Source organism: Sporocytophaga myxococcoides DSM 11118 (assembly GCF_000426725.1).
Taxonomy (GTDB): domain Bacteria; phylum Bacteroidota; class Bacteroidia; order Cytophagales; family Cytophagaceae; genus Sporocytophaga; species Sporocytophaga myxococcoides.
Genome location: NZ_AUFX01000011.1, coordinates 115,343 through 173,013, shown reverse-complemented (window position 1 = coordinate 173,013; position 57,671 = coordinate 115,343). Strand labels below are relative to the sequence as shown.

General features: G+C 35.6%; 55 protein-coding genes (2 of these 55 running past the window's edge). 37 read left to right on the top strand and 18 right to left on the bottom strand.

Annotated features, from left to right (window positions below; genetic code table 11):
• Both K350_RS0114725 and K350_RS0114720 read left to right on the top strand, forming a co-directional pair.
• On the top strand, window positions 1–458 hold the 3' portion of the coding sequence (locus K350_RS0114725; protein ID WP_028980560.1) for a Crp/Fnr family transcriptional regulator. 106 nt of this gene lie to the left of the window's left edge; 458 of the gene's 564 nt are visible here — the last part of the coding sequence; its start codon lies beyond the left edge, outside the window; the stop codon is at window positions 456–458.
• Window positions 459–551: 93 nt separating this feature from the next.
• Entirely contained in the window at window positions 552–1,355 is an 804-nt protein-coding gene (locus K350_RS0114720; RefSeq protein ID WP_211236750.1) for a type 1 glutamine amidotransferase domain-containing protein, read from the top strand.
• 58 nt (window positions 1,356–1,413) lie between these two features.
• Here the strand turns inward: K350_RS0114720 and K350_RS0114715 are convergent, their stop codons facing one another.
• On the bottom strand, window positions 1,414–1,743 hold the full coding sequence (locus tag K350_RS0114715) for a hypothetical protein (protein ID WP_028980558.1): 330 nt from the start codon (window positions 1,741–1,743) through the stop codon (window positions 1,414–1,416).
• 276 nt (window positions 1,744–2,019) lie between these two features.
• Here K350_RS0114715 and K350_RS0114710 point away from each other — a divergent pair, with 276 nt between their 5' ends.
• The 21 genes from K350_RS0114710 (at window position 2,020) to K350_RS0114600 (ending at window position 25,391) form a co-directional block, all read left to right on the top strand.
• Window positions 2,020–2,601 carry a hypothetical protein gene (locus tag K350_RS0114710; protein WP_028980557.1) on the top strand — a complete coding sequence of 194 codons (582 nt, stop codon included), beginning with the start codon at window positions 2,020–2,022 and terminating at the stop codon, window positions 2,599–2,601.
• A gap of 492 nt (window positions 2,602–3,093) precedes the next feature.
• Complete coding sequence (locus K350_RS0114705; protein WP_051313165.1) at window positions 3,094–3,603, top strand: GNAT family N-acetyltransferase; 510 nt, start codon at window positions 3,094–3,096, stop codon at window positions 3,601–3,603.
• A 4-nt stretch (window positions 3,604–3,607) separates the two neighbouring features.
• Complete coding sequence (locus K350_RS0114700) at window positions 3,608–4,174, top strand: Crp/Fnr family transcriptional regulator (RefSeq protein WP_028980555.1); 567 nt, start codon at window positions 3,608–3,610, stop codon at window positions 4,172–4,174.
• Between the two features lie 56 nt (window positions 4,175–4,230).
• Window positions 4,231–4,683: a DoxX family protein gene (locus K350_RS0114695; RefSeq protein ID WP_028980554.1), complete on the top strand. Its 453-nt coding sequence runs from the start codon at window positions 4,231–4,233 to the stop codon at window positions 4,681–4,683.
• Window positions 4,684–4,740: 57 nt separating this feature from the next.
• Complete coding sequence (locus K350_RS28935; RefSeq protein ID WP_051313164.1) at window positions 4,741–5,316, top strand: Crp/Fnr family transcriptional regulator; 576 nt, start codon at window positions 4,741–4,743, stop codon at window positions 5,314–5,316.
• A 54-nt stretch (window positions 5,317–5,370) separates the two neighbouring features.
• Window positions 5,371–6,321 carry an MBL fold metallo-hydrolase gene (locus tag K350_RS0114685; RefSeq protein ID WP_028980553.1) on the top strand — a complete coding sequence of 317 codons (951 nt, stop codon included), beginning with the start codon at window positions 5,371–5,373 and terminating at the stop codon, window positions 6,319–6,321.
• A 97-nt stretch (window positions 6,322–6,418) separates the two neighbouring features.
• Window positions 6,419–6,856, top strand: a complete 438-nt coding sequence (locus K350_RS0114680; RefSeq protein WP_037575758.1) for an SRPBCC family protein — start codon at window positions 6,419–6,421, stop codon at window positions 6,854–6,856.
• Window positions 6,853–7,179, top strand: coding sequence for an ArsR/SmtB family transcription factor (locus tag K350_RS0114675; protein ID WP_028980551.1), 327 nt, complete (start codon window positions 6,853–6,855; stop codon window positions 7,177–7,179). The genes K350_RS0114680 and K350_RS0114675 overlap by 4 nt, the downstream gene beginning before the upstream one ends.
• Before the next feature lie 165 nt (window positions 7,180–7,344).
• Window positions 7,345–7,698: a VOC family protein gene (locus K350_RS0114665; protein WP_028980550.1), complete on the top strand. Its 354-nt coding sequence runs from the start codon at window positions 7,345–7,347 to the stop codon at window positions 7,696–7,698.
• Window positions 7,699–8,128: 430 nt separating this feature from the next.
• Window positions 8,129–10,339: an ATP-binding protein gene (locus K350_RS28930; RefSeq protein WP_051313162.1), complete on the top strand. Its 2,211-nt coding sequence runs from the start codon at window positions 8,129–8,131 to the stop codon at window positions 10,337–10,339.
• Between the two features lie 21 nt (window positions 10,340–10,360).
• Entirely contained in the window at window positions 10,361–10,879 is a 519-nt protein-coding gene (locus K350_RS28925; protein ID WP_051313161.1) for a response regulator, read from the top strand.
• 165 nt (window positions 10,880–11,044) lie between these two features.
• Window positions 11,045–11,983 (top strand): MBL fold metallo-hydrolase, encoded by a 939-nt coding sequence (locus tag K350_RS28920; RefSeq protein WP_051313160.1) that lies wholly within the window; start codon window positions 11,045–11,047, stop codon window positions 11,981–11,983.
• A gap of 159 nt (window positions 11,984–12,142) precedes the next feature.
• A complete protein-coding gene (locus tag K350_RS28915; protein WP_051313159.1) occupies window positions 12,143–12,748 on the top strand; it encodes a DUF4494 domain-containing protein in 606 nt (201 codons plus the stop codon).
• A gap of 456 nt (window positions 12,749–13,204) precedes the next feature.
• A complete protein-coding gene (locus K350_RS31300) occupies window positions 13,205–15,142 on the top strand; it encodes a PAS domain-containing sensor histidine kinase (RefSeq protein ID WP_051313158.1) in 1,938 nt (645 codons plus the stop codon).
• 291 nt (window positions 15,143–15,433) lie between these two features.
• Window positions 15,434–17,353 carry a PAS domain-containing sensor histidine kinase gene (locus K350_RS31295; RefSeq protein WP_051313157.1) on the top strand — a complete coding sequence of 640 codons (1,920 nt, stop codon included), beginning with the start codon at window positions 15,434–15,436 and terminating at the stop codon, window positions 17,351–17,353.
• A gap of 258 nt (window positions 17,354–17,611) precedes the next feature.
• The gene (gene xrtO, locus K350_RS0114625; RefSeq protein ID WP_028980548.1) at window positions 17,612–19,153 is read left to right on the top strand and encodes an exosortase O; all 1,542 of its coding nucleotides are present in this window, start codon (window positions 17,612–17,614) and stop codon (window positions 19,151–19,153) included.
• The gene (locus K350_RS0114620; RefSeq protein WP_028980547.1) at window positions 19,131–21,890 is read left to right on the top strand and encodes a TIGR02921 family PEP-CTERM protein; all 2,760 of its coding nucleotides are present in this window, start codon (window positions 19,131–19,133) and stop codon (window positions 21,888–21,890) included. Before xrtO ends, K350_RS0114620 begins: the two co-directional genes overlap by 23 nt.
• Before the next feature lie 139 nt (window positions 21,891–22,029).
• The gene (locus K350_RS0114615) at window positions 22,030–22,602 is read left to right on the top strand and encodes a dihydrofolate reductase family protein (RefSeq protein WP_028980546.1); all 573 of its coding nucleotides are present in this window, start codon (window positions 22,030–22,032) and stop codon (window positions 22,600–22,602) included.
• 450 nt (window positions 22,603–23,052) lie between these two features.
• Window positions 23,053–23,775 (top strand): hypothetical protein, encoded by a 723-nt coding sequence (locus tag K350_RS32535; protein WP_051313156.1) that lies wholly within the window; start codon window positions 23,053–23,055, stop codon window positions 23,773–23,775.
• Complete coding sequence (locus K350_RS31290) at window positions 23,759–24,976, top strand: AAA family ATPase (RefSeq protein WP_051313155.1); 1,218 nt, start codon at window positions 23,759–23,761, stop codon at window positions 24,974–24,976. The genes K350_RS32535 and K350_RS31290 overlap by 17 nt, the downstream gene beginning before the upstream one ends.
• A 229-nt stretch (window positions 24,977–25,205) precedes the next feature.
• A complete protein-coding gene (locus K350_RS0114600) occupies window positions 25,206–25,391 on the top strand; it encodes a hypothetical protein (protein WP_028980545.1) in 186 nt (61 codons plus the stop codon).
• A gap of 5 nt (window positions 25,392–25,396) precedes the next feature.
• Here K350_RS0114600 and K350_RS32995 read toward each other — a convergent pair whose 3' ends face one another.
• Complete coding sequence (locus K350_RS32995) at window positions 25,397–25,531, bottom strand: hypothetical protein (RefSeq protein ID WP_281169240.1); 135 nt, start codon at window positions 25,529–25,531, stop codon at window positions 25,397–25,399.
• Window positions 25,532–25,901: 370 nt separating this feature from the next.
• Between K350_RS32995 and K350_RS0114595 the strand changes: the two genes are divergently transcribed.
• Window positions 25,902–26,897, top strand: coding sequence for a CIA30 family protein (locus K350_RS0114595; RefSeq protein ID WP_028980544.1), 996 nt, complete (start codon window positions 25,902–25,904; stop codon window positions 26,895–26,897).
• Between the two features lie 55 nt (window positions 26,898–26,952).
• On the opposite strand, the gene K350_RS0114590 is transcribed toward K350_RS0114595, so the two are convergent.
• The 4 genes from K350_RS0114590 to K350_RS0114575 all read right to left on the bottom strand — a co-directional run bounded on the left by K350_RS0114590 (window position 26,953) and on the right by K350_RS0114575 (window position 29,747).
• On the bottom strand, window positions 26,953–27,540 hold the full coding sequence (locus tag K350_RS0114590) for a hypothetical protein (RefSeq protein ID WP_028980543.1): 588 nt from the start codon (window positions 27,538–27,540) through the stop codon (window positions 26,953–26,955).
• Between the two features lie 108 nt (window positions 27,541–27,648).
• A complete protein-coding gene (locus K350_RS0114585) occupies window positions 27,649–28,041 on the bottom strand; it encodes a DUF5004 domain-containing protein (protein ID WP_028980542.1) in 393 nt (130 codons plus the stop codon).
• A 650-nt stretch (window positions 28,042–28,691) separates the two neighbouring features.
• The gene (locus K350_RS0114580) at window positions 28,692–29,168 is read right to left on the bottom strand and encodes a hypothetical protein (RefSeq protein WP_037575754.1); all 477 of its coding nucleotides are present in this window, start codon (window positions 29,166–29,168) and stop codon (window positions 28,692–28,694) included.
• A gap of 273 nt (window positions 29,169–29,441) precedes the next feature.
• Entirely contained in the window at window positions 29,442–29,747 is a 306-nt protein-coding gene (locus K350_RS0114575) for a hypothetical protein (RefSeq protein ID WP_028980540.1), read from the bottom strand.
• Between the two features lie 506 nt (window positions 29,748–30,253).
• Here K350_RS0114575 and K350_RS0114570 point away from each other — a divergent pair.
• Window positions 30,254–31,099 carry a HEPN domain-containing protein gene (locus tag K350_RS0114570; protein WP_028980539.1) on the top strand — a complete coding sequence of 282 codons (846 nt, stop codon included), beginning with the start codon at window positions 30,254–30,256 and terminating at the stop codon, window positions 31,097–31,099.
• Between the two features lie 8 nt (window positions 31,100–31,107).
• Here the strand turns inward: K350_RS0114570 and K350_RS0114565 are convergent, their stop codons facing one another.
• Genes K350_RS0114565 through K350_RS0114550 form a run of 4 tightly spaced genes read right to left on the bottom strand, consistent with a single transcriptional unit; the run spans window position 31,108 to window position 33,850 of the window.
• Window positions 31,108–31,632, bottom strand: coding sequence for a nucleoside/nucleotide kinase family protein (locus K350_RS0114565; RefSeq protein WP_028980538.1), 525 nt, complete (start codon window positions 31,630–31,632; stop codon window positions 31,108–31,110).
• Window positions 31,623–32,543 carry a GNAT family N-acetyltransferase gene (locus K350_RS0114560; RefSeq protein ID WP_028980537.1) on the bottom strand — a complete coding sequence of 307 codons (921 nt, stop codon included), beginning with the start codon at window positions 32,541–32,543 and terminating at the stop codon, window positions 31,623–31,625. The genes K350_RS0114565 and K350_RS0114560 overlap by 10 nt, the downstream gene beginning before the upstream one ends.
• A complete protein-coding gene (locus K350_RS31285) occupies window positions 32,527–33,066 on the bottom strand; it encodes an NUDIX hydrolase (protein ID WP_051313154.1) in 540 nt (179 codons plus the stop codon). Before K350_RS31285 ends, K350_RS0114560 begins: the two co-directional genes overlap by 17 nt.
• Window positions 33,056–33,850 carry a hypothetical protein gene (locus K350_RS0114550; RefSeq protein WP_028980536.1) on the bottom strand — a complete coding sequence of 265 codons (795 nt, stop codon included), beginning with the start codon at window positions 33,848–33,850 and terminating at the stop codon, window positions 33,056–33,058. The genes K350_RS31285 and K350_RS0114550 overlap by 11 nt, the downstream gene beginning before the upstream one ends.
• Window positions 33,851–34,417: 567 nt before the next feature.
• Between K350_RS0114550 and K350_RS0114545 the strand changes: the two genes are divergently transcribed.
• A complete protein-coding gene (locus tag K350_RS0114545; RefSeq protein WP_028980535.1) occupies window positions 34,418–36,256 on the top strand; it encodes a CUB domain-containing protein in 1,839 nt (612 codons plus the stop codon).
• 153 nt (window positions 36,257–36,409) lie between these two features.
• Here the strand turns inward: K350_RS0114545 and dinB are convergent, their stop codons facing one another.
• Window positions 36,410–37,558: a DNA polymerase IV gene (dinB, locus tag K350_RS0114540; RefSeq protein ID WP_028980534.1), complete on the bottom strand. Its 1,149-nt coding sequence runs from the start codon at window positions 37,556–37,558 to the stop codon at window positions 36,410–36,412.
• On the bottom strand, window positions 37,545–40,493 hold the full coding sequence (locus tag K350_RS28885; RefSeq protein WP_037575751.1) for a DNA polymerase III subunit alpha: 2,949 nt from the start codon (window positions 40,491–40,493) through the stop codon (window positions 37,545–37,547). Before K350_RS28885 ends, dinB begins: the two co-directional genes overlap by 14 nt.
• 324 nt (window positions 40,494–40,817) lie before the next feature.
• On the opposite strand from K350_RS28885, the gene K350_RS28880 reads away from it, so the two are divergent.
• From K350_RS28880 to ilvC, 5 genes are all read left to right on the top strand, one after another.
• The gene (locus K350_RS28880) at window positions 40,818–41,180 is read left to right on the top strand and encodes a hypothetical protein (protein WP_028980533.1); all 363 of its coding nucleotides are present in this window, start codon (window positions 40,818–40,820) and stop codon (window positions 41,178–41,180) included.
• A 6-nt stretch (window positions 41,181–41,186) separates the two neighbouring features.
• A complete protein-coding gene (locus K350_RS0114525; protein WP_028980532.1) occupies window positions 41,187–42,932 on the top strand; it encodes a VanW family protein in 1,746 nt (581 codons plus the stop codon).
• A 1-nt stretch (window position 42,933) separates the two neighbouring features.
• A complete protein-coding gene (locus K350_RS0114520; RefSeq protein ID WP_028980531.1) occupies window positions 42,934–43,884 on the top strand; it encodes an SRPBCC family protein in 951 nt (316 codons plus the stop codon).
• A gap of 34 nt (window positions 43,885–43,918) precedes the next feature.
• Window positions 43,919–44,509: a hypothetical protein gene (locus K350_RS0114515; protein ID WP_028980530.1), complete on the top strand. Its 591-nt coding sequence runs from the start codon at window positions 43,919–43,921 to the stop codon at window positions 44,507–44,509.
• Between the two features lie 413 nt (window positions 44,510–44,922).
• Window positions 44,923–46,443 (top strand): ketol-acid reductoisomerase, encoded by a 1,521-nt coding sequence (gene ilvC / locus K350_RS28875; RefSeq protein WP_051313153.1) that lies wholly within the window; start codon window positions 44,923–44,925, stop codon window positions 46,441–46,443.
• 93 nt (window positions 46,444–46,536) lie between these two features.
• On the opposite strand, the gene K350_RS28870 is transcribed toward ilvC, so the two are convergent.
• Together K350_RS28870 and K350_RS0114500 are read right to left on the bottom strand one after the other, a co-directional pair.
• Window positions 46,537–47,415 carry an alpha/beta fold hydrolase gene (locus K350_RS28870; RefSeq protein ID WP_037575745.1) on the bottom strand — a complete coding sequence of 293 codons (879 nt, stop codon included), beginning with the start codon at window positions 47,413–47,415 and terminating at the stop codon, window positions 46,537–46,539.
• Window positions 47,416–47,521: 106 nt separating this feature from the next.
• Complete coding sequence (locus tag K350_RS0114500) at window positions 47,522–47,917, bottom strand: rhodanese-like domain-containing protein (RefSeq protein WP_028980529.1); 396 nt, start codon at window positions 47,915–47,917, stop codon at window positions 47,522–47,524.
• Window positions 47,918–48,060: 143 nt separating this feature from the next.
• Here K350_RS0114500 and K350_RS0114495 point away from each other — a divergent pair, with 143 nt between their 5' ends.
• Both K350_RS0114495 and K350_RS0114490 read left to right on the top strand, forming a co-directional pair.
• The gene (locus K350_RS0114495; RefSeq protein WP_028980528.1) at window positions 48,061–48,963 is read left to right on the top strand and encodes a LysR family transcriptional regulator; all 903 of its coding nucleotides are present in this window, start codon (window positions 48,061–48,063) and stop codon (window positions 48,961–48,963) included.
• Entirely contained in the window at window positions 48,948–49,397 is a 450-nt protein-coding gene (locus tag K350_RS0114490) for a GNAT family N-acetyltransferase (RefSeq protein WP_028980527.1), read from the top strand. The genes K350_RS0114495 and K350_RS0114490 overlap by 16 nt, the downstream gene beginning before the upstream one ends.
• Before the next feature lie 40 nt (window positions 49,398–49,437).
• Here K350_RS0114490 and K350_RS0114485 read toward each other — a convergent pair whose 3' ends face one another.
• The 3 genes from K350_RS0114485 to K350_RS0114470 form a co-directional block, all read right to left on the bottom strand.
• Complete coding sequence (locus K350_RS0114485) at window positions 49,438–50,121, bottom strand: methyltransferase domain-containing protein (protein ID WP_037575742.1); 684 nt, start codon at window positions 50,119–50,121, stop codon at window positions 49,438–49,440.
• Window position 50,122: 1 nt separating this feature from the next.
• On the bottom strand, window positions 50,123–51,364 hold the full coding sequence (locus K350_RS0114480) for an Hsp70 family protein (RefSeq protein WP_028980525.1): 1,242 nt from the start codon (window positions 51,362–51,364) through the stop codon (window positions 50,123–50,125).
• 399 nt (window positions 51,365–51,763) lie between these two features.
• Window positions 51,764–52,105, bottom strand: a complete 342-nt coding sequence (locus K350_RS0114470) for a DUF2185 domain-containing protein (protein ID WP_028980524.1) — start codon at window positions 52,103–52,105, stop codon at window positions 51,764–51,766.
• A gap of 157 nt (window positions 52,106–52,262) precedes the next feature.
• Here K350_RS0114470 and K350_RS32025 point away from each other — a divergent pair, with 157 nt between their 5' ends.
• From K350_RS32025 to K350_RS0114445, 4 genes are all read left to right on the top strand, one after another.
• A complete protein-coding gene (locus tag K350_RS32025) occupies window positions 52,263–53,960 on the top strand; it encodes an NlpC/P60 family protein (RefSeq protein ID WP_081671012.1) in 1,698 nt (565 codons plus the stop codon).
• Between the two features lie 190 nt (window positions 53,961–54,150).
• Entirely contained in the window at window positions 54,151–54,429 is a 279-nt protein-coding gene (locus tag K350_RS0114455; RefSeq protein ID WP_028980523.1) for an RNA recognition motif domain-containing protein, read from the top strand.
• Between the two features lie 186 nt (window positions 54,430–54,615).
• Window positions 54,616–54,810: a cold-shock protein gene (locus K350_RS0114450; protein WP_028980522.1), complete on the top strand. Its 195-nt coding sequence runs from the start codon at window positions 54,616–54,618 to the stop codon at window positions 54,808–54,810.
• A gap of 106 nt (window positions 54,811–54,916) precedes the next feature.
• Window positions 54,917–55,912: a C45 family autoproteolytic acyltransferase/hydrolase gene (locus K350_RS0114445; protein ID WP_028980521.1), complete on the top strand. Its 996-nt coding sequence runs from the start codon at window positions 54,917–54,919 to the stop codon at window positions 55,910–55,912.
• A gap of 67 nt (window positions 55,913–55,979) precedes the next feature.
• Here K350_RS0114445 and K350_RS31280 read toward each other — a convergent pair whose 3' ends face one another.
• A protein-coding gene (locus tag K350_RS31280) for a PAS domain-containing protein (RefSeq protein ID WP_051313152.1) crosses the window boundary here: on the bottom strand, window positions 55,980–57,671 show its 3' portion. 576 nt of this gene lie beyond the right edge of the window; the window shows 1,692 of its 2,268 coding nt (coding positions 577–2,268); its start codon lies off the right edge, out of view; it ends in the stop codon at window positions 55,980–55,982.

Here is a 57,671-nt window from a genome sequence, read left to right as displayed (position 1 = left end):
AGTTCCTTGTCCAGGAGGGAGACCTTGTTAACAATGATTATTTTGTGATAAAAGGTCTTTTGAAAGCTTATCATACTGACAATGAAGGCCGGGAGTCTATCATGCAGTTTGCTATGGAAGACTGGTGGATTACAGATTATCAGGCTTATTTCAGTCAGTCCAAGGCTACACTTAATATTGATTGTATTGAAGATATAGAAGTACTTTCTCTTTCTTTACAAAACAGAGATAAAATATGTGCAGAGATGCACAAGGTTGAGCATTTTTTTAGGAAGAAATCCAACATGGGGTATATTGCTTTGCAGAGAAGAATTCTGTCTTTGCTCAATAGTAACGCTAAAGAACGTTACGACCAGTTTGTGGATTTGTATCCTTCCCTTATTAAACGACTTCCTAAAATCCTTATAGCTTCTTACCTGGGTGTCTCCAGGGAAACGTTGAGCCGTCTTTCTTCATGATGTGATCTATGTCACACTTTTTCAGTGATTTTTGTCCTTTCTGATAGTATTTAAATTCCTCAGTTTTGTTTGTATAGATTAAACAGAACGAAAATGAATAACAAAGCACATGGAATTATAGCAGGAGTTTTAATGATCCTCCTTATTTTTTCTAATCATCAAACAAAAGCTCAACTTAACAATTCTGGAAAAATGAAGACAAAAATTCTATTTGTGGTAACAAGCCATGACAAAAAAGGAAATACAGGCAAACCTACAGGGTTCTATCTTAGTGAAGTCGCACACCCTTGGGAAATATTGCATGATGCCGGTTATGAAATTGATTTTGTAAGTCCAAAAGGAGGAAAGCCTCCTGTAGATGGCTTTGATCTTGAAGATCCGATCAATAAAAAATTCTGGGAAAATACAGAGTACAAGTATAAGCTAGAACATACAATGAAGCCCTCAGAAGTGGATCCGGAGAAATACCTCGCTATATTTTATGCCGGAGGCCATGGTACAATGTGGGATTTTGCAGATAATACTGAGCTGGCTAAAATTGCTGCTAATATTTATGAGCAGAATGGTGTGGTAAGTGCTGTTTGCCATGGTCCAGCAGGTTTGGTTAATATTAAACTTAGTAATGGGAAATACCTTGTAGATGGCAAGAAGATAAATGCATTTACCAATGAGGAAGAAAATGCTGTTGGATTAAGTGAAGTAGTTCCGTTTCTTCTTGAACAAAAATTAAAAGAAAGAGGAGCAAAGTTTGAAAAGTCAGGCCTTTGGCAAATACATGTAGTTTCGGATCAGAGGGTAGTGACAGGGCAAAATCCTGCCTCAGCAACAGAAGTAGGGAAAGCAATTTTAGTAGAAATACAAAAGCTAAAAGTTTTGCAGGCAACTGAAAGTAAGTAAAGAATGACAAATCATGTGGCGAAGCTCAATATTCAAGCGTGCCACATGATTTTAATATTTATTTGGTAGAAAGATATTTTTCATATTGTTCAGGAGTAACGATTGTTTTTAACTGTCCTTCCCATTCATCCATAACCATTTTATTTGCGGCCTGAATTCTTACTCTATCCGATCCGTATTTTTTATGATTGGCAGTAATTTTATTCACCCTGTCTACTGTAATAGTCTTTACTTTTGTAGCTTGCTCATCTGTCAGGGTAATTTCAGTTTTCAGTTTTGTTACGGTTTCGTCAGCCTTTTGCTCAGGCGTTAACATCTGACTTTTTGCCTGTTGGCCATAAGAATATCCCGAAATCAGAAGAAATAAAGCCAAAATGATTTTTTTCATCGATGTATCAATTTTAGAGTTGAATTTTTAATTAATCTTCTCTACGAATCCGGACATGTTTTAGTTGAATGGCAGATTCTTCTGTATGAAATTGAATTTTTATTAGAATATTTCAGCTTTTCAGTAAAATTCAAGCTAAGTTTGCATAATTCAGGAGATTTTACGTTTATTTTATAATTTCCGCATCTGGTATCACTATTGTAAGAAAAAATTGTATTACTTCTTTCTTAAATTGTTAAATTCTATTTATTTTCCGACTTAAATTTTGTGAAAGGTATGAAAAAGTATGTGTTATACGCATTGATGATTATTTTAACTCATTCTGTGTCAGGACAAAGTCTTGGTCAAAAGTGGGAAAAAGTAGTACAGGAAGCTGAAAATTATCAGAATTATAAAGTTATTAAAAAAACAGAGCTGAATGATTTGTGGAAGGTTATCTCTGATTCTCTTGCTAAATCAAAGTCGGACCTTGCAAGTGAAAAATCACTGGTTTTGAATCAAAGTAACGAAATATCTCAGCTTCAAAAGGAAACAGCAGAGTTAAAATCCAACCTGGATATTGCAATTGCCGCGAAAGACGGGATTTCATTTTTAGGAATGACAATCAATAAGTATACTTATGCGACGATTCTTTGGTGTCTGTTTGCGATAGCTTGCGGCGGCTGTGCATTTTTATATTTTCAGTTTCATAATTCCAATAAGGTTACTGTTCAGAAAATAGGTGAATATGATGAGTTGTTTAACAACTTTGAAGAATATAAAAAGAATGCTATCGAAAAGGAAAGAAAGCTGAAACGGGATCTTCAGACGTATATGAATACTATAGAAGATATGAAGAAAACCCGCACTTCAAGATAATGTAGAAGAGATACAAATTACAATAAAACAAAGCGGTAATATCTGATAAAGGTATTACCGCTTTGTTTTGAAGCGAATAGTAGCATTTAGAAAAAAAGGTTGGTTGCCTTAAGGAGATTAAAAAAGTAAGAAGGCTCTTTCAATACTTTATCAACTAAATCCTATAATAAACGATCAGGTCAAATACTCCGCTTTAATGATCAATCTCAATGGGATAATTATATCGATAAGAATAACCTTAAACCTATGATTTGGACCAGATGGTACTCAGATAACTGGATTGATTGTGATATTCTCCTCATCTGGCTCTCATATTTTTATTCTATTCAATACCCATAATCTTATTATTTTTTTGGATATTCTATCTGGCCGCGAGAGATGAATACTTCAACGTACGCAAACCTTATACAAGAATAGTATTGACGGTTTTACTTACTTTGGGTTTAATCATAATATTAGATTTTTATCCCCAGAGTTTTTAATATTGAAGCTATGGATGAAAAATACAAAAACAAAGAACGGGCAGTTAAGGGCACAAACATAATATTCAAAAGTCTTGGCAAAAACGATCCAATTCCATACGAACTATTATTGTTAGCCGATCCGTCAAAAGACTTGGTTGACGAATATGTAAAGCTATCCGACATATTTATTGCAATGCAGAATGAAGAAACGCTTGGAATTATAGTATTGTTTCCATTGACTAATGAAGCGGTTGAAATCAAAAACATAGCTGTAAAACCAGAATTTCAAGGACAAGGAATTGGTAGTTATCTTATCAAAAATGTGATCAAAGCAGCTTCTCTTAATAATCAAAAAAGCATTTGTATCGGCACTGCAAATTCAAGCGTCGGACAACTTTATTTGTATCAGAAACTTGGTTTTGAAATAACAGAAATAAGAAAGAATTTTTTTACAGAAAACTATTCCGAACCGATTTATGAAAATGGTATACAAGCGAAGCATATGATAGTCTTGACAAGGGAACTAGAAACTAACTAATCCAATGGACCTTATCAGAAATCTGTTTGAAAAGACCGTAGCGCTTAGTGACAAGGAATGGGAGAAATTTTCCTCCAAACTGTCGCAACAGGAGTTTCCATCAAAAACTGTGCTATTAGAGACTGGGCAGACAGAAAACTATTTGTCGTTTGTTGAAAAAGGAATCATCAGATTTTATATTCCAAAAGAAGATAAAGATTTGACCTTTTCATTTTCCTTTGATAATAGTTTTGTGAGTGCCTACGATTCATTCTTGTCCCGAATTCCATCTTCATATAGGGTAGAAACAATAACCGAAACAATCCTTTGGCGCTTGACTTATCAGGATCTCCAGACCATATATTCAGAGACGGAAGTCGGAAATAAAATCGGAAGGTTAGCGAGTGAAGATTTATTCCAGAAAAAGGCCAAAAGAGAACTTTCTTTTTTTAACGATTCTCCTGAAGAACGATATTTGAAATTGTTTACAGAACAGCCTCATTTAATCAAACTGATTCCATTAAAATACATTGCATCCTATATTGGTATCACCCCTCAGGCACTCAGCAGAATTAGAAAACGCATTTCTTAACCCAGGTTCATTGCCCTGAAAACAAAATCTTTTGACCTTTACAAAAAAAAGATTCTATGAAACCTCTTATTGTATTGTTTGCTGTCTTTGTAATATCCATTGCCGCAATAAAACTGATTAACGGAGTTACAGATATTCCGCTAGCGGGAAGAATAGCTATGGCTGCAATGTTGTCCTTTACAGCCATTGGACACTTTGCCTTTACTAAGGGGATGTCTATGATGCTTCCGGATTTTGTTCCCTTTAAAACGGAAACAATTTACCTTACAGGATTGATTGAGATTGCTGCGGCTATAGGATTACTGATTCCGAGTTTAAAGCATATAACCGGATGGTTGCTGATAGTATTTTTTCTTTTATTGCTTCCTGCGAATATTTATGCTGCTATTAAGCATGTAGATTATCAAAAAGGGACATTGGAAGGCCCTGGCATAACTTATTTATGGTTCAGGCTTCCACTTCAGCTACTGTTCATATTATGGACTTATCTCAGCGCTATTCGTTTCTGATTGAATACAATGTAGGATTTACTATCTTTAACGATATAAGATTGCAGTTAAATAGAAATGGATATTTTAAAAAATACGTTAAGTAGTTTTCTTCAATTAAATGCTGAGGAGTGGAGTGCCTTTGAAAATGCATTGAAAGTTGAAAGTCATAAAGAAAATACAGTATTAGTAAATGAGGGCTCCATAGCTTCAAAGATATATTTCGTGCAGCAAGGAATATTAAGAACTTATTTCTTAAAGAAAGGAAAAGAAATCAGTACATATTTTGCCTGTGACAATCAGTTTGTAACTGCCTATTCAAGTTTTATAAGTCAAAAGCCTTCCTTTGAGTATCTCCAGGTGCTGGAAGACAGTGTACTTTATTCTATGACTGCTCACAAGGTGACTGAGCTTTCACAAGCATATCCTAAAATTGAAAGACTGTTCAGAATTTATGCAGAACAATCCTATTTGTGTGTTTTAGAAAGAACCATTCTGATGCAGTCAAAAACAGCAAAAGAACGCTATCTTGATTTTATTGAGAAGTATGATAAAAAAATAGTTTGTAGAGTAGCTCAAAATCAAATTGCAAGTTATCTGGGTATAGAGCCGGAATCCTTAAGCAGAATAAGGAAGAAACTATCGCTTTCTTAACATTTGTCAATGGACCTAAATGTGAGTTTTAGTTTGTTTGGACAAAAAAAGAAAATGAACGTAGATAAATCAATAAGGATTGTGTTGTTATATATGATGGTTTCATTTTTAATGACAACTTGCAACGGAAGGATTAATACATCAAAGTACCCGGAAATTACAAGAGTCCAACAAAGTATAAAAGAAGAAAACGGCTTGGTTAAATTTTCGGTGATACAAACAGGCCGAGCTAAGACACAGGAGGCGTTTGTTTATGCCGGAGGAAATATCTTCAGAAAGTGTGAAATCTCTCATGTTGCAGTCTGGGTAAAACATCCTAACGGTGATTTTTTATTTGATACAGGTCTTGGAGATAGTATAGATGGGCAATTTGATGAAATGTCATTTTTACATAAGCAACTGTTCAAATATCATAAAGAATACTCAGTAAAGTATCAGCTTATCCGTGAGGGAATAGATCCTGCAGTTATAAAGACAATTGTTTTGTCTCATCTTCATTGGGATCATTGTAGTGGCATTAAAGATTTTCCTGGAGCCGATGTCTATACAACAGAAGAAGAATTGACTTTTGCCAGAACAAAAGATGCTCATGCCCCAGCATTTTTAAAATCTCAATATGATGGAGATGAAGTAAGCTGGAAGTATCTAAGTTTCACTAATTCAAGCTATGAATCTTTTGATCAGTCCTGTGATTATTTCGGAGACGGAAGCGTAGTTTTTGTGAAGTTAGGAGGGCATACCAAAGGTTCGGTTGGTATGTTTATTAATCAGTCTGGAAAGAGGTATTTTTTTTCCGGAGATATTACATGGAATATTGAAGGCTTTAAAAGACCAAGCCGCAAGCATTTTATCCCTTCTTCTTTGGTAGATGCAGATATGAATCACTTAGACCGCGTTATTGTGAACATTCATCAACTAATGAAGGCAGATTCATCTCTTATTGTAATTCCTGCTCATGATTATTCAGCTCAAAAGGAGTTAAAGCATTTTCCTGATTTTCAATAATAACCAAGTTAGAATAAATAATTTTAAAAATTGATCGCATATTGTTTTACGTAACCAATAAGTTACATATATTTGTGTAACTTATTGGTTACGTATTATGCAAAAAGATATCAGGCATCAGTGGTTTTTTAATCATTCACCGGAAACAGTATGGAAATTCCTTACAGACCCGGAGTTAATTGCTCAATGGTTAATGGAGAACGACTTTAAGCCAGTGGTTGGTCATAAGTTTCAGTTTACCACCAAACCAAAAGTAAAGGTCAAATTTGACGGAATTGTATATTGTGAAGTATTAGAGGTGAAACCGTATACAAATCTTTCCTATTCCTGGAAGGGAGGTTCCAAAGGACAAATTACCTTGGACTCTGTCGTTACCTGGACCTTAACACCAAGAGACGGTGGAACCGATTTGGTTCTTGAGCACAAAGGTTTTAAAGGAATGAAAAATTATCTGGCTTATTTCTTTATGAATATCGGCTGGAAAGCAAAAGTGATGAAAAGGTTTTCATTATTAATTGATTCAAATCAGAAATGAAACAGCAAGCCATAGATCCATTTTATGCTTTGTCTGATCCCAGCAGAAGATATATACTTCAACTGCTTTCAAAAGACAGTTTATCTATCAATGCCCTTGCGGAAAATTTTGAGATGAGCAGGCCTGCTGTATCTAAGCATATTAAAATATTGAATTCAGCCGGGTTTATTTCGATTGAAGATATTGGCAGAGAAAGATATTGCGTGCTTAATCAGGAGGGGTTTGCTGAAGTGCAGGAGTGGATTGAGTTCTTTGACATTTTCTGGAAAAAGAAATTAAGAAAACTCGAGGCACTCTTGAATGAAAAAGCAAAAAAGAAATGAAAAAGGATATGTTTCAGCTGATTCATATGATGGAAAAAAGCTAAGTGACAAATGCTTTTACATCTTTATAAAAAAGACATAGTATGCTGGTTCAATCGTCCGCTTGATCAAAATATATATAATGAATAAGGCGATTTATCCATTCCTATATTTTAAAATTCATCAATGCAACCTGAAATATCTTTACTTGTGCTGAAAACCAGACAGCTTCAGCTGTTAATAGATTTTTATTCTACTCTTGGCTTGTTTTTTCAGGAAGAAAAACATGGAAATGGGCCTATTCATTTTTCATGTTCAATCGGAAAATTTGTGCTGGAAATTTATCCTTTGCCTAAGTCTATTGAGATCGCTGATAACACTACCAGGCTTGGATTTTCTGTAAATAATCTTGACGAGGTCATAAAGAAGTTAAGAGATACTAATTTTCAAATTATATCTGAACCTGCCAATAATGAATGGGGATATTCTGCTATTGCAAAGGATCCGGATGGAAGAGTTGTAGAATTAACTGGTAGGTAATTATGAAGATATTTTTTGAGATAATATATGTCGTCAACTCGGACAGGAAATATAAATTCGTCTTAGCAAGATATTTGAGTGGACCAGTTGAGTTTTCGTTGACAGAAAATTCAACTTTGGGAGGTTTTCCAATCAAACCAATTGTGACTCAACCAAGGACGCTTGATAAAAATGATAATCCTACTTTCGATATATTTGCTTTCGATTTTAAAAATAATTCAGATTTGAATTTGTTAAAAGTTGGGCAACGAGTTGAACTTATCCCTTGAGTTTAATAGGTATGGTGTAAATGTTATACTTGCAGGTGTTTGACATTAGTTGATTATCAATCAACTATTTATATAGAAAAGTTTCTTCCTTTCCCTTTTTGCTCACCCGATTAAAATAATTATATTTAAAAGTTTAGCATAAAAATAATTGCCCATTCTGTATGAAATGGAATCTCAATAAGAATATAAGTTTAGGGTTCTGTATTGTCTTCATAGTACTTAACGCAACTGGAATTTTCTCCTATTACAGCCTTCATAGTTTTCGTGATGTAAGAAGAAATGAGGTGAAAGCCCGGAAAAGTCAGGTGTCACTGGAAAATATTCAGTTTTACATCAGAGACATTGAAACCGGTCAGCAAGGTTATGTCATAAGCGGTGACAGCACTTATCTGGAGTCTTATAACCAGGCACGCTTACTTGTTACAGAAGAAATCGCATCATTTTCTGAAAACTATAAGAATCAGAAAAGGCTTGAAGAATTGAATGATCTGATGAACCGGAAGGTTCAACTTGCTGAGCATACCATTCGTTTGAAAAATGAGAAAGGGCAGAAAGAAGCAATAGCCGTCCTTAAATCAGGAGCAAGCAGAGATTTGCTGGCTCAATTGCATAACTTAATTGTAAAGATAAAGACAGAAGAAATAGATAAATATGATCTGCAATCGGATGAAGTCGATTCAAAGTCTGGATATGCATTGATATTTATTATTATCGGAAATGTGATCGCTCTGTCTTTTCTGGCCTGGGTACTGGTCTTGCTTAACAGTGATATAGGAAAAAGGATAAGGACAGAAATTGTATTGAACAGATTTATTGTAAAAGCGGAACAGGCGAAGAAAAGAGAAGAGCAATTTCTTGCCAATATGAGTCATGAAATAAGGACGCCAATGAATGCAATCATTGGGATGACCAATCTGATTCTTAATACTCCTCTCGCACCCAAGCAAGAAAGCTATCTTAAAGCAATCCGTCAGTCGTCTGACAACCTGATGGTCATTATCAATGAAATTCTGGATTTTTCAAAAATCAATGCAGGGAAAATTGAATTCGAAAAAATCAACTTTAACCTTTCTGATATTTTTTACGGCCTTTATAACACTTTTAAAATAAAGACTGATGAGAAAGAAATTAAACTGACACCAATTATAGATGAAAGTCTTCCTGATACGATAATAGGTGATCCTGGCAAGTTGAATCAGGTATTGGTAAATCTGGTAGGTAATTCTGTCAAGTTTACAGAAAAAGGAAGCATAGATATGTACTGCAGGCTGATAGAACAAAAAGGAAATGATTTGTTAATTGAATTCTCCGTTCAGGATACCGGTATCGGCATACCGCAAAATAAGCTGGCTACTATATTTGAAGACTTTGCTCAGGCAGCAAGAGATACGTCAAGAAAGTTTGGTGGCACTGGCCTCGGACTTAGCATATCAAAGAAGATCGTTGAACTTCAAGGGGGCTCTATTACTGTGGAAAGCAAGCTTGGAGAAGGCACTACCTTTTCTTTCAGAATATGGTATAAAGCCGGAACTGAAAAAGTGGAGAGAAACGAAAAGCCAATTCAGACAAGAGTTCAGGAGCTTCATGGTATAAAAATTCTCCTTGTTGAAGACAATGAGTTTAATCAGGTAGTGGCAGTTGATACCTTGAAATCCTTGATAAAGAATCTTACCATAGATGTGGCTTCAAACGGAAAAGTTGCAATTGAAATGCTGAAAGATAAAAGCAAGCACTATGATATAATCCTCATGGATGTTCAAATGCCTGAAATGAATGGTTACGAAACAACGAAGTACATTCGTAAGAACAGTGCTCTTGGGTATTCGGATGTTCCTGTCATAGCGATGACAGCAAGCGCTACCAAACCAGAGATAGACAGTTGTTTTGATTCCGGAATGACAGACTTTATTTCGAAGCCTTTTGATGCAGATATTTTATTGATTAAAATTTCAACATTAATTAATAAAGAGAAGGTAATTGAACTTACCAAAGATAACAAAGAAGTTTCAGGCAGCCTGATGAGTGAGGGCATGGCTGATCTCAGTTTTCTCAGAGGCATGACATCCAACAATAAGGATCAGATGCTGAAATACATCAATATGTTTCTTGATTCCGTTCCTGGAGACTGGCAAAAGCTCAAAGAGAAAGCCGCTGAAAACAACTGGAAAGAAGTTGGTCTGATTGCCCATGCGCTGAAACCAAGAGTAAAATATATGGGTATAAAGGTAGGAAGTGATATTGTTCAACAGATTGAACATCAGTCTGTAGAGCAAATTGATCTGGAAATAATGCAAGAACTAATTGCAAAATTCGATTCTATTTTGTATTTAACGTACCAACAACTGGAAACAGAAAAACAAACTTTATATTAAAAACTATTCAAATTTACTTTTATGAAAGATGTGAATATTTTTATCGTAGATGATGATAAAATGCAGTGTGAACTTCTGAAGGATTATCTATTAAAAAATCATAACTATAGAATTGATATTTTCAATACCGGAGAAGATTGTCTGAATAACCTGGATAAAGATCCGGAAATCATTTTCCTGGATTATACTTTAAGTACAGAAAATAAGAATGCCAAAAATGGTATGGAGATTCTTAGAGCTATCAAAAACAGACTTCCTTCTGCTGAAGTAGTAATGTTTACAGCTCAGGACAAAATTGAAATAGCAATAGACACGTTGACACACGGAGCCTTTGATTATATTATTAAAAATGAAAGTGCCTTTCACAGAGCGGACAACGTAGTAAAAAATATCCTTAAAAAACACAAGCTGGAGAAAGACAATAAGTTTTATAAAAGACTTCTCCTGGTATTCGGAATCATCATTGGAATTGTAACGGTAGTCGCCTTTACTCTTTACCAAACCGGACATATTACAGACAACGTTGGTCCACAATTTTAATCAAGATTCAAAACCGGAAAATCAATCAAGAATTTCCGGTTTTATTTTTTTTAGTTTTCTTCTTTAGCTATTGTTTAAAGTTCCCCTTTCCTTTTAATATCCCTGTATATAGAATAAACTTTACCTCCTGTCTTTACTGTTTTCTATGTATAAATAAGGACGAGAATGGTTTTGGATCTGTTGAGAAGGAGGAACCGATACGAGCTGGCTGAAGACGTGAGAGGTTTCAAAAGTCTTAATGTTAATTTTTATTTGATCGGAGAGCCAGGGGAAGGAAACCCATGGACTATCATTGATGCAGGAATAACTGGTTCCGGAAAGAAAATTATTAAAGAAGCCGCCAAATTGTTTGGGAAAGACAACCCTCCTCAGGCTTTACTTCTTACGCATGGGCATTTCGATCATGTTGGAGGGGTTCCTGATCTACTAAAAAAATGGCCAGATTTAAAAGTTTTTGCTCATCCTTTGGAAATTCCTTATTTAACAGGTGATTTGAACTTTCCGCCTCCTGAAACTGTTGCCGGGAGTGCTGCCATGGCTTATCTGCTTCAATTGTATTCCGGTAAAACTCTGAATTTTAGTAATCACATTATGCCTTTGCCTGAAAGCTGGGTGCCTTCACTGGAGGGCTGGAGATACATTCATACACCAGGAATATCACCTGGTCACGTATCTTTTTTCAGACCTAAAGATAAAATTTTGATTGCGGGAGATATCATTACTTCAAAACAAAAGCTCAGCATACCACCGATTGCGGTATCGGAAGATCCGGAAATACAAGGCCCTCCGGCTCATTACAATATAAATAAATTAATAGTATGCACTTCTTTGAAGAAAATTCAGTCGTTGAACCCTGTGGTGGCTGGAATGGGACAGGGAAGGCCAGTTTCAGAAGGCTCGCTGCGCAGTGGATTAGATACGCTTATCAAAGTTTTTGAAAAAGAAAAAATAAAAGAAGACGACATTTATATTAAAAATGAATTATCTGAAAATCATGCTTCGAATAATGGACATACATTCAGAGCGGCAAAAACAATAGCATCGGTATTCTCTTTGTTGGCTGTAGGAGCAGGATTAGGATATTATTTTGCCAAGAAGAGATAATCAGAAAAACAGAACTGATGTTGTCGAGAACTCCAGGAACGGAGTTCTTTTTGTTTATCTACATGTTAATCTGAGTGGATAAAATTTTATTGATGTCAGATGATTTTTAGTTGGAGAAAGATTAACTTTATTCTCTAAATCTAAAAATCATTAGTTATTATGGCAACCTGGTTTGAGTGTAAATTCAAGTACAATAGAGAAGATCAGAACGGAGGTTTTACTACTGTTACTGAAGTATATTTAATTGATGCAGTAAGCTTCACCGATGCTGAAGCGAGGGTGTATGACGAAATAGGATCTAACTTCAGAGAATTTGTTCTGCTTACTGTAAGCAAATATCGTGTGCATGAACTGGTGATCAATGAGGAAGGACTTACCTGGTATAAGTGTAAAGTGGCTATCACATCTCTTGATGAAAAAGCAGGTAAGGAGAAGAAGTTAAAACAAATGATTCTGGTAAACGGAAATAATGTAAGAGAAGCGTACGACCGTGTAGAAGATCTTTTTTCAGACTCTACTTCAGATTATCAGATACTTGAAATTATCACTACGAATATTGTAGAAATTCTTCCATATCATGAGCCTGAACCTAACTTAAAACCGTTAGGACAAGCGTTGGCCGAAGCAGAAGCAAGGACAGAAACAGAAGCGAATGAAGAAATTGAAGCCAATTCTGAAATCGAAGTAAGCGCTGAAACAGAAGCAAGTGAAGAAATAGAAGCAAGTGCTGAAATAGAAACAGAAGCATCAGCCGCTGCAGAGTAATCATATTACACTATTAATCAGGAATGGAAATAAGCAACTCAGCTTAATCTATTCCTGATTTTTTTATTAGATTTTTTTCATTTCCTCAAATTTGATTTTATATCCTTCTGAATAAACGTATTAAAAGTAGAACGATGATCAAAGGTTGCGGTGTCAGGCTATTCTGAATAGTCTTGTTTAAAAAGACATTTTTATTATTTATTTATTTATTTATTTATTTAATGTTTATCTGTTTTTATTATAAAGCTCCTGATTAATTTTTTAATTTAATAATACAACAAGATATTTTTTAATAGGTTGAATATTAATTAATTGTTCAGAACCCGCCATTATAGCTCTCCTCAGGCCTTCCTACTTGTAAAATTTTGGTTGACTTTTTAACTAATAATTCAGTTTTTAGTTTTTTCATCGACCAATGAGTGTTATTTATCTGTCAACTTTTAAATTTTTATTTTAATGTATTTAGAGCTTCAGCCTAAATTATCACTTGAACATTTATTTGGAGTGTTTCATCAAGACTCTGCTATGATTTCTATCTTGAGGGGAAAAGATCACATATATGAGTATGTTAATGTCGCATATCAGAATTTGGTGATGGAAAGGGAATTACTAGGTTATCCGTTTAGAGAAGTCTTTCCTGAACTTGCAGAGCAGGGGTTTATAGAAATTCTTGACTATGTATATACAACCGGTAATGCATTCAGTACTAATGGAATGCCTGCACAGATTAATAATGAGGAGCGCTTTTTTGATCTCCTTCATTATCCCATAAAGCTTTCAGATAACCAAATCTATGGTATATATGTGCAGGCAAAAGATGTTACTAAAAAGATGCTGAATAAACGCAGGTTAAGAGAAAGTGAGGAGAACTGGCGTAAGCTTGCCAATTACGTTCCATCCTTTACCTGGAAAGCAAATACTGAAGGAGAGATAATTTTTGTATCTGAAAAATGGAGAGCGTATTCAGGGCTTGGTAACGCAGAATTAACGGATGATGAATATTTTCAATGCATTCATCCTATGGATAGATTTCATGCAAAAATCAAATGGGGGGAAGCTATAAAAAATAGAAGTTTTTTAGAAAATGAAATCCGTTGTCAGCGATTTGACGGGACCTACAGGTGGTTTTTGATGCGGGCTGAGCCTATGGTGGACCAGTCAGGAAGAGTAAGCTCTTGGTTTGGTTCACTCATTGATATAGATGAAAGAAAGGCGGCGGAAGTTGAAAAACAAAAGTCCGAAGCTAAAGAAAAACAATTGTTTATATCTTCAGAAATTCAAAGGCAAATGCTTGAGAATTTGTTTAATCTGATTCCCGCAATGATATGTACATTTAAAGGTCCTGATCATAAGCTCGAATTTATTAATCCTGCTGTTGAAAAATTTTTTGGCCACAGACAACTCCTTGGAAAATCGGCAAAAGATGCTTTGCCAGAAGTATTGGAACAAGGATTAATAAGACATTTAGATAAAATATTTAAAACAGGTAAATCCTTTGTAGGTAAAGAAATTCCTTATGCTTTTGCCAAAGACTACAGTCTTGAACCTGAAATTTTTTATTTCAATTGTTCCTTTTATGCAATGTACGATGAAATGAAGAACATCAATGGAATCCTTGTATTTGCCTGTGATGCAACAGAGCATGTGAAAACAAGAGAGATGCTGGCACTTAAAAATGAACATCTTGTCAGAATTAACAATGACCTTGATAACTTTATATATACAGCTTCTCACGACCTAAGAGCACCTGTGTTTAATCTTGAAGGACTGATAAATTCTCTAAAAATTTCTTTAAGTGATGAAGTAAAAAAAAATGATGAGTTTAATTCCATAATGAAATATGTATCAACCTCTATAGATCGATTTAAAAATACTCTGCAGGAGCTCTCTGATATCAGCAAAGTTCAAAATGACATTGAGGAGGTTATTGATTATACATATCTAGAAGAGGTGATGGAGGAAATCAGATTTCTTTACAGAGATGTTATCAAAGCTTCTGAAGCCAGTATAGAAATTCATTGGGATCTTAAAGCTAGTTTCTCTTTTTCGAGGAAAAATTTCAGAAGCATAATAATCAATCTCGTAAGCAATGCTTTAAAATATAGAAAGCCAAATCAAAAAACGGTGATAGTTTTAACTGGCCAAAAAAATAAAAATTATCTTTTACTTTCAGTAAAAGATAATGGTCTGGGTATCCCCAAAGTGCACCTGGGTAAGGTTTTTACTATGTTTAAAAGATTCCATGACCATGTAGAGGGAACAGGGGTAGGTCTTTATATTGTAAAAAGAATGATGGAAAATTCCAATGGTAAAATAGAAGTAGAGAGTATTGAAGGAGAGGGAGCTAATTTTAAGTTATATTTTAAACTGATAAATCAAATAGATTTGTTTTGAGATAGCATTATCATAATAAGCATTAAGAATCTTTTTTCTTAATGAAGCAAAATTTATATAGTGTATTTAATGAAGCAATATCTGCCAGGAAAAATTAGATATAGATAAGTTTTATTGAATGATTAAAGGTTTGGAAGTTAAGAGTTTATTTTTGATGGGTGAGTTTACATTGGTAATAATGAAGATTTAATTTTATGAAAAGTGAAATATTTTTTAACTAATATTTTTATTTTTTGTTTTATTGATCTCAATGATTGGTTTTTGTTTGTAATCTATTTTTAACATAAACAGATGTCCGTAACAAGTTTGTCTAAATTCTCAATAAAACATTTGTTAGGGGTATTTCATAAAGATCCCTCAATGATCTGTATTCTTAAAGGGAAAGATCATCTGTATGACTATGTAAATCCAGCATATCAAGCTTTGGTGGGAGACAAGGAGATCATAGGACGTTCTGTGCGCGAAGTATTTCCAGAGCTAGCAGAAATGGGACTTACCAAGGTGCTTGATTCTGTTTATGAAACAGGAAATTCATTTACAGGCTCTGAAATGCCAGCTAAGAAAGGTGGCAAGGAAGAGCGGATTTTTGATTTCACTTACCAGGCTATCATACTGGATGAGGGTACTGTCTATGGAATTTATGTTCAGATTTTTGATGTAACTGAAAAGGTAGAAGCAAGGAAGAAATTAAAGGAAAGTGAAGAAAATTGGCGTAAGCTGGCGAATTTTGTTCCTTCCTACATATGGACTGCAAATTCAGAAGGTCATATCACTTTTGTTTCCGATAAGTGGTTTGATTATACTGGCAACCTGGATAAAAGGGCTTCAATTGAAGGTGATTGGCAGTTTGTCCATCCTGAAGATGAGATAAAATACAAGGTTATATGGAAGGATGCTGTAACTAAAGAATCATTTTTTGAGATTGAATTACGCTGTCGCCGCTTTGACGGCACCTACAGATGGTTCCTTCTGCAAGCTCAGCCACTATTGGATTCTTCCGGAACAGTAATATCATGGTTCGGTTCATTGAATGACATCAACGAGAGAAAGCTGGAAGAATTTGAACGTCTGAAAATAGTTGAGAAGGAAAGACTGGTTTACAACTCTTCCGAAATTCAAAGACAGCTTTTAAAAAATCTTTTTGATCTGATTCCTGCAATAGTCTGTACATTGAAAGGACCAGGTCATGAGTTTGAGCTCATCAATCCTGCTGTTGAAAGATTGTTTGGAAATCGCAACGTTATTGGGCTTCATGCAATAGATGTGTTTCCGAAAACTTCGGGTCAGGACTTTATAGAAAAGTTAGATATAGTATATAATACAGGTGAACCATATATTGGAATAGAACTTCCTTATCCGATGTTTAATCCTCTGTCTGGCATCATAGAAACATACTACTTTACATTTGCTATTTATGCAATGCATGGAGAGAATGGATGTATCAATGGTATTTTTATTTTTGCTTATGATGTGACAGAACAGGTAAAAAACCGGGAAGCGCTGGCCTTGAAAAATGAACTTCTTATCAAGATAAATAACGACCTCGATAACTTCATCTATACAGCTTCTCATGACCTTAGAGCACCTGTTTCCAATATTGAAGGACTTATCAATGCTCTAAAGTTTTCGTTGGGTGATGATGTGAATAAAAATAAAGAGTTCGGAGATATCATGAAACTTGTGTCATCATCCATAGACCGGTTTAAAAATACCATTCAGGAGCTCACTGAAATCAGTAAGGTACAGAAAGAAGTTGAAGAAGAAATTGAGTTTGTATATTTTGAAGAAGTCCTTGAAGAAATACAACTATTGTATCAGGAGCAGATTAAATCTACCCAGGCAAGAATTATTGTTGATTTGAATGAGGGATTTGGATTTCGTTTTTCAAGAAAGAATTTCAGAAGTATCATTCACAACCTGGTGAGCAATGCTTTAAAATACAGGCATTCTGATATCAGACCCGAAATATTGATTAAGACTGAACGTATAAATAATTACCTGATATTTTCAGTTCAGGACAACGGTCTTGGTATTCCAAAGAATCAGCTTGATAAGGTTTTTACCATGTTCAAAAGATTTCATTCTCACGTTGAAGGTACAGGTGTTGGCTTGTATATTGTGAAAAGAATCATTGACAATGCAGGTGGTAAAATTGAGGTGGATAGTAGTGAGGGAAAAGGAACCACATTCAGAGTGTTTTTTAAGGTGTAGAATTCATTTTAAATCACGTCATTTCTGCATTAAAATTTTTCAGTTAATAGATACTTTCATTATTACATATCTAATTGATTGGAGGTATTTTATTCTTACTCTAGCTCTTATTATTGGGTATTTAAACCTTCAACCGATTTGAAATCATTTATTTAACTGTTTTTAAAAAAAAATAATGATCAGGTTATTTTTTTATTGAAATTTTTCTTGAACTTTGTAATTCAAAGTACTTTTTATTTTAATGAATAATTGAATAGAATGAATATCACAGAGGGACTGTTGAGGTCTAATTTGCTAATTCCAGGTATGTTTCGGAGGATAGGATATGCGCCATTATTCGCTGTTCTGTTATTCTCCATGAGTATAATATTTTTATATCTGCCTTCTTTGATCTGGTTTACCAGAAGTATTTTTGAAAGTTACTCTGTTCTTAATCTGATTCTGCTGCTGCTGGTGGTGTTCTTTCTAATCAGACACTTGAATAACTTACCCAAAGGAGAACTTTTACATATTCAGTTTAGGTGGATGCCTTTTATATTACTATGTTCTGTTTCGGTAGCTTATGCATTGTCAGAGATCTATGCAAGGATTAATATGCTTTCATGTGGTCTGTTTTTTCTGGCACTGTTCAGCATATCAGGATTTTTTATGACTTATGAAAACTGGAAGAAGGGAATACTTCCGACGTTTTTATTAATTCAGACATTACCTCTGGGCCCGCATCTAGATGTATACCTGGGTTTTCCTCTAAGGCTTTTTGCAGCAGGGTCTGTTACTTCATTCCTTTCCTGGTTTAATATTAGCGAAGTCAGTAAAGAAACCATCATTATGATTGAGAACAGATCAGCTGAGGTAAGCTCCGCATGCAGCGGCCTTAACGGTTTATGGACAAGCTGGCTGTTCTTTTTTACAATAAGCTGGATAGAGAACAAGAAGATTAATTTCAGATGGCTGCAGTATTTCATGTTTCTAAATTTGCTGATTTATAGTTTTAATCTTATAAGAATTATTACTATAGTCTTCATTGAGACGGTGCTGGATCGCCCAGTAATTGCAGGGATTGTCCATATACCATTGGGAATTGCGGGCTTTTTATTTTCCTGTATCATCACATGGTTCTTGCTGCATTATCATCTGCCATCCAAAGAAGATTCAATAACAGCAGTAAGAAAATCTTTGCCTAAGAATAGAACCATTGTTAATCTTCCTGCACTCTTTTCGGCCGCAGTTTTATTCACGCTTTTATCTTGGACAATGCTTATCTCAAAGCCAGCTACAAATCTTCCTCAATTGGAATTGCAATGGCCTGCAGATATTATAGCTCAAGAAATCCCTATCACTATGGCTGAGTATAAAGCATTTGAAAGAGATAACAGTTCAGGTAAGAAGTTTCAATTTTCATTAAGAAAGTTAACCGGAACTTGTCTTATTGTATATACAAACAATTGGCGAGGGCATCATCCTCCGGACCTGTGTACTCAGGCTAACGGCTTTTCAATTACAAAATCTGAAACAAGGTTGATCACTCCGAATTTTCCGGTGACTCTGCTTTCCCTTGATAATACCACTCAAAAGGCCTGTTATTGGTTTCAGTCTTCAGGACAAGTAACACATGATCACGCTTCCAGAGTCTGGACGGATATAAAGAATGGCGAGCATGATTGGGTTATGATTTCAATATTACTCGATCAGTCTCCGGAGCCTTATCCGGAAGAGTTCAAAGAATTATCCATGCAAATGAATTTAATGATAAATGAATTTTTAACCGTTAATAACAATGAAAAAGTTAATTCAAAGTAAGTTTTTTTCTTATGGCCTGTTTTGGTCATGGAATATTTTGTACCTCATACTTTTTGCCTCCCTTGAAATCAGTACTGGGTTTGTAATCTTTATTATCAGAGATGCTTTTTTAGGGTTTTCACCTTTTGAGTTTATCATTACAGCAATATTGGCTTATAGTGTTCCTTTGGTGTCAATAACCTTGGCACTAACTGCATTCAGTAATCGTAAGGATAAACTCGTTGCCTTATTTTATGGAGTGGAAGTGCCTCTTACTTTGTTGTTGCTTCTAAGATTATTTCTGGTAAGAGAAATGCATGCAGGTTCCTTGCACTTGTTTATCCTCTTTGTAACTGGGATGACTGTATTTTTCTATGGATTAATCAATGAGAAATCTCCGGCAACAAAGTTATCAGCGAGTTTTTCTTTGATATTGAATTCAGTACTTCTGATAATAGGTTCCTATGTGGGACTTCTGCTCATATTTTATATCCCTCCATCATTAGCAGGATTGATTAAAGCTTTGGCAAAAATTAACCTCACTAATATTTCATATTTATTTAGTGAAGGATTTTTGGTTATCATCTTCTTAGTATTTTTATTTTATTCCATGACCTTATTGTTAGGCTTGCCTGTGGCATTTTTTTATTACTATTTTACTTCGTTTTATAAGAAAATAAAATGGTACTCTGAAACTTATTCCTTAGGAGAAGCACTGGCAATAACTGGTTCCTTTGTCGCTCTGAATCTTTTGGTTTTTTATCTGTTGAATTGGAATCAGCCTCAGAAAGATTATTTGTCAAGACTGAACAAAGATTCATTCTCGGATTCTGATATAAAAGAACTAAGTACAAATGCTGAAGAAATCAAAAGCGGCTTGTTAAATGCGTATTTAAGTAACTATAGGTATCTTGGAGAAGAAGAGAAGAATGATCATATAGAAGCCATATATAAAAGTGCATTTGGTGGAGAAAAATCTAATTTTAAGTTCTTTCAATCTACTCATAACGTTTTCCTGAAACCATTTTTGTATGAAGGAAAGAGTATGTATGAAGACACCAAAGTTGCATCTGAGCTGTATGAAAAATGTTTTGATGTCTCACTTCAAAAGACAGAAAGAGATGCCATTAAAAGCGCGTTGAAGTCAACCTGGGAAAGACAAGGGATTGAAGCAGGCTTGTTAAATATAGACGAAAAGAATGTTCATGTGAGCAAGCAAGAGATAAAGACTAAAGAGCAGGAGGGGATAGTTGACGTTGAAATCCATGAAGTGTATCGGAACAATACATTTGATCAACAAGAGGTTCTGTATTACTTTAGTCTGCCTGAGCATGCAGTAATTACGGGCGTTTGGATCAGCGATACTAATGAGAAAAAGTTTTCATACAGAGTGTCTCCGAGAGGTGCAGCTCAGCAGGTTTATAAAGAACAGGTCAGAGAACGCATTGACCCATCATTGCTTGAACAGGTAGGTCCAAGACAATACCGTCTCAGAGCATTTCCTGTACTTCCTAAAAACAGGATTTATGATAAAAGAAGTGTAACTGTAGAGGAAGGTCCAGAGTTCCATTTATGGTTTAGTTATCAGTTGCTGGCTGATTTGGATAATACCTATTCATTACCTTTTCAGCTTCAAAAAAGGAATGTATATTGTGATGGAGATACTGAATTTCTGGTTAATGGTAAAGAGTCGGAAAAAAATAACGATGAAGACTGGCTTCCTGTATCTCATCCTTGCAGTAATATACAGGAAAGAAAAAGTCATGTCTTTGCTTTCAATGATAGCACCATTATTTCTGCGATTCCTGAAATAACTAAAACAGAAGAAGCAAATGATAAAAAATATTCTTTTGCTTTCATTATTGATCAATCATATAGTACTGGTAAATATAAAGCGCAGCTGGAAGATATTCTTGAGGGTCTTTCAGAGAAAGGCTATGAAGAGGCGGATGTTTATCTGACTGGTCAGTTTGCCAGAAAAGATCAGCTTAAAGCTTTAGATACGGATGAACTCGTATACTGGGGAAATTCAAGCCAGTTGAAAATGCTTCATCAGTTTGACTCTCTGCGAAAAGAAAAGAAGTATGACGGAGTTGTGCTTCTAACAGATCAGGGGGATTATGAAATCAGTGAAGATGGTTTGTCTTCATTAGAATTCACTTTTCCAGTATATCTTGTACACATGGATGGTAAGCTGCCATATGCTTATGATGATGAACTTTTGGAGACAATTGTAAATTCCGGTGGGAAGTCATATTTATCTATCAATGATCTTTTTCAACAAAAGCAATTAGAGCACAAGTATAATCTTTCTAAGGAGTATTTGTTGTCGGAGCAGGGGTATGTGTGGAAAATAAAGCAAGGCAAAGTAGAGTCTCAGCCGCAATTTGAAAAGCTCGCAGCACGTCAATATATAAATATGAGTAAACCTGTTAAAGGTCAAAGCAATATGAGTAATCTTGATTTTATTCATACCATTGCCTTGAAAGCGGGCATTGTAACAAGGTTCTCTTCTATGATAGTGCTTGTGAATGAAGTTCAGCACAAGCGATTGGATGAAATGGAAAGTAAAGATGATCGATTTAACAGAGAAGTTGAAGACGGGAAAGAAGTATTGTCTAAGCCAACGTTCAAACTCGGAGAAGTCTCAGGAACCCCGGAACCAGAGGAATGGGTACTGATTATAATTGGATGTGGACTGATAATGTTCAGCTTATATTCCAGATATAAAAGTAAAATTTCCGAAATCATCTCGTAGAGACGCCATGCTGGCGTCTCCCTTTCAACAGGGGGTAAATTTTCTCATTAGATTGATATATAGAATATAAACATTACCAGATTAAACAAAAACAGTTATAGCTTTGTAATCAGTACTAACGAATAAACATACAAAACATATGAGGAAAATAATTTTAATAGTACATACCTCGATTGATGGATTTGTTGCGGGAAAGCGGGGTGAGTTCGATGATTTTAATCCCAGTCCTGAAAACCTGGATTTTATATGTAGTTTAACTGATGAGGCAGATGCTGCTTTAATGGGACGAGTTTCATATCAGATGTTGCAAAGCTTTTGGCCTGATGCCCGAAATAAACCTGATGCAAGCGAAAGCGAAATTAAATATTCGAACTGGTATAACGATGCTCAAAAAATCGTGATTTCAAACTCAATGAAAGAGAATGATTTGCATAATACCACGATCATCAATGGAAATATAGCAGATAAAATTCTTCAGATAAAAAAGCAGGAAGGTAAAAGTATATTGATGTTCGGTGGGCCTACTGCCTTTCAATTACTGAACGAACTGAATTTAATTGATGAATTCTGGGTAATAGTTTATCCTGTTATGTTTGGACAAGGCATTCCGTTTTCTCCACGGGCAATGAGCTTAAAGAGATTAAAGGTCTTAACAACAAAGCAGCTTTCAAATGGAGAAATTGCAATAAAGTATAAAAGTGCTTCTCAGTGACATCACTGAGAAGCAGACTTTTTCTATCTATAAAAAAGTAAGTGAAGGAATTTTTATTTTGTAAATTTCACTCAGATTATTACCTTTGTAATATTATTTCTCCTTAATAGTATTCACTTTTTAACAGGAGGTTACCAATGTTAGAATTTATCCAAATATCGCCCATTCGATTCTTTGCTTAGTGTAGCAAGGCCTGGATATTATTTTCTTTCACAATCATCATAAGATTTCGGGAGTAGGTTTTATACTTTATATCCTTGTTGTTTCTATTGTGGCATCTTGTCACGACTAAGCATTATTTTCTCAATTCAATTTTTAATTGATTACTGAGCAAGAGCTTTATTGTCTCTGAGGATAGCAATACGTTTTTGTGAATTGAATGAGCATCTCTTTCTGGCTGCAAGGCGGCTGGCAGGAATCCTATGTTCAATTTTTAAGCTGAATTTGTAAATGGATACAAGGGATATAACCCTTTGTTTACGCATTCAATCTGCAAGAAAGAAAAAACGATTGCAGAAAGAGGCATTAGAAAAAAAGCTGATTGCTTTACATAAAGAACAGAATAGGTTAAGAGTTCAAATCAGGAATCTTGGATATGAGCCATTGATTCCTCCGGTACAGAAAGGCTGGAAGAGGATATTCGTTTTGAGAGACGATGTAAGAAGAAGTCCAAGAGCATTATTTTATATAGACTTGCTGAGAAAGATTAATACTGCTCAATATAGTGATTCGAAAAAGTTTCTTGTAAAGCGGCGCAAACGCGGGAAAAAAATCTATCTGAACCGTGAACAGAGGCTGAGAGAGTTTTATGAATATGAATGGAAAGACTCGAAGTTCTCTGAATCTGAAAAGATCTATTTCACTGAGTCTGTTTTAATGAACAGAAAAGGAGAGCCATATAAAATGTATACTTTCAATGAGCCCTGGAGATATGTACTGAGAATCGTTCCGAATATGATTACACTGCTCCAAGTAAAAGATGCTATACTGGAGCAGAGATCTGACGAGATCAGGAATTATCTTATCAAAAATAACCTGGAAGGAAAACTTGGGAAATTGCTTGGACACAGACAGAACTACTGGTCAAATTCTCCAAAAGCAAAGTATGTCAATCCGCTTAACAATAAACCTGTATATAAAATCCTTGATGAGTATTATGAAGATAGAATATAATGCTTCATCTCCTGATAATAATAAGGGTTTGAATTCAGTGGGTTGTACATGCTCTATTGAATTATTGCAAGTGCTTAAGAATGCAATAAGAGATTTAATTAATGTTAAAATTAAAATTATGGATGGTAAATCAATTTATATCGATATGTATGATAAGGCTGCTTTTATTCAGCCTTACATATATTATTATTTAACCTTTAATGCTATTCCTAGCAGAATGGGAATAAAGAATGTTGACAAAAATAAATTATACAATTGCCTTATTGAAAAGTATGCACTTTCAGAAGATAGAATTATCAAGTCGCAGTCGTTTGATCAGGAAAAGAATAAGGTATGGCACAGTTATGTATTGTTTGATATTGGAAATCATTGTATGATCTTTTTCAATTCAAACTGGGGATGTTATCCGGGTGCTAAACTTGTTGAAGTTTTATATTCATATAAAACAGATTCTGGTTTTAGAAGGGAAGTGGAAGAGCTTGTTAAAAGCTATATTATCAAAGAAGAGATAAAATCAGAGATTAACCTGATCTGTAAAGATGACACACTTTCTCTTTCTTCGTTTGAAATACCGAATACCAATCTTGATCTTGGGTTAAACTATAATGATGATTTTATAGAAATAGATAAGATTATAAAAGAAAGATTGAACAAACCGAAGGATAAAGGTATTGTTCTGTTGCATGGGCTTCCTGGCACAGGAAAGACGAACTACATAAGGCACTTGATCTCAAGTATAAATAAGAGAATGATCTATTTGCCTCCGGATCTTGTATATGAAATAGGAAGTCCTGGATTTCTTTCTTTTCTATCATATTATTCAGAATCTGTACTTGTTATAGAAGATGCTGAAAACGTTATCATGGAAAGGTCGGGCGGATCTAATGGTGCTATCTCTAATCTTCTAAATCTGTGTGATGGACTTTTGTCCGATTGCCTGAATATTCAGGTGGTATGCTCTTTTAATACTGATATATCTAAAATAGATAAAGCGCTGATGAGAAAAGGTAGACTTATTGCAAAGTATGAATTTCAAAAGCTCACTGTCGATAAGGCACAGCAGCTTTCAGATTCTTTGGGCTTTTCAAAAATCGTAACTCAAAGCATGACTGTAAGTGAGATTTATAACCAGGATCAAAAGGAGTTTGCTTGTACTACTCAAGCATCGATTGGCTTTGGAAGAAATAAAATAGTAGCTTAAGATTTAAGTTTGAAAGCCTGAAAATATTCGTTTTCAGGCTTTTAGTTTTCGAAAGCCAGCGCGTCTATTATTCAAAGCAACATATCGTTTTAGATGTATGAATGAATTGGAACTTGTGTGAGAAATATTTTAAAAAAATAAAAAATAAAATATTTTCAACTGTCTTCAACTAAAAAAGGCATACATGCGTATGTGTCTTTCTTTAATAAATAGAATTATAAACATTTTTATGGATAACATAATAAAGCTTTCACAATGCCAGAAAGCTACAGATAGCAATATCTTTCAACAGGTGATCAGGCAGGAGGTATTGCCTAAATATGAACATCAAGGCCGTGTTGAACAACAGTATGAAGAAAAAAAAGAAGTAACGGAATCTTTGAATGACATAATTTTTAAGCAACTGTTTTTATAAATGCATCAATAAGCCTTATACCATAAATGGTCCTCCATCAATCCGTTTGGGGTTTGCCTTGGGATTCTCCAGAATTGCCCGGGGTTGATACTTCCCCTAAATTCGTTGCTGTATAAGGTAAAATGTAATGGTTTATTCATAATTGCACTCTCTTAAAAAGATAAATCTTTTTGAGAGTATTCAATATATAAACTGCTATAAGTAACCTTAAGATTTTTTTAGATATAGCTAGATTCGAAGTCAAAACATGCCAGCATATTTTACGTAACCTGAGCATACTTGTTTAAATAAATAGATGGGTTAATGTTTATTTGTCAAAAAGTAAAAAAAAATGTACATTTATAATAAATGTTTTTTTTTGAAGTATTAAACTATTAAATAACCCAAAGGGAGGTTACCAGCTCGGTTTTTATTGACCTTTCTGATTATTGAATTATGCTATGCTGCTCAAAATTCAACGAATTATATCAAAAAATAATTTTAATATTTCATTTAAGTTTTAGTAAATCAATGACTTTCAAATCTGGTTTTTTAATTGCTTTATCATCTTTCTTATTATTTATTGAATCCACTTATAGTAAGGCATCCACAGCAGTAGTAGTAGCAGAAACAACTACATTTGTAGTTCCTCAGGATTCAGGTGAGGTGGAAAAAGCACAGAATAATTTTCCTTTACAATCAGAACCATCTATCCAGACGGTAGATTGGATATTCAAAATCAGGAATAGTTCTGATAGCATAGTCATTACAGGCGGCCCCAATGATCTTAAAAATCTTTCCCAAATTGTTTCTGAAAAAACTGTTCATCTCAATCAGGAAGAAAAGGTTATTGTGGGTTTAACCTTCCCAGGTACCAATGTCTTTATATCAGACACCTTGCAGTTGAAGAAGATAAAATCTTTCGTAAAAAGGCATTGCTTTACAGTAAGCCCCTGTGAATCTTTTGAGTTTCAACAACCGCTATGGATTTCACCGTTAGATGGAAACGAAGTAGTCAAAGCAGATATTGACAGAAAGGTTTTTGCACAAGGCAAGGCTTCCATCTTCATGGAAGGAAGGGATGAAACAAGAGATGGATTTGTTTGTGGTTTGGTGAGAAGCTTAAAGGATGAATTTTATCAATCCTATGATGATTCCCCGAAATCTGCACCGGATAAAACATGGTTTTTCTTTTATGTATATGGGGAAGGAAATCCCAATGCACATTTTAATCTTTTGGTTGCGCAAAGTTCAGAGTTTAAAAGCAACAACAGAGATATTACCAATTATTATAATTATATGTTTCCCTTGGATTTTAAAGGTTGGAAACAAATAGCAATAAGATATTCAGATATGAGATCTACCAGTGCTACGAATACTAGCAGTGGAGAGATCAGTGGAACTAAAGCAACAGATGGAAAAGCTTCAAGAAAAATTCTGAGAGTACAGTACACACTCGTCTCATCTTCGCCTGAAGAATATGTGAGAATGAATCTGGATAATTTATTGATACTGTCGGATGATTAAATGGTCGGATAATAGATCTGTGTTAAAGTTCTTAGAGGCGCCATGCGTGGTGCCTTTACAAAAAATATTTTTGTTCTAGGGTAAGTAAAACAAAGAAAAGTAATAATAACCCAAGTACTAAGAATACCCTTTTAACGTCTGTATTCTTCTCGTTTTGGCGTTCTCTTTTAATGTATATATCAATGGCTTCACTTAAGTTATTCTGAGAGTAATCTATTAGATGTTCAAAATTTTGATGAGTTATATTTCTAAATTCGAATTTTTGATTGCCGATTAGAAAAATTACCCTAGGATAATTAGCTTCATATCGGGACGTTCCATTCTTTTGGGCTAGTTTTTTAACTTCTTGTTTTGTCCAAAAGCTTTTTATAACAATATCCTTAGCAAGAAAATTTTCAATAATAATTTTCTTGCTAAAAGCCCCGTAAACTTTAACTAAGTGATTTGTTATTGAGAGATTAAAGGTTTTTGAATATATCAAATATATTGATATTAAAGAAAGAGAGAAAAATGTAATACCAGTTACGTATGATATTTTTTGAATGATTACAAATAATCCCGCGATAAGCAATGCTTTACATAGAATGATAGTTTGTAGTATAATTGATTTTTTATTAGCTGTTATTTCTATGTTGCTATTCATTCATTAAGTTTTTTGTGATGTAGACTCATTCTGGACTCTCATTAATTTTCTTCTCATAAAATTATCGAAGGTCAATCTTTTTTCATTTCTAAAATAAGCGGAGTGTCATTAAATGTAAAAAATACTTTTCCTTTCTGTTTTTTTTACGTACATACGCATATTATTATAGTTGTTGTACTTTAAACCAATGGAAATTAACTTTTTATTATCATTGTATTTCCATTCTTTATTGTTCAGGACTTTCTTAAGGTCATTCGTAAATGGAGTCACTTTTTGAAAAGTAATAGCAAACGTACTGTCAGATTTAAAATTGAATTTAGAATTCATAAATCCCGTTTTCATTTTTTCTATCATCGGTTTGATTTCATCTGGTAAGTTGTCATTGGATTCGGTTACGTGTATAACTGACCAACTGCCTGTCAAAGAATCTTTATTAAAGTTCTGGGCACTGGAAAAACTTATAGTAAAAACTAATAATAAAATGGATAGTAAATACTTCATAGGTGTCTTATTTTTTATTACAAATATCAAATTTATTTAATTATCAAAGATGCTTCAAATAGTTCAATAGATCAGAACTTTTATGTACTCATTATAAGGACATTGATTTGTTGAGAGGGACTTCGGAGGTTTGAGCTAAAAGCTCAGAGGTTTGACTTCAGAACTCGGAGATTTGAGCTAAAAAAGCTCGGTCATTTGACCTCAGACCTCGGAGTTTTGAATAAAAACCTCGGTCATTTCACCTCAGAAGCTCGGGGATTTAAGTAAAAACCTCGGTCGTTTGACCTCGAACCTCGGAGATTTGAGCAAAAAGCTCGGAGGTTTGACCTCTCAGGCTCGGAAATTTGACTTCAGAGCTCGGAGTTTTCAGTAAAAAGCTCGGACATTTGAGCTTTATACCTCGGAGCTTAGAGCAACAAGCTCGGACATTTGAGTTTCGAACTCGGAGTTTTAAGCAAAAAGCTCGGTCATTCGAGCTTTATACCTCGGAGATTTGACCAAAAAGCTCGGAAGCTTAAGTTCAGGAGTTTTCATTTAAAGTTTTATAGTTGAAAACTCCTTATTTTAAGAAAAAGAGCTGGGACAATAGGAATAAAAAAAGGCTGCCTTCAATACGAAAGGCAGCCTTTTAGTTTTGGTGTTTCAGAAAATTAACCTGCGACTATAGAGTCTTTATCTTTTTTCTGTTTGCTTCTTACAAACCTTGCTTTTAGTTTTTCATAAGCAGATCTCAAACCTGGCACACTGTCCTTTTGAAGTTGCACCTGTGCATATACTTCAAGTGCGCTGGTCATGGCTTCGCTGCCTACTTCCATTAAAGTATCATCCAGCTTTTGCTGCAAAGAATCGACCCCCATCTTAATCGTAATAAGTATTTTTGTAAGATCGGAGTCCCTTCCGAATTCTGATTTATCAAATGTAGGAGGCATGATAAAAGGGAAGGTTTTTACTGTTTCATTTGCATCACCCACAAAGTCTACGCTTTTAGGTCCGAGCTTGGTAAGAGATTGCCTTTCTTCAATGCTTAAAGAAATTAAAAAGGGTAACAAGCTTTCTATTGCTTGCAGATGGCCAATAACATTCTGAAGATCTTCAGCAGTGACAACGGCACTAACATTTCTTTCCATTTTAAAAATGTGTTTTTAGGTTGAAAATTATTTTTATTCTTTCAATTGAAAGCAAAAAGGAAGCAGCAAGAATAGTTGACTAAAAATTCTGATAGCGATCTTGCTGGTTGATGATGCGAGTATAGTAAGTTTTTGAATATTAGGCAAGTAGTAAAGATAAATATTCTGGAACTCATTTGTAAAGGTCTAAACTCATCGATGATTTTTTAAATAAATCATCTTTTGCATATAAAAACAAAGCCGGACAATCTCTCATCCGGCTATTCATATTCGCTATGCAGCTTTAGCTTCGGAAAGCTCTTCTGATGCTGCATCTAAGAATTGCAGCAAGAAGAAAAGATCTTCAGGCATTTTTTCAAACGGCCATCCGAGCATAACATCACGGTCCATACTGAGACATAAAAGAAACATGTCTCTCAGACTTTGGCTGAGTCTCTTTGCCGGTACGACCTCTAAAAAGACGTCGAGTTCATCAATGATATTTTTGTTAATTTTTGAATTCTCCGGAAGCTTGATCTTCCGGCGTTTGGGCATATCACCGCCTTGCGGGATAACCTGGTTGATTGGTTCTGCTGGCATTTGTATAAAAATGGTTTGCCCGAGGATTGCCAACAGAACGCAGTTCGTGCCCCTGGCCATTACTGATACCAGGATCCTCAGGCAATAAGTTAATGCTGTAGTACTATTTCAATACCACTAAAGTCTTAAATAAAAATAAATAGTGTGGTATTGCTACCACGTTCTGTTGGCGCAATAAAGATAAGAAAAATACTTGCAATTGTGTCATATATAGATCTTTATCTTTTTGTTGTTAGTTGCCGTTGTTCCTGGAAAGACCTTCAATTAAGCACCTCACCCTAAATCCCTCTCCTGAAGGAGAGGGACTTTAATGCGTATGTTAGTAGCTATATCTGTTTTAAAATCACATATTATTTTCGTGGACTGTTCCCTTCTCCTTTAGGAGAAGGGTTAGGGATGAGGTCCATTTGCTTTGATATGTAAGCTAAATATCTAATCCTACCTTTTTGTTGAACATTGTACATGTTTTTTTGATATATTCGATTTCGTAAAATTATTATCAATCTTTGAAAACCAGTATAGACTTTCTTCCTGTACATAAGCAGGGAGAGCTTACCTCTGTAAGAGATCTTATTGTAGAAGCATTTGAACCGGAGATGATCATTCTTTTCGGATCTTATGCACGCAATGAGTGGGTGGAAGACCGCTATGTGGAAGATGGCATTACTTATGAATACAAAAGTGATTTTGATATACTTGTTATCTCTCGTGTAGAGCTCGGCCCAAGACGCAGCAACCGCTGGTATAAAACAGATGAAGCTGTAAAGAAGCTTCCGTTACAAACACCGGTAAGCCTTATACATCACGGCATAAAGTTCGTCAACAAAGAGATCCGCAAGAACAGCTATTTCTTTATTGACATTCTCAAAGAAGGTATTTTGCTTTATGATACTCAGAACTTCCAGTTGGCAGAGCCGGGTGTGTTGAATGAACAGCAACTGAAGAAGCAGGCTAAAGAGGATTTTGAGCAGTGGTTTGGAAGTGCAAGTAACTTTTTAGATTATTTTAACTTTGCTTTTAATAAGGCAGATTTTAAAGAAGCAGCTTTTTTACTTCATCAGGCTACTGAAAGATATTATACTGCTGTTCTCTTAGTATTTACAGGCTACAGACCCAAGACCCATGATATACAAAAGCTAGGAGAGATGGCAGCGCAAATCAATGAAAGATTTAAAACAGTTTTTCCTTTTACAAGTCCTGAAAGCAAAGCACGCTTTGAGCTTCTCAAGAGAGCTTATATAGATGCACGTTATCAAAAGACTTACACAATTGCAAAAGAAGATCTGGAGTATCTTGCTAAACGTGTAGAGGTGCTGAGGGATTTGGTGAAGGAGGTTTGTGAGGAGAGGTAGAGGGCGAATTATTTAATTTTACCCAATAATTCTTTTTCAAAATCCTTAAGATTTCCATTATTAAAAATTTCCAAGTTACATTTTGGTATAATACTTTTTATGTGGTATTTATTCAGTTCAATAAAGTCTTTCATTTCAAAGTCATCTCTACTTACGCCAGAATCTCCTCTATTACGGTTTTTGAATCTTTGGAACCGCATTTCTTTTTCTGCTAAAATGTTTATTAAACTAAAATCTTTATCAATTAATCTTAGTATTTTTAATTGTTCTTCAAATCGAATACCTGAAAAAACCAGTTTGGTATTGTCCTGAATTCGAATTCTATCAATTGCTTTAAGAAGACTCCAGCTATTGCCGTAAAGGTTGTGAGTTTTAATTGTCCATTCAAAAATATTTTCGTTTGATTGAGATGTATAATATGTTTCTCGTATTATATCGCCAAGATCAATGGTTATCCAATTGTTACTTTTAAAATAATTAAGTGCTGTAGTCTTCCCGCTACAAGTCAATCCTACTAAACCAATTATTTGCATATTATCTTGGCCATTAAGAAACAATCTTGATAATTGTCTTGTCCGATCTTTAATTTAGCGTGTTGAATTCCTTCTATTCTAAAACCATTTTTTTGTAGAAAAGTAATCGCTGAAAGATTGTTTACTGAAGGTTCCGCTTCAATTCTAAATAAGCTATTTTTAATACATATTTCTTCTATATTTTTATATAAAGATTCACCTACTCCCATTCCACGATGACAATGGTCTACCAAAATACTTAACTTTCCACTATGAGATTTACTTTGAATATATCTCTTAATATGAGAAGATCCAATAAACTCTCCTTTGTTATTTCGGGCTAGAACAACGAGGTCCTTTTTATTTAAATATCTTTCATGCCAATCATTAACTTCTTCCATTGAAACCTTTGATTTTCTACTCATATATGTTTTTATATTTTCAATATTTTCATTTACCATATATGAAGTTTTTACAAAATCTTCAAGGGTAATACCTTCTTTGTGAATATTGAATTTGATATTTAGCAATTCTATTATGTTTTTTTCAAGTGCATTTTGATCTTGATTCATTTTGCTAAAAGTTTTTACTTTAAATCCATCGCTCTTAAAGGTCGGGACTAGGTGAAAGTGAAGATGATTTATATGGGTAGGTGAATTTGGATTGTTGTTTTGATAAATATTGATTCCTGTACATTTATCATATGTTTTTATCTTTTGGGCAAGTTTGATGACGAGTTTAAAAAGTTCGAGAGATGTTTGTTCTGAAGTAAAAACGTCGAACAGGTGGTGTTTAGAAATAATTAATAGATGTCCTTGGTTAAAGGGATTTTTGTCAAAAATTACAAAGGAGTTAGAGTCTTCAAATAATATATCTTCTAAATGATTCTTATAGATATTACAAAAAATACAATCGTTATTCTGTTCTTTCATTTGCCAACAATCTTAATAATAAATAATCAATTGGTTGAATCTTTATAGTTCCTGTTTCTATAAGGTTAATCCAATTAGATAACTTTTCAAATCTGAAAGATTTTACTTCATTTGAATTTTTTGGTTTTCCTAAAAGCTTACCATTAAAAAGATTATAGTTAGTATGCTCTATATCATTATAGGCAATTTCATCAGGACTTAGAATAATAGTTTCAATATGCATTCCTTTAATATTGGACATTCTAAAGTCTCCGACATCAAAAAAGAAATCATCAGTTGTGCTAACATTATCTTTACCCTTTACTCTTATAATTCTATTAGTGTCGAATTCAATATCGCATTTTAACTCTTCCTTAACTTCGCGTTTTACAGCATCATATAAATTTTCAGAAGTATGAGCATGACCTCCGACAAAGCTATAGTATCCTTTTCGTGGAGATTTATTTCTTTGGATCAATAATAGCTCATTAGATGAATTAAAAGGAGCTAAAAGAGCTATAGCTTTAATGTCATTATTTTCCATAATCAAATTTTGCTTTGTTAGTTTTTTGATGGAACATTGAACTATCAGGAGTTACCCCATCAAACCAAAGGCTTTTAAATGTTTGTTCAAATTTAGCAAATATTTTGGGCTGTGAGTTTTTATCAATGTATATAACAGGAGAGTGTTCTCCTAGTTCCTTATAAAGATAAGGTACAACGAAAATTTTGTTGTCCGCAATTAATATTGATTGATTTAATTCACCATTTTGATGCACTTTAAATTCAAAATTACCCTTTAGTTTCTTGTCGACCTTTCTGGATATTTCATTCCAAAATGTTAATGAATCTTTAATTCTTTGTTTTATCCTTCCTGTTTCATCATCATCTTCCGAGTGCTCTCTATATATTGTAAATTGACTGTTAGGATCAAGAGATAAAATTCTTATATCTACATTTTGGGCAATTAAGTTATTAAAAAGACTCTTATTGCTATCTAATTTTATTAAAGATCTACCAGCGATGCTTACAGACCATAATCTATATTTACATCCTTGTATAATATCGTATAGTTTCTGATCATGCTCAGCTCTACTTGAATCAATTTTTACCCTATTTAAAAATACAAACCATAAAATTAGCTTTATTAAAAAAAATGGAATAAATATAGCAATTGGAATAATTATTAATTTCCAGTTACCTAAAGAAGGTAATACTACTTTATCTATATTAGCATATCCCAATAGGCTAAGGGTAAAACCCAAAATGCTGAAAAATTTATTCTCAGTGTATTCCCATGTAAAAGTTTTAAAAAAGGATTTTATCATTGAATTAGTATTACTAAAATTTGTAAAATAACATAAGCATATACACTGACCAATTTATCGTATTTTACCAAATAATCAAAATGCTCAATTGGCATACAGCTTTTTTAAACCGCTTATACTTGATTTTATCTATTCGTCTGATAGGTTGATCCTCTACGCTGGTTCAAGCGTCCCCGCTTGGACCCAAAATTATCAAGCATCCGCTTGAAATATCACAATAAGTAAAAGCATATTATAGAATTTAAGCGTCCGCTTAAAAATAATAGGTCCAAGCGAGGACGCTTGAACCAGCAGTGGTCTTTATCTCAAGTTCCTCTTTCATTGAAAATTTGTTAAGCAAATGGTTAATAATACATTATATCTGATAATAGGATTTGTTGTTGTTTGATAAGAATACTGATTGTTCTCATTTTTAAAGGTTTAAAGATTTATAGAATTTGTAAATCCCAATATCTGCAACGTGTTGAATTGATAAAAATGACTAATATTGGCTATTGACTTCAGAGGCTGATCGTGAATATTTTTGGGGTGGTTTCCTAAATCAACAAGAATAAACATTTAAGTCCCATGAAAAAACTACTACTGGCTCTTTGCCTTTCTCTTTCATTTTACTCCACTTTTGCTTTTGATATAGGAAGTGTTTACTCTGATATACCAGACGTCATTTATCCCGGTGAGGCATTTGATATGGATTGGGGCGCTTCTTTATTTACACACGTGGGTGAAACACAACCTTCAATGACTATTAAATGTAATTTCTATTTATCTAAAGATGCAATACTGGATAATGGAGATGCTTTTTTAGCCTCCTCGTCAGTAAATACTACTCCGACAACAGGTTCATTCGGGAAAGCTGTATACGATGTTCTGGTGACATCTGCAATGAATTTTCCTGCGGGTAAATGTTATTTTATTATGACTGTAGACCCTGACAACCAGACTGGAGATGAAGATAAGGTGAATAATGTTAAAGCCTATGAAGTCATTATCGGAAACAGAAATCCTGACCTGGCCATGCTGTCGGTTGGCCTTGGAACCTCAGACAAGAGCGGCGTTTTAAACATAAAGACCGCAATCATTAACCCAAGTGATTCACCTTTCTCTTCGTTCAGATATGTGATCAGGTTAGCCTCAACAGAAGCAAACCTGGCTACACCACTAGTAGAGAAAATTTATGATAACAAAGAATTTAAGAAAGTATCAATACCAATGGTATTTGATAACTCATTAACATTGCCAACGTCTCTTGATCTTAATAGTCCTTTTTATGTATCTGTTACAATAGAGACCAATGTTCCCGCAGATCAGGGCAGTCTGAATAATACAATAGTGAAACAAGTTGTCTGGAGCCAGCTTCAGCCTCTTATCTTCTATGCAGAAAAAGTTCTAATGACAAATAGGAATGATTCGTTAAGAACGTGTAACGCACAAATATTAGATGATGGAGATGAAGCGGCTAATTATTCTCCAAACATTAACAGTACAATAAGAATTTTTCCTGGGGAGCCGAATTCAATAGTTCAGATAACTTTGAAAAAAACAAATTTTGGCCTTTTTGCATTTAATGATTATATACAATTTATAAATCCGGATAACAAGGCTGTCATAGGCCAGTTATATCATATCGATGCTTCTAGCCTCCCGGCATCGTATGTGTCTTCATCTAAAGATGGTAGTATCATTGTAAAATTTGTCAGTGATGATTATAATCAGAATAAAGGCTTTGAGATGATTGCAAGCTGTCTGGATACAACTAATATATATAAATTAAAATACAAGCAAACTAACTCCATCACAACTTGTAATAAGGTTATTACAGATAATGGATTTTTAGGAAGTTATCAGGCAAACTCAGATGATCAACTGACTATTTATCCTGAGCAGGCTGGGCAAAAGGTTACGCTTTCGTTTACTGAGTTTTCTACAGAAGGCAGTTACGATTATTTAAGCGTTTATAATGGAAACTCGAATGTGGCAGCTTCTTTAATTAAAAAATTAACTGGCAACACTATGCCTGCAGATATAACCTCTACTGCAGCAGATGGCTCTCTTACCTTATTTTTCCATAGTGATGGTAGTAGTAATTATTCCGGATTCTCAGCAAATACCACTTGTACTGCTTTAACGTCTATAGATGGTTCTACTGAAAAAGAGTTTTTAGGAAGTTCGTTCCAGATCAATCCGAATCCGAATAACGGTAATTTCAGATTGTCTGTAAAAGATGGACAAAATCTGAATGCTGCTACAATTACTGTTTTAGATCTTAAAGGACAGGAATTATATCATTCAGCACAAAGCAACGATAATCAGTTTAATTTAAAATCAGTTATTCAGCCAGGGTTTTATATCATTAAAATTGAGACTCCAGAGAATGGTGTAAGTTTCCAAAGATTTATAGTTGAATAAATACTGTAGAGACGCCATGTCTGGCGTCTCTCTTTTTTTACGGTGCGGACCTGCGATTTTTTTATACACATCATTCCGTTATTGATTTGTTATGTTATGTGTTTTTGTTGTAATCACAATTTGTAGAGGCGCCATGCATGGCGTCTCTCTAATTTAAACCGCCCGTCCCACCTTATCTTCACCAAATTTATACCGGATCTTATCCATTGCCTGATACAAGTTGATTTTCTTTGCTGAATCTTCAAAAAGACTTATCTGATAATTCCCGTGTACCAGATGACTCAGGCGTACACCTACCAGCCTGATCAGCATTCTGCGGTTGTAGAGGCTGTCAAACAATTCTTTTATATGTTGCATCAGCACTTCGTCGGAAGCAGTGTAAGGGATGCTTTTCTGTTTAGTACAGGTATCGAAGTTGGAATAGCGAAGCTTCAAGGTGATGCAGCCAGTAAGCCAGCCTTCCTTCCTCAGGCTGAAGCAAAGTTCTTCCACCATTTTAAGAATAATAGAACGGATCATCTTTACATCAATCGTGTCTGCTTCAAATGTAGTTTCAGTAGATACAGATTTACGTTCGGAGTAAGGCTCTACAGGTGTATGGTCTATGGCATTGGCCCTCTGCCACAGCACGATTCCATTCTTTCCCAGAAGAGACTGCATTACTTCCAGTGGCATATTGCTTAATGTTTTCACATCTACGATGCCAAGACTGTTGAGGTATTGCGTTGTTTTTTCACCTACCATGGGTATCTTGGAAACAGGCATAGGAGCGATGAAGCCCTTCTCAGTACCGGAGGGTACTTCTTTAGCCCCGTTGGGCTTGCCTTCTCCAGTGGCTATTTTGGAAATAGTTTTATTAACAGACAAACCAAAAGAAATCGGCAGCCCGGATTGCTTCATGATACGTTGCTTCAGTTCTGTTGTCCACTTGTAGCAGCCGAAGAAGCGGTCCATGCCGGATACATCAAGGTAAAACTCATCTACAGAGGCTTTCTCAAGAACAGGAGCACTTTCTGCAATGATTTCTGTAATCTCATTGGAGTATCTGCTATACTTTTCCATGTCTCCGCGTATCCATATAGCCTGAGGACAAAGCCTTCTGGCCATCTTACTGCTCATCGCAGAGTGTACACCGAATTTTCTTGCTTCATAAGAACATGAAGCTACAACGCCCCGGTCCCCCGAACCGCCTATGATGACAGGCTTTCCTTTAAGTTCTTTATTTTCCTTGCACTCCACTGAGACAAAGAAGGAATCCAGGTCCATGTGTACGATGGTTCTGTTAGGATCATTGATGTTCACGTATTACCTCCTTTTTTACCATGGGTAGTTTTTGCATATAATTTACTTCAAGGCTCGGATAGCCGAACTCCACTGTTACCTTGCCTTTCAGCATGTAGAAGCCTTGCCCTTTGAGCGGATATCTTTGCAGGGAAGGAGGGAAATGTATGGTGTCAAGGCTTTTGCCTTTCTTGTCTATAAAGTGCATAAAAGACATCAGCTCATTTCTGACAGTATACAAGTCTTTGGTTGCAATAAAATAGCCTAGCATCGATACTTGCTTGCCGGTATGCTGCAGCATTTCATCTGCGGAAATATCTCCTGTATAACTTTGAGGCAAAAGATCAAATGGCATGCACAATGGAAAGCCCAGTATCTCAAACTGATCAAAAGCATCTTCATAGCTGAAGCTGCTCAGGGGAGGAAGCACGAGTTCTTTCCGTTCAAGCTGAAACAGTTCGGGGCCGGGGACTTTGCTTTTGCTCTTGCTGAAATGCAATGCAGCATCCATAAGCAGGACTTTTTTCGTTTTACCTGTAAAACGAAACGATCCTATACGAATCAGAATATTGAGTTGTTCCAGAGACAGAGGAATGCGTTTTATAAAATCATAGAGATCTCTGTAAGGACCGTTTGTCTCCCGTTCAAGCGGAATAGCTTCACCGATCTTTTGCTCAAAATCCCGAAGATGAATAAACCCTGTATAGATCTTATTTCCTGAAATGGTTGTATAATAGTCGCTGTTGTTTACACAAGGAGGCTCAGTCTCCGCACCCGACATGCGGGCTTCGTGGAAATAGAACTCAGTAGAATAAAATCCCCCGAAGTTGTTGATTACCGCAGTCATGAATTCCTTCGGGTAATATGTTTTAAGGTAAAGGCTTTCATAGCTTTCCACAGCAAAGCTTGCAGAGTGGGCTTTGCAGAAGCTATAGCCGGAAAAGCTCTGTATTTGTCTCCAGAGCTCGTTGGAGAAATCATCAGGGTGACCTTGTTTTCTGCAGGAGTTGATAAAGTTGCGCTTTACTTTATCCATCTCTTCCTTGCCCTTGTATTTGCCCGACATAGCCCTTCTGAGCAGATCGGCTTCTCCGAGGTCAAGGCCGGCAATGTAGTGCGCCACTTTGATCACATCTTCCTGATATACCATCACGCCGAAAGTTTCCTTCAGCATCTCTTCCATAAGAGGATGCAGGTATTGAATAGCCTCCGGCTGATGAAAGCGTTTGATATATTCATTCATCATACCTGATTGTGCCACGCCGGGGCGAATGATGGAAGAAGCAGCAACCAGCGTTTTATAATCCTGACAGCGAAGCTTTTTAAGCAGCATTCTCATAGCGGGAGATTCTATGTAGAAGCAACCTATTGTATTACCTGTCTTTATATTATCTCTTACCTGAGGATCTTCCTTGATCTTTTCAAAATTGATATCAACTGTCTGTCCCGTGTTTTGCTTTACAAGAGAAATGGCATCTTTAATATGGCCCAATCCACGCTGACTGAGGATGTCATATTTATGTAGTCCCATATCTTCTGCTGCCCACATATCGAAGTGTGTAATAGGGAAGTTCTTGGGTGGAAGATCTGTAGCTGTATAATAATTGATTTCCTTTTCTGAAATAAGAATTCCTCCGGCATGTATGGAAAGGTAATTGGGGAAATCTTCCATGAGTTTTCCATAATGAAACATCGTCTTCACGATCTGATCTTTATCTTTCAGTTTGGAAGGATCGTGCAGGGTGAGAATGTTATCTATCTCAGGTTTGGGCAATCCGAAAACTTTGCCGAGTTCTCTTATAATGGATTTGCCCCGGAAAGTACTGTAAGTTGCAAGTAATGCAGTATGCTCATTACCATACCTTTTGAATACATAGTCCGTAACATCATCGCGATCTCTCCAGGAGAAGTCGATATCAAAGTCGGGCGGAGAGGTACGGTGAGGGTTGAGGAAGCGCTCGAAATAAAGATCAAGTTCAATAGGATCTACTTCCGTGATGCCCAGACAATAAGCGATGATACTATTGGCCCCGCTGCCACGACCCACGAAGCTGAAGTTTCTGTTCTTGGCATAACGCAGGATGTCCCAGGTGATCAGGAAGTAAGCATTAAAGCCCAGACGGTCAATAACCTCCAGTTCTTTCTTTACACGTTCCTGAGCAGCTTTATTATTCCTTCGATAGCGGTGTTTGAGACCATCCAGAGCTAGTTTCTCGAGCAGGAGTTTGTCGTCATAAAGGTTGCCAGTGAAGGTTTTACGGCTTTTATTTTCACCATCAAAATAAATAGAGCAGGAGTCCGCCAGATCCATCGTATTTTTGATGATTTTCTGGAAGCGGCCATAAGCCCCAAACAGTTGATCAGCATGCAGCATGATCTCATCCTGCATGGCCTGTTCTTCCATCGTAAGCTTGCTCAATAGCGTGTTTTTGCTGACGGCCCTGAGCAGTCTGTGCAGATTGTATCCTTGCTTGCTTTTGAAAGTAACAGGATGGAGCATCACCATTTTATGCTGTTGCTTGTTCAGGTCAGAGAAGGGAATACGGCTGAGTTCCGGAATGCGGATTCCAAGCCATTCGTTATCTCTCAGAGCTTCAGGTTCTTTTTTGCCCAGAGGGTATATAATATAGGCGTCATTCATTTCAGGGGCATGGGCGGGTAATGCCTTTTTGCGCATGTTGTGAATGGAAAGCAGCTTGTTAAGTTCTCTAAAACCTTCGTTGTTTTTCGCTATTCCAATGAAAAGCAGTTCATCTCCATTTCGGAATTCGATTCCGACAATCGGTTTAATTCCTTTTTCCTGACAGGTTCTGACAAATTCAAAAGTGGCGGAGGTATTATTGATGTCGGTAAGTGCAAGAACATCAGCACGTTTTTCACAGGCTTCTTCCACCAGCTCTTTTACGGAAAGCGTCCCGTACCTCATCGAATAGAAGCTATGACAGTTTAAATACATTTTTACTAATTTTATTGTCAAATATTATTAAAAAAACGGTCAATTGCTAAAAAAGTTAGCGCAATTCGGTGAAATAGTTTTGGGGATTGACGAAGAGGATTTTGGTCTGCTTTGAGGATTTGGAGATAGGACATAAGAGGCTGTAAAATAAAATGATAGGAAATGGAATGGAAGAAACTAAATTAAAGCGGAAAAAGTAAAAACTTCATATTTGTAAATGCAGTATGGAGTAGGAACTAGGAGGTGGCAGGTATTATGATTATATTAAACGAAGTAAGTTTCATAATATAGACCTCCAGAATTTTGATAAGAAAGTTTTAATTAATGAATACCAAACATTCCAAACTTTACTACACTGTTTTTGCGATAGTTGTCATCTATAGCTTTTTTTCAATAATAGCGCTCAGTACTCAGATGGGAGGCTCTTGTAATGCAGGAGCTTTGTTGATATTCTTTGGTCCCATACTTATATTTTCTGCACTGTTTCAGCTTTTCTCTTTTTATATAATAAACAAAAAGCAAAAGCGAATGCCATTGTTAGAGCTGGCTCAGATCATTATGTCCGGAGCATGGCTATCTTTTGCAATTGGGATAGCGGGCGATAGTTTGTCCGGAGGCATTGTACTTTTAGGTCCGTTTTTACTTTTATGTCTTGCGACAACAGGTTTTGTTTTTAAGTTTAAATAAGTTGCATTGAATACAACCAGACAAATACTCACAGAGAAGCACAGCTTTATTCAGGATACAAAGTTCAGGGTGAAATCTGCTTTGCTGACAGCTAAACGTTTGACAGAAAATCTATTCTCAAACCTCAAAGTTTATAAAGATGCTCAGAAACTTGTAGCGCTTCCGGTAATCGCGCTGTCTGAGAGCGATCTCTGGAATCCTTATGATAATGACGATAACTGGATTCTGACTGCAGGAAAGATTGAAAATATAAGAATTGCAGCAAGGAAGCTCAATGGCATTGAAGTAAAAGCAAATGAAGTATTCAGCTTCTGGAAGCATATCGGTAACCCTAACTTTGGTAAAGGTTATGTCGTTGGAAGAGAGGTCAGAGAAGGATGTATTGTCCCGACGATTGCCGGTGGTCTTTGTCAGATGTCAAATGCCTTGTATGATGCAGCTCTTAAAGCGAATTTTGAAATAGTTGAGAGACACAGACATACAAGAGTTATAAAAGGCTCTCTGGCAGAGCAGGACAGAGATGCTACGGTAAAATGGAATTATGTAGATCTGAGATTCAGGTCGGATTATGATTTCAGAATTGAAGTAGAGTTAACTTCCGAGAAGTTAATAGTAAGATTTAAAAGCACACAGAAAAACTTATCTGCTCAGACTTCTGAAAACATCAGGGATTACAATAAATTGAATGATTGCTACTCCTGCGGAAATACCAGCTGTTTTAAGCATCCTGGCAAGCCAACGATAAAGCGCTCAGGCAATATCACTACATTTATTCTTGACGAAAAATGGCCGGAATATGATGCTTATATAAATTCCATTGCAACTCAAAATGATTTTTATATACTCCCTTTAGCCGGAATTAAATTGTTGAATGCTGAACGTTATTCATGGTCATTGAAAAATCATAAACATGTACGTTCAACTCTGATACCAGGAGTACTAAGAGCTTTAAAGCAGAGAATAGCTTCAAAAACCGGAAAGAATATTTTTGAAATTACGCTAAATGCGGATAGAAAGATAGCGGAGAGAGCAGCACAAATGATCCCTGTGGAATCGGCTCATATCGTTGTATCTCAGAACCTATTACCTTTTTTATTTACAACAGGAGCTTTGGGTGGTAGAGCCTATGATGTATTAATGACAAGGTTGCCAATGGAAAAACTCCATGAAAGACTTGATCATGCATTCAACAGATATCCGGAGAGCAGGACATTAAAGGATTACAGAGCTTCACAGCCAATAATAGATTTGGAGAACAGAGCTCTTACCATGTCTCATAAAATAATTACGCCTCATCATAATATTGCTGATATCTTCAGAAACAAAGCGATACAGCTTGACTGGTCATTGCCGGATATTAGACCTGCAGAAAGTATAGGAACAAAAATACTTTTTCCATCATCTCTTGGAAGGAAAGGAGCTTATGAGGTAAAGAAGCTTGCCATGGAGTTGAATCTCTCGATTGTTATAGCGGGAAGAGCAGCAGAACAGGATGACTTCTGGAAAGGTATAGTTACTGAAAGATTCAATGGTAACTTCAAAGAAATCGGATTAGTGGTCTATCCTGCATATGTAGAGCATCAGCCAAGATTGATATTAAAGGCAATATCTAAAGGTATACCGGTGATCACAACCAGAGCATGCGGAATAGAACCGACCAATCAGGTTAAAGTCCTGGAGGCTGGAGATTATGAAGGATTTAAAAGAGAGGTGATGGAATGGTATTCACTTCAAAATAAATACAATATTTAGAATGAAACCCTCAAGAATAAGAACCTTACTCATAGGACTGACGGCGGGAGTAGCCTATGCTGTTTTAGTTATGCTGTTTGTAATGTCGGTGAGAAAAAGCGTGTCTGTCGGATATATCTTTGTTTTACCTATAATATTCGGAGCCATTCCTGTATTATTTTCAACTAAGGAACAACTGAAAGCTTATAAAACATATTTGCTTTTACCATGGGGAATAGCCATAACTTTTTCTTTGTTGTCTTTAATATCCGGGTTTGAAGGAATGATTTGTCTTATAATCATTATCGGACCTTTTCTGATTCTGGGCTCAATAGGAGGATTTATTTTCCGGCTTATTAAATTAAAGGACAGGGATGATAATACTCCCTTGTATTCCTGCCTTATTTTGCCCTTTTTAGTGATTTTACTAGAATCTAATATTCAGGTAACGGATCAGTTTTATACTGTCAATACTGAGCTCGAAGTGAATGCGCCAAGATCAGTGGTGTGGGATAATATTAAGAATGTGAGAAATATTAATGATGAAGAAATTGAGACACATTTCATTCATTTAATTGGTATTCCTAAACCATTGGATGGACGACTTGATAAAGAAGAAGTGGGTGGTATAAGAAGTATATCCTGGGCAAAAGGGATAAAGTTTCAGGAGCATATAAAGACCTGGAAGAAGGAGGAAGGCTTCTCTTATGATATTATCGTAGATCCGAATTCAATACCTCCGATAACTCTGGATGAACATGTGATGATTGGAGGAGAATATTTTGATGTAGTGAATGGAAGTTATAAAATTGAGCCTCTAAGTAAAGATCGAAACAGGGTGATCTTAACCTGCACATATAGAATAACAACCAATCTGAACTTCTATAGTAAATGGTGGGCGGATTATATACTGAATGACTTTAACGAGATGATATTGGAGGTGATTAAGAAGAGATGTGAAAAAGTGAGGTGATTAATGGAATCTGAAATACAATAATAAGTAACATGTGAAGCTGACAACCCTAATCTTTATAGTAGCTTTAATAACTCTTCTCAGTTGTATATCTGAAGAGAATAAATCTACAGAAGTTCTAATCCAAGATACCTCCATTGCAGAAGCTCAACTGAATACGAATGTTGAGGATATAGAAGCGAGTGATGAATCAAGTGATTTAGAGTTAAATTATATCGTCTCCGTGGCAGAAGGCTATAGTTATGATAGTTTAAGGAGCATTGCATTGCAAACTGCTGAGAGGCTTAGTTTTAAATTCGATACGATGGGCAGGTATTATAATCCGCAGAAGGGAATCGTATTGCCGGATGACGATGAGGATGAAATATGGGCTGGTGAGTATTTTTTCAGAAGAATTGGAGATAATCTTGTCAGTATAGAAATGAGCTATGCATATACAGATACTTCTATTTCAAAGAATGAAGCGCAGTTAGAGAAGCATAGGACGGATACCACAAAGATGTTTGTGTTTGCCATGATGTATCCGAACAAGAAGAGTGCAGACAGTCTCGCTAATATTATAAAAGTTGATTATCCATCTGCTAAAGTATTTCCAGCTCAGATCTATATGGGATGTATGCATTGACGAGCCTTTTAAAAGGAATTCCATAAAAAATTACTAACCACAGTTTTCTTCTTGAGTCTCATTGTTTTTCTCAAAAGGGAAAATCTTCTTATAATAAAAATCTCACTTAGTTTTTTAGTTTTTGGGTTTAATGTATTGATAATTAGTTAGAATTGATGGGATTTGTTTTGATAGGAGCTTTTTTCAGAATATTTAGTTAACTTTAATCGGAGAAAGATCTTTTCCCGCTGAAATATTCATTAAGCACCCCCGATAAAAGTGTATTTCTTTTGCACATCCATAAAAAGTACCTAAACTTTGAGGAAAATTAACATCTGTTTTCCATAAGATTTGCGATCTTTGTAACGATCAAAAGTCTGTAATCCTGGCTTTGACTCGAAAAATATTGAACCTTAAATATTTAATAAAACAAAATGGCTAATTATTTCAATACACTTCCGCTCAGAGAAAAACTAAATCAATTGGGCGTTTGCGAATTCATGGACAGTTCTGAATTCACTGATGGCGTAAAAGCTTTGAAAGGTAAAAAAATCGTAATCGTAGGTTGCGGTGCTCAAGGTTTGAACCAGGGTCTGAACATGAGAGATTCAGGTCTTGATATTGCTTATGCTCTGAGAAAAGATGCTATTGATCAGAAAAGACAGTCATGGAAAAATGCTTCTGACAATGGATTTAAAGTTGGTACTTACGAAGAGTTAATTCCTTCTGCTGACCTTGTTATCAACCTTACTCCAGATAAGCAACACACTTCTGTAGTTACAGCTGTTATGCCATTGATGAAAAAAGGATCTACACTTTCTTATTCTCATGGTTTCAACATCGTTGAAGAAGGAATGCAGATCAGAAAAGATATCACTGTAATCATGGTGGCTCCTAAATCTCCAGGATCTGAAGTAAGAGAAGAGTATAAAAGAGGTTTCGGTGTTCCTACTCTTATCGCGGTACACCCTGAGAACGATCCGGAGGGAAAAGGATGGGATTATGCTAAAGCTTATGCAGTAGCAACAGGTGGAGACAGAGCAGGTGTTCTTCAGTCTTCTTTCGTAGCTGAAGTAAAATCTGACCTAATGGGCGAGCAAACTATCCTTTGCGGTCTTCTTCAGACAGGTTCAATCCTTGGCTTCAACAAAATGGTTGAAAAAGGTATTGATCCAGGATATGCTGCTAAATTTATCCAGTATGGTTGGGAAGTGATCACTGAGTCATTGAAACATGGCGGTATCACTCTCATGATGGACAGACTTTCTAATCCTGCTAAAATTAAAGCATTCGAGCTTTCTGAGGAATTGAAAGACATCATGAGACCTTTATTCCAGAAACATCAGGACGATATTATGAGCGGAGAGTTTTCTTCTACCATGATGAAAGACTGGGCTGAAAACGACAAAAATCTATTGACATGGAGAGCTGCAACAGGAGAGACTGCATTTGAGAAAACAGCTCCGGGTTCAATGAAAATATCTGAGCAAGAGTTCTATGATAATGGTCTGTTAATGGTTGCTTTCGTAAGAGCTGGTGTTGAACTTGCATTCGAAACAATGACAGAATCAGGTATCAAAGAAGAGTCTGCATACTATGAATCTCTACACGAAACTCCACTTATCGCAAATACCATCGCTCGTAAGAAACTTTTCGAAATGAACAGAGTGATCTCTGATACTGCTGAGTATGGTTGCTATCTGTTTGATCATGCATGTAAGCCATTACTTGCTGACTTCATGAAGAAAATTGATACTGATGTAATTGGTAAAAACTACAACGAAGGAAAATCAGGTGGTGTTGACAACAAAACACTTCTTGCTGTAAACGAAATCATCCGTTTCCATCCTATCGAAATTGTGGGTGCTGAGCTTAGGGAAGCTATGACAAGCATGAAGCAGATCAGCCTTGGTGCTGAGTCTCCTGTAAAAGAGAAAGCTGCAGCTGCTGTTTAGTTTTAGTTAAAAACTACACCAAATGCAAAAAAAAAGCCTCCCCAAAAGTCGGGGAGGCTTTTTTATTGTATTCTGGTTCTATACAAATTGGTTTTATCTTCGGCCTGATTTTACAGTCACAGGCTCAAAATGATCATGATGTAATATAAACTCAAGCAGGTCTTCATTTAATTTTTCCTTGTGCGTATAAAAGAATCCGTGCGGAGCACCGTGATAAATTTTATAGTAATTATCCGGAATCATTTGAGCTGTTTTATCACTGCTGATTTCGATTGGCACGATTGTGTCCGCGTCACCATGAATGATCAACGTCGGCACATGTACAGCCTTTAAATCTTTTCTGAAGTCTGTTTCTGAATATGCACTCACAGCTTTTTGTGTAGGTATCGGTCCTGCAAAGGATGCCAGTGTTCTGTAATAATCAAGTAATGGATCGCTCAAAGGCCTGTGATCTTTGGTAACTCCAAAAAACTGCTGCCCAAACATATCTATAAATCCAATCCTGTCTTCCTTAATAACATTGATTGCATTTGTAAAAATCTCTTTATGGGCTCCATCAGGATTATCCTTTGTTTTAAGCAGATATGGTGTAACAGCACCCAGCAACACTGCCTGAGAAACTCTGGATCCGCCGTATCTGCTGAAATATCTTACTACTTCTCCACCGCCCATGGAAAATCCCACAAGTGTTACATCTTCAAGATTCAGGGTTTCTAAAACTGCCTTTAAGTCATCCGTAAATGTATCGTAATCATAGCCATTCAAAGGTTTGGAAGACTGACCAAATCCTCGTCTGTCGTAAGTGATTACTCTTAATCCGTTTTCAACCAGGGCATTTACCTGGTATTCCCACATCTCCTGGCTTAAAGGCCACCCATGAATCAGTACAACTGGTTTCCCTTCTCCCAAGTCCTGGTAAAATAGCTCTATCGGCTGACCTTTTTCAGAGGTTTTGGTTTTGATATATCCCATATCCGAACTGTTTTATAAATATAACAATCAGAATATTCCAAAAGATTACAAAGTTATATAAGTGTTTGATGTTTAGTGGTTTTTGTAGCCATAAGGGAGGCGGTAATCAGCAGGAACATTCTGCCTTTGATCCGTTCGGTTCACTTTGTGTTCCTTTAGTTGCATAGCCATCTTTTTTCCACCATTCAAGACCTCCTATTAATTCTTTTACATTGAATCCAAGCTTTGCCATATTGAGCGCTCCTTTGGTAGAAGCATTACAACCTATACTATCACAATAGGTGACATATAAGATGTTTTTATCAAGCTTTAGTGTTTGTTCTTCATTCATTTTGCGATGAGGAATATTAATAGCCCCGGGTATATGTTCTGTCTCAAAGGCCATAGGTTTTCTCGCATCAATTACAATGATCTTTTCACCCTTATTTAAAGCATCAAACAAATCTGAAGGGTCCATTTCAAATTGCAGCTTGTTTGCATAGTGTTTAATCTGTTCGTTCATAGTTTTGCTGTTTAAAAGTATAAAGCAAAGCTATCTAGTTGAATGATCTGTTAAAAACGAAAAGAATTCATCTGTCTGATCAATTATTTTCATGGATTCATCAATTGATTTTTTCCGTAATTTGTAGACCTAATATTACACTGATGGAAATCCGACATTTGAAACTTGTTAAAGCTATTGTAGAAGAAGGCAGTATTTCCAAAGCCATTTTTAAATTACATCTGACTCAGTCCGCCTTGAGTCATCAACTTAAAGAGGCAGAATATCAACTTGGAACAAAGATATTTTTAAGGGTAAATAAAAAGCTTGTTCTGACCAAAGCCGGTGAAAAACTTTATGAGGCAGCCAACGAGATTCTTGATAAGCTTTCGGATACTCAATACTCCATCAAACAAATGGTTTTTGGAGAAATCGGAGAAATAAGAATCAGTACAGAATGTTATTCCGGATACCACTGGCTGCCTTCTGTAATGAAGCAATTTCAATTATTGTATCCCAATGTTGACCTGAAGATTGTAATGGAGGCCACCCATTATCCATTACAAAAACTTCTCGCAAATGAACTGGACATTGCCATTACCAGCGATCCTGTTAAAGATGAAAATATTAAGTACATTGAGCTCTTTCAGGACGAGCTGGTTATGCTGGTTTCAGAGAATCATCCCTGGTCTGATAAGAAATATGTACAGGCAGAAGATTTCATCAATGAACATCTGATCATTCATTCACTTCCATTGGAAACCGTTTCGGTACATCAGTTTTTTCTAGCACCAGCTAAAGTAAAGCCTAAGAAGATTACGCCACTTCCATTGACTGAAGCTTCTGTAGAAATGGTAAAGGCGGATATGGGTGTCATGTCTATGGCAAAATGGGCAGCTCAGCCTTATCTTAAAACCTCAACTTTAAAAGCGATAAAAATTGGTAAGACAGGATTGAAAAGAAAGCATTACATCGCTGTGTTAAGTGATAAAAAACAACCTGATTATTTTACCCATTTCATAGATTTTCTGAAAACGGAGTTGCATGTCGTATGGAATATAGAATAAGAACTTGTGAAGAACGAGATTTACCTGTGCTTATAGATTTATGTGCAAAGCATGCTGCGTATGAGAAAGCAGATTTTGATCCACAAGATAAAGAAATACTGTTGAAAGCTGCTTTGTTTGCGGAAAAGCCATCGTTGTATTGTCTGTTTGTAGAGATAGATGAAAATGTTGTCGGTTATGCCAGCTATACCTTTGATTATTCAACCTGGAGCGCTGCTACCTTTTTGCATTTGGATTGCCTTTTTCTGGATGAATGTTACCGTGGATTCGGAATAGGAGAGGCAATGCTTTTACATATAAAAGAAATTGCTAAAGTAAAAGGTTGCTGCAATGTACAATGGCAGACACCTGTATTTAATGAAAGGGCAATTAAGTTTTACAAGAGAATAGGAGGGCAGAGTAAAGATAAAGTGCGGTTTACAATGACAGTTTAATTTTTTAAAATACAGATTAAAGTTTTTAATCATTTTATTTTTATTTGTAATACGAGTCCACAGCTTCCTGTCCTGTATAATTGGGGCCTGCTTTGTCATCGGCCCCGGCAAATTGAAATGGGACAGTAAATGTTCCGGTGCCTTTAAACTTTATCAAGTGTTTCCTTGAAGAATATTCTATGTTATTGGATTTAAACCAGGCAGAAAGCTGTTGTTGAAAATTTCCAGTTTCATTGCTCTTAATACACCTGGTATCAAAGTTGGCTATAAACAAACCTTCACTATTTAAGATTGAACAGGCTTTACGTATGGCTTCCAGTTTATCACCCATGTAGTGCAGTCCATGGACACAAGTGATAAGATCATACTTTTGCTCTGTGTCAAAGTTGAAAAAAGACTGAGCATGCAGGGATACAGAATTACATTGGTCCGGAATCGGATCAAACATATCGATCAGATCTATTCCTGTAAAAGCTATCTGTTTTAAAGGGAAATGTTTCGATACATGCTTTGCTGTCTGAATGAGTGCTTTGCCTCTTCCACAGCAGATGTCAAGCCATGCAAACGTGTTCTGGATTTTAAAGCTTTTGCTAATGAACTCAACAGGTGATAGGTAAATGTCTTTCTCATAACTGTTTATGCCTACTGCATTGCGCTCTCTGTTCATTCTGTTGTTGGCAACTACAGGTGAGCTTTCCAGGTTTTGATTGCTGAGGAGGTCCATTTTAATTTCTATAAAAATAACTTAGTGCCAGTCCTTGCGCCACACTGTTGAAGTTGTCTCCTCGGTGTATTTTATCATCTGAAAATTTATTGGAAAAGATGTTTCTTACAGCCTGAAGAGATGAAGTTCCACCTGTTAAGAATATGTTATTGATTTCTTTATGTGGTATACCTGACTTCTCAATAAATTCAGTGAGGAATGCTTCGATTTTGATTACCTCTTTCATGGCGAATTCATTGAATTCGTTCAGTTCAAGGTGTTCCTGTATTTCAATACCGGCTTCGCTGAAGTGAATGTCGGCAAATGATTTTTCAGATAGTTCTATTTTAGCTTTTTCAATTTTGCGAAACAAAGAGAATCCAAGGTTCTGATCGATAAAAGTCATCAGCCTTTGTATAGCAGGGTTTCTTTGTGTATAGAGGTAATAGCTATCCAGAGATTTTCTTAGCTTACCTTCTTTCAGGAATGCCATTTGTTCCCACTCGCAAAGGCTCCTATAGATATGTACCGGCAAGTCCAGCATTTTTCCGAAGGATTCATATTTAAGTCCATATCCAAAGTAAGAGACCATTTTATGCCACATAATTAACGCATCAAAATCATCACCACCAATGTGTATACCGCCGGTATTAATGATTTGTGATTTTCTGTCAGCAAGATTAAGATTATTGCGATCGAGGCGCATAAGTGTAAAGTCTGAAGTACCTCCACCGAAGTCACCAATAAGGACTACTTCAGGTTTTTCAATACTTTGTTCATATAAAAATCCTGCTCCTATTGGTTCATACTGGAACCATATATGTTCGAACCCTGCTTTTTTAGCTGCTGCAAGCAGCCGTTTCTCTGCCAGCTGATCTTTTTCCGGATCCTCTGAAAATACCACAGGCCTTCCCATGATAACTTCTGTTACATCTTCTCCCAGATATTCATCCGCTTCCTTTTTTAATGACTTCAAAAGGAGGCAAACAAGATCGTCAGCAGTATATTTTTTACCATATATATATGTGAAAGTAAATGAAGCCTGAGGGAGCAGAGTTTTTATAGATTTAAGAAGACGCCCTTTAAGGTTATTTTGGATATAATGTTCAACAGCTTTTTTCCCTATTGAAATCTGAGATGACTCTGTAAAATGTATTACGGATTGTTCACTTATTACATGCTTTATTTCTTTAGTTTCCTTATTAGCTATTGCTAAAACTGAATTACTGGTACCAAAGTCAATTCCGTAAATATGATTTGCCATGTTTATTTACTTGTTACATTTCAATCAAGAGTATCAAACAGCAAAGAAGATCTCAATGATTGAAAATTTCATTTTTAATTTTTTGAAAAAGCCTCAAATATACTGGAAATAAACAGGCTGAAGGAAATCCTGAGCAGGGAATTTTCTGAAAAGTGGATAAATAATACAACCATAAAAGTGGAGAGTTGCCAGTAGGCATAAAAGTAGCTAAAAGCATGTCTTTTATGGGGAATTAAAGTCCTTTTGCTTTCAGGAGGTGGTCAATTTAGGGTTAATAGTCAATAAAAAAAACAGTTTTGCTTGTTTCGCAGGATAGATAGAGGAAAGGAGCAACAGTTTGAGCAACAGCAAGTCTTTTGAGGAAAACTTTGTTGCTCTTGCTCACACTGTTGCTGAATTTTAGTCTTCATCGGGCGGTAGTGGCTGAAAATTATCAGTCCCTTCTATTCTTTCCAGTTCTGTTCCGTTAGGAAGATTCAAATGGGGAATGATCGCACGATCATAGTTTGCAATGGTGTTCACATCATAAATACCTGAGTTCTCTGAATCATCGATATATTCTTCTGTCTCAGTACCTGACAGGAATCTCCAGCCACTGTCCCAACCTTCTTCAGGCTCTTCACGATACATAAATCCAACCGGTAGTCCCTCCACTGTGATTTTATCTGAAGCAATACAACCACCCATTGAGGGTATAAGCTGAATGATATCTACCGAATCGATTTTAAGGCTTTTTTTCATTTTATAAAATATTGATTAATTGTAATTAGTTTAAAGTGTGTCGGTTATTTGATTTTTTATAAAAAAAAAGCCCTTCCAACGTTAAAGTGTTCATAAATATAGGAAAGTTGTCTTTATCTTTGAAAAACTATAACAATCTATCGAGAAAAATTACTGAATGAATTTCTCTTTCCTGTTTGAAAAACGTCCTCTTTTTTTAATAATAATACTCTGCATTTGCTGTTCATTTTCATTTTTGGATGGCGGAAAAGTAGAGAAGTTAATAAATAGTTTTGATAATCCAGGGATTCGAAATGGACTTAAAACTTTTTTTAAGGGAGGTGCTGAGAAACAGGTTTCCACTGAAAACTATTCCGTTGAGGAATTGATAAAAGAAGCAGACAGTTTCTTAGGAACCCCGCATAGAATGGGAGGAACAAGCAGGAAAGGTATAGACTGTTCAGGTTTAGTTCGTGTAACCCATCAGAAGTTCGGGATTTTGCTTCCTCATTCCTCACACGAACAGGCAAGATATGGTGATATAGTCCCATTTAAAGATAGTCTTGAAAAGGGGGATCTGGTTTTTTTCTACAATTCTTACAATTCAAGGAATTTTATCACTCATGCAGGAATCTACCTGGGTGAAGAAAAGTTCATTCATGCATCTCATTCACAAGGCGTTATTATTTCTTCTATCAATGATGTTTATTGGGGAAAAAGGTTTTTATTCGGTACAAGGTTTGGTGGAGTAAAGGTTAATGAAGCTTCTTTTTATATGTTGGTTTCTGCAGATAGTTCTGTAATAAAAGTGGGGGCAGATCATCCTTACATTCAATATTCAGGTAGAATTGATTTTTCAGATAAGAAAAAACCTGGTTTTACCTTTCCTGGAGTTACAGTTTCTGCAAGATTTATAGGTAATTCCATTGGTTTTGAGCTCAATGATTTTGGAGGAAATGAAGATAAATCAGCTAATTATTATACTGTTTTGGTAGATGGCAGGATTGTTGAAATTGTGAAATGTAAACCAGGGACAAATGTTTATCAGGTCGGAGCTAATTTAAAAGATACAATTCATGAGATTTCCATATTTAAAAGAACTGAAAGTTTCGTAGGTAAATCAGAGTTTACAGGGTTTGTACTTGGTAAAAATGGCAAATTGCTAAAGCCAGGAAATAAGCCTGTAAGAAAAATTGAATTCATCGGTGACTCTTATACTTGTGGATATGGGAATTCATTGGTAATTCCTGCACCTCCGGAGGGAAATCCTAATACTGGATTCAGTAGTGCGAATGAAGATAATTATTTGGCCTGGGGAAATCTGGTATCACGAAAGCTTAATGCTCAATACATGTGTACAGCTTATTCAGGAAAAGGTATGTATAGAAACTTTCAAGGAGATACCATTAGAACCTTACCTCAGATTTATGAAAGAATTTTTCCTGATGAGAAATTTCCTAAATGGAATTTTAACAGTTATATTCCTGATTTGGTAGTTGTTCACTTAGGTACAAATGATTTCTTTCAGGAATTTTCGGGTAAATCTAAACTGGATTCTTCCAGATTTGTGAATCAATATATATGGTTTGTGAAAAAAGTACGTGAATTATATCCTGCAGCAAAAATTGTTTGTGTTCCCTCAAATGGCTTGAATGATTTATTTCCACCCAATACATTCTTATACACTAAATCGAAGAGGTACGTAGAATCAGTGGTTAATTCAGTTAAAGAGGCTGGTGACAAAAACATCTATTCTTTTGCTTTGGTACCACAAACACCTCCTTTTGGTGAAGATTGGCATCCCAGCTTACATACTCATGAAAGTATGTCACAACAAATTATACCCTTTTTGAAAAAAATTACTGGATGGGAGTAATCTTTCCTTGTAAAAATCCGTTAAGGGTTAATAATTATACCAGCTGGTGTTTTAAACCTTTACAATTTTTAGGAGTTGAAATTTTATAACCGTCTGGTAAATACTCACCTGAATTCCGCAAACAAACTTTGGTGTTGAACAGATTAACGGTGATTGGATAAGTTTTTATTTAAATCTATTTTACTCATAAATGAATATTTACGTGGGAAACCTCAATGTTGAGGTGAACGAAGAGCAACTCAGAGATCTTTTTCAAAGATTCGGACAAGTACAAAAAGTGAGACTAATGAAAGACAAATATTCAGGAGTTTCCATGGGAACGGCATTTATCGAAATGTTAAATGACCGGGATTCAATGAAGGCAATCAATGGATTAAATAATTTTAACCTTCAGGGAAGAAAAATTGTAGTTAATAAGGCACGTCCTAAAACCCCCCTAAAAAAGAACAGTGGAGATAGTAACTGGTAGGTAAATAAATTTTGAGGAATTTAATAATTTAAAATTAGCAATATCTCAATTATCTTTTTATATTTACCAAAATATTAAAGCGAATTAGTATTTTTAGCACTTTTGTATTATTAAATTACAGTCCTAAAAGTAAAATTCCACTTTAAAAACACAATCAGTTTCAATAATTTATTTAACAATTTAATAATGCAAAAAGGTGTAGTAAAATTTTTTAATAACTCAAAAGGATTTGGGTTTATTAAAACAGAAGGAACTGGAGAAGAAATCTTCGTTCACGTTAGTGGCTTAGCTGATCAAGTTCGTGAGAATGATAAAGTAACATTTGAGGTTCGTCAAGGAAAAAAAGGTCCAAACGCGGTTAACGTGAAGATCGAAAAATAGATATTTGTACCTGTTATTTTGAAAGGCTGTATGATTTCATACAGCCTTTTTTTTTAGATTTCATTCAAATTTATTTCCTATTTTGTTATTCTATTAGGGGCTTTTTATGAATCATCAATTTCAAGAACATACGGTCAATCTGGATCTTGAGCCTGATCAGCGTTGGACTTTTTTGACTGACTATAAAGAAGCTATAAATGACCTGCTTCATTGCTATTTAAATGATTTTAAGGGAGCTGATTTTATTTTCGATAATGTTGAGCTTTTTAAGAAATCCATTATTTCTGAAGAATATCTGCAAGAAATTGAGTTTGTTTCTTCTATTTCAAATTTTTCTTCAACTGAGGTTCTGATAGCCAATTTATATTATGATATCCTGAAATTTTACTTTGGATACACAGCATTTGCTATAAGTAACAATCAATCAGTGTTGCATGGTAGAAATCTGGATTGGCATACTGAAAATAATCTGTTAAGTAAGCATACTCGGATTTTTAACTTTCAGCGCGAGGGAAAAACTCTTTTTAAAAGCATTGGATGGCCTGGATTTATTGGGACCTTGTCAGGTATCAGTCCTGGTAAGTTTTCTCTTACTCTGAATGCAGTTTTGAGTGGAGATGCTCCCGAAATTGCAGTTCCCGTCTCATTTTTATTAAGAGATGTATTAACTTCTTCTAATACATTTCAGGAAGCCAGACAAAAAATTGAAAGTACTAAAATTGCATGTGATTGCCTGATCCTGTTATCAGGAGTTTCAGCAGATGAAAAAATTGTTATCGAAAGGACGCCTTATAGGTTTTTCACAAGAACATCACAGTCTGGCTATATTGTAGTCACTAATGATTATAAGGGAATTCAGAATACCTCCTCTGCAAACAGCATCCTCCAGGCAACATCATGTGGGAGATATGAAAGGGCTGAAGCTCTTTTAAAGAAAACAATGCCTGATAATTTGGAAGGATGCATGCAGATCCTGCGAGATGAAGGTGTAAAGATGAATATAACAGTTCAGCAAATGGTTTTCGATAATAAAACGGGCGACATTTACTTAGCTGCCGATAACAATGACATAATCAAAAGAAATAATTACCATCCTTCATAAATGACAAAAGGAACTGATAGGGCAGTTCCTTTTTGTCTGATAAAACAACTCTAAACTAAACTAAATCTTATTTTTTATTATTCTTTTTAGCAGCCATAAGTTCGGTAACATCTTTTGAAAAACATGCTACTGCATTTATTTCTCCTTTATCATTCCGTAAGGGTGCGTAATTAGAAGCGTAGAAGGAAATATTATTATCCTGGGAATATTCCGTCACTATTTCAAAGTTTTCACCTTTAAATGCTCTTGCGTATATATCGATCTGCTTCTGTTTAACTGATTCATCTGGAAACAGATTCATCAGGTTGAAGCCAGCTAGATCTTTGATTCCTACAGCCTCAAGACCGGCAGCAAATGCTTTGTTCCAGTCAATCAAACAATAATCTTTACCAACGGTAAATATGCTGTCCTTCGGCACATTTATCAGTTCTTTCAGATATCGCTCTTTTTGCTGAACGTCCTCTAGAATACGTTGCATTTCTTCCTGGGTTGCAGAAAGCTCTTCCATATTTTGACGAAGTTCTTCTTCCTGAGATAATAGTTCCTCGGATTTCAGTTGGCTCTCTTCCAGTAATTTTTCTGACTGCTTCTGTGCTGCGATTAATTTAGTGATGTCTTTACCAAAGCTTGCTACAGCAAAGATTTTATTGTTTTTATCATGTAATGGTGCAAGGTTCGTTGTAATATAAATCATCCCACCATTATTATCATCATATTCATTAGTAATCTCAAAGTTTTCACCTTTAAAAGCTCTTTCATATAAAGCAATTTGCTTTTGCTTGTCAGCTTCAGTTTGGAATAGGTCAAGGAAAGGAAATCCCTTTAAATCGATATTTCCTGTAAATGCTTCAAGGGCCATTGAAAAAGATTTGTTGTAGCTCAGAATTTTATAATCCCTGTCTACTGTGAAGATTGTATCCTTTGGCACATTGATCAATTCAGTAAGATAACTTTCTTTTTCTTTTACCTCACTCAGAATTCTTTCCATCTCTTCTTGAGTAGTTGAAAGTTCTTCCATATTTTGGCGAAGCTCTTCCTCTTGGGCCATAAGCTCCTCTGATTTCTGGCGTGATTCGTTTAGCAGTTTTTCAGTTTGCTTTTGAGCACTCATCAGGGCTGTCACATCTTTGCCGAAGCAGGCCACGGCTGTAACTTCCCCTTCTTTACCATAAATAGGAGCAAGGTTGGTGGTAAAATAGGATTTCACTCCATTGGTATCATATTCATTGGTATCTTCAAAGTTTTCCCCTGCAAAAGCTCTTGCATACATAGCTTTTTGTTTTTGTTTTTCATTCTGATCAGGAAATAATGAAAGAAAATCAAAACCTTTAAAGTCCATTTTACCAGTCATGGCCTCTATGCCTGCTGAAAAAGCTCTATTGTAACTTATGATTTTATAATCCTTATCAATGGTAAATATGCTGTCTTTAGGAACGTTGATCAATTCATTCAGATAACTTTCCTTTTCCTGAGCTTGAGTAAGGACGCGTTTCATTTCTTCCTGAGTTGCAGAAAGTTCTTCCATGTTTTGTCTGACTTCTTCTTCCTGCTCCCTTAACTGCTGTGTTTGGGCTTGTGTATCCTGAAGAAGCTTATTGGTCCGTTGGTTAATTTTAACAGCTTTTACTGTTGATGCAATACTTTCTCCAAGCCTTTCAACAAACTCAATTTGATATTTTTTAAATAAAGAAAAGGATGCAATTTCCAGCACTCCAAGTACCTGATCATCCAGTTTTAACGGAACGATCAGAAGATTTCT

What these genes read in the sequence shown, in the direction of transcription:
- K350_RS0114720 (WP_211236750.1), top strand. Translation starts at nt 552, where the DNA reads ATGAATAACAAAGCACATGGAATTATAGCAGGAGTTTTAATGATCCTC.
- K350_RS0114715 (WP_028980558.1), bottom strand. Translation starts at nt 1,743, where the DNA reads ATGAAAAAAATCATTTTGGCTTTATTTCTTCTGATTTCGGGATATTCT.
- K350_RS0114710 (WP_028980557.1), top strand. Translation starts at nt 2,020, where the DNA reads ATGAAAAAGTATGTGTTATACGCATTGATGATTATTTTAACTCATTCT.
- K350_RS0114705 (WP_051313165.1), top strand. Translation starts at nt 3,094, where the DNA reads ATGGATGAAAAATACAAAAACAAAGAACGGGCAGTTAAGGGCACAAAC.
- K350_RS0114700 (WP_028980555.1), top strand. Translation starts at nt 3,608, where the DNA reads ATGGACCTTATCAGAAATCTGTTTGAAAAGACCGTAGCGCTTAGTGAC.
- K350_RS0114695 (WP_028980554.1), top strand. Translation starts at nt 4,231, where the DNA reads ATGAAACCTCTTATTGTATTGTTTGCTGTCTTTGTAATATCCATTGCC.
- K350_RS28935 (WP_051313164.1), top strand. Translation starts at nt 4,741, where the DNA reads ATGGATATTTTAAAAAATACGTTAAGTAGTTTTCTTCAATTAAATGCT.
- K350_RS0114685 (WP_028980553.1), top strand. Translation starts at nt 5,371, where the DNA reads ATGAACGTAGATAAATCAATAAGGATTGTGTTGTTATATATGATGGTT.
- K350_RS0114680 (WP_037575758.1), top strand. Translation starts at nt 6,419, where the DNA reads ATGCAAAAAGATATCAGGCATCAGTGGTTTTTTAATCATTCACCGGAA.
- K350_RS0114675 (WP_028980551.1), top strand. Translation starts at nt 6,853, where the DNA reads ATGAAACAGCAAGCCATAGATCCATTTTATGCTTTGTCTGATCCCAGC.
- K350_RS0114665 (WP_028980550.1), top strand. Translation starts at nt 7,345, where the DNA reads ATGCAACCTGAAATATCTTTACTTGTGCTGAAAACCAGACAGCTTCAG.
- K350_RS28930 (WP_051313162.1), top strand. Translation starts at nt 8,129, where the DNA reads ATGAAATGGAATCTCAATAAGAATATAAGTTTAGGGTTCTGTATTGTC.
- K350_RS28925 (WP_051313161.1), top strand. Translation starts at nt 10,361, where the DNA reads ATGAAAGATGTGAATATTTTTATCGTAGATGATGATAAAATGCAGTGT.
- K350_RS28920 (WP_051313160.1), top strand. Translation starts at nt 11,045, where the DNA reads ATGGTTTTGGATCTGTTGAGAAGGAGGAACCGATACGAGCTGGCTGAA.
- K350_RS28915 (WP_051313159.1), top strand. Translation starts at nt 12,143, where the DNA reads ATGGCAACCTGGTTTGAGTGTAAATTCAAGTACAATAGAGAAGATCAG.
- K350_RS31300 (WP_051313158.1), top strand. Translation starts at nt 13,205, where the DNA reads ATGTATTTAGAGCTTCAGCCTAAATTATCACTTGAACATTTATTTGGA.
- K350_RS31295 (WP_051313157.1), top strand. Translation starts at nt 15,434, where the DNA reads ATGTCCGTAACAAGTTTGTCTAAATTCTCAATAAAACATTTGTTAGGG.
- xrtO (WP_028980548.1), top strand. Translation starts at nt 17,612, where the DNA reads ATGAATATCACAGAGGGACTGTTGAGGTCTAATTTGCTAATTCCAGGT.
- K350_RS0114620 (WP_028980547.1), top strand. Translation starts at nt 19,131, where the DNA reads ATGAAAAAGTTAATTCAAAGTAAGTTTTTTTCTTATGGCCTGTTTTGG.
- K350_RS0114615 (WP_028980546.1), top strand. Translation starts at nt 22,030, where the DNA reads ATGAGGAAAATAATTTTAATAGTACATACCTCGATTGATGGATTTGTT.
- K350_RS32535 (WP_051313156.1), top strand. Translation starts at nt 23,053, where the DNA reads ATGGATACAAGGGATATAACCCTTTGTTTACGCATTCAATCTGCAAGA.
- K350_RS31290 (WP_051313155.1), top strand. Translation starts at nt 23,759, where the DNA reads ATGAAGATAGAATATAATGCTTCATCTCCTGATAATAATAAGGGTTTG.
- K350_RS0114600 (WP_028980545.1), top strand. Translation starts at nt 25,206, where the DNA reads ATGGATAACATAATAAAGCTTTCACAATGCCAGAAAGCTACAGATAGC.
- K350_RS32995 (WP_281169240.1), bottom strand. Translation starts at nt 25,531, where the DNA reads ATGAATAAACCATTACATTTTACCTTATACAGCAACGAATTTAGGGGA.
- K350_RS0114595 (WP_028980544.1), top strand. Translation starts at nt 25,902, where the DNA reads ATGACTTTCAAATCTGGTTTTTTAATTGCTTTATCATCTTTCTTATTA.
- K350_RS0114590 (WP_028980543.1), bottom strand. Translation starts at nt 27,540, where the DNA reads ATGAATAGCAACATAGAAATAACAGCTAATAAAAAATCAATTATACTA.
- K350_RS0114585 (WP_028980542.1), bottom strand. Translation starts at nt 28,041, where the DNA reads ATGAAGTATTTACTATCCATTTTATTATTAGTTTTTACTATAAGTTTT.
- K350_RS0114580 (WP_037575754.1), bottom strand. Translation starts at nt 29,168, where the DNA reads ATGGAAAGAAATGTTAGTGCCGTTGTCACTGCTGAAGATCTTCAGAAT.
- K350_RS0114575 (WP_028980540.1), bottom strand. Translation starts at nt 29,747, where the DNA reads ATGCCAGCAGAACCAATCAACCAGGTTATCCCGCAAGGCGGTGATATG.
- K350_RS0114565 (WP_028980538.1), bottom strand. Translation starts at nt 31,632, where the DNA reads ATGCAAATAATTGGTTTAGTAGGATTGACTTGTAGCGGGAAGACTACA.
- K350_RS0114560 (WP_028980537.1), bottom strand. Translation starts at nt 32,543, where the DNA reads ATGAAAGAACAGAATAACGATTGTATTTTTTGTAATATCTATAAGAAT.
- K350_RS31285 (WP_051313154.1), bottom strand. Translation starts at nt 33,066, where the DNA reads ATGGAAAATAATGACATTAAAGCTATAGCTCTTTTAGCTCCTTTTAAT.
- K350_RS0114550 (WP_028980536.1), bottom strand. Translation starts at nt 33,850, where the DNA reads ATGATAAAATCCTTTTTTAAAACTTTTACATGGGAATACACTGAGAAT.
- K350_RS0114545 (WP_028980535.1), top strand. Translation starts at nt 34,418, where the DNA reads ATGAAAAAACTACTACTGGCTCTTTGCCTTTCTCTTTCATTTTACTCC.
- K350_RS28885 (WP_037575751.1), bottom strand. Translation starts at nt 40,493, where the DNA reads ATGTATTTAAACTGTCATAGCTTCTATTCGATGAGGTACGGGACGCTT.
- K350_RS28880 (WP_028980533.1), top strand. Translation starts at nt 40,818, where the DNA reads ATGAATACCAAACATTCCAAACTTTACTACACTGTTTTTGCGATAGTT.
- K350_RS0114520 (WP_028980531.1), top strand. Translation starts at nt 42,934, where the DNA reads ATGAAACCCTCAAGAATAAGAACCTTACTCATAGGACTGACGGCGGGA.
- ilvC (WP_051313153.1), top strand. Translation starts at nt 44,923, where the DNA reads ATGGCTAATTATTTCAATACACTTCCGCTCAGAGAAAAACTAAATCAA.
- K350_RS28870 (WP_037575745.1), bottom strand. Translation starts at nt 47,415, where the DNA reads ATGGGATATATCAAAACCAAAACCTCTGAAAAAGGTCAGCCGATAGAG.
- K350_RS0114500 (WP_028980529.1), bottom strand. Translation starts at nt 47,917, where the DNA reads ATGAACGAACAGATTAAACACTATGCAAACAAGCTGCAATTTGAAATG.
- K350_RS0114495 (WP_028980528.1), top strand. Translation starts at nt 48,061, where the DNA reads ATGGAAATCCGACATTTGAAACTTGTTAAAGCTATTGTAGAAGAAGGC.
- K350_RS0114490 (WP_028980527.1), top strand. Translation starts at nt 48,948, where the DNA reads ATGGAATATAGAATAAGAACTTGTGAAGAACGAGATTTACCTGTGCTT.
- K350_RS0114485 (WP_037575742.1), bottom strand. Translation starts at nt 50,121, where the DNA reads ATGGACCTCCTCAGCAATCAAAACCTGGAAAGCTCACCTGTAGTTGCC.
- K350_RS0114480 (WP_028980525.1), bottom strand. Translation starts at nt 51,364, where the DNA reads ATGGCAAATCATATTTACGGAATTGACTTTGGTACCAGTAATTCAGTT.
- K350_RS0114470 (WP_028980524.1), bottom strand. Translation starts at nt 52,105, where the DNA reads ATGAAAAAAAGCCTTAAAATCGATTCGGTAGATATCATTCAGCTTATA.
- K350_RS32025 (WP_081671012.1), top strand. Translation starts at nt 52,263, where the DNA reads ATGAATTTCTCTTTCCTGTTTGAAAAACGTCCTCTTTTTTTAATAATA.
- K350_RS0114455 (WP_028980523.1), top strand. Translation starts at nt 54,151, where the DNA reads ATGAATATTTACGTGGGAAACCTCAATGTTGAGGTGAACGAAGAGCAA.
- K350_RS0114450 (WP_028980522.1), top strand. Translation starts at nt 54,616, where the DNA reads ATGCAAAAAGGTGTAGTAAAATTTTTTAATAACTCAAAAGGATTTGGG.
- K350_RS0114445 (WP_028980521.1), top strand. Translation starts at nt 54,917, where the DNA reads ATGAATCATCAATTTCAAGAACATACGGTCAATCTGGATCTTGAGCCT.